The sequence below is a fragment of the Streptomyces aureus genome (assembly GCF_001418135.1).
Classification (GTDB): Bacteria; Actinomycetota; Actinomycetes; order Streptomycetales; family Streptomycetaceae; genus Streptomyces; species Streptomyces aureus_A.
Window position 1 is genome coordinate 1 of the sequence record NZ_LIPQ01000046.1, and the last position, 55959, is coordinate 55959.

Sequence of the window (55959 nt, forward strand, 5' to 3'; positions counted from 1 at the left end):
GGGCGGGCCGCATGACCACTCTCACCGACGCCTGGTCCTGGCTCACCACCTCCGCCCACTGGTCCGGCGACAACGGCGCCTGGCACCGGCTCGCCGAGCACCTCTTCCTCACCGTCGTCTGCCTCGCCATCAGCTGTGCGATCGCGCTGCCCGTCGCCCTCGTCCTCGGGCACCTCGGCAAGGGCGGCGCGCTCGCCGTGAACCTCGCCAACGTCGGGCGGGCCGTTCCCACCTTCGCCGTCCTCGTCCTGCTCCTCCTCAGCCCGATCGGTTCGTCCGGCCAGTGGCCGACGGTCATCGCGCTCGTCCTGTTCGCCGTCCCCCCGCTGCTGACCAACGCGTACGTGGGGATGCGCGGCGTCGACCCCGACGTCGTTCGGGCCGCCCGGGGCATGGGCATGACGGGCCGCCAGACCCTGACCCTGGTCGAGGTGCCGCTCGCGCTGCCGCTGATCCTGACCGGTGTGCGGATCGCCGCCGTCCAGCTCGTCGCCACCGCCACCGTGGCCGCGCTCGCCGGCGGCGGCGGGCTCGGCCGGATCATCACGGCCGGGTTCAACCTCGCCTCGACTCCGCAGGTCGTCGCCGGCGCGTGTCTCGTGGCCGTGCTCGCGCTGCTCGTGGAAGGGGTCTTCGAGGGAGTCCAGCGCCTCGCCCCCGCCGGCGTACGGGGGAGCGGCCCGTGAGCCGGCCTCCCCGCCCGTCCCGGGTCGCCGCCCTCGGTCTCCTCCTGGCGTCCTGTGCCGTCCTCGGCGGCTGCGCGACGGGACCCTCCCTGGAGGCCCGGGGCGAGGTCACGGCCCCACCGGGCGACAGTCGCCGGCTGACCGTCGGCTCGGCCGGGTTCACCGAGAGCGACCTGCTGGCCCAGATGTACGCCCTGCTCCTCCAGGACGCCGGGTACGGTACGAAGATCCTCTCCGTCACCAACCGCGAGCTGTACGAACCGGCCCTGGAACGCGGTCAGATCGATGTCGTGGCGGAGTACGCGGCGACCTTCGCGGACTGGCTGAACGCCAAGGTCAACGGGGCCGACGCACCGACGGTCGGCTCGCCCGACCTGGACGCCACGATGAAGGCCCTCCGGGAGCTGGCCACACCCCGCGGGCTCACCGTGCTCGACGCGGGGCGGGCCGTCGACCAGAACGCCTTCGCCGTCACCGCCGAGTTCGCCGCCGCACACCGGCTGAGGACCCTCAGCGACCTCGGCGCCACCGGTCTCCCGATCCGCCTCGCGGCCGGGGACGAATGCGTCCGGAGGCCGTACTGCGCGCCCGGTCTGAGGGAGGTCTACGGCATCGACGTCACCGCGGTCGACCCCAAGGGCGTCGGTACCACCCCCGCCAAACAGGCCGTCCAGAACGGCCGGGACCAGCTGGTGCTCACGACGACCACCGATGCCACACTCGACGAGTTCGGGCTCGTCCTGCTCGCCGACGACAAACACCTGCAGAACGCCGACCACGTCGTCCCCGTCGTCAACCGCGCCCGCGCCGGCAGCGACCGCGTCACCCGGGCGCTGTCCCGTCTCGGCACGGTCCTGACCACGGCCGATCTGGCGCGGCTCAACGAACAGGTGGACAGCTGGCGGCGCCTCCCGGAGGACGTGGCGCGGAACTATCTCGTGACGAAGGGGCTCGTCCCGCGCTGAGTCCGGGGACCGTCCCCGTCAGCCCGCTGAACCGCGTCTCTTGTCATGACCCTTGCGAGGCGGTTCAGAACCCTGCTATTCATCCGTTAGGAAAGTTTCCTTCCAGTCCAACGGCGCTTTCGTCGGCATCCCCCGGCCTTCCACAAGGCCTCGTTCGTCGTTCCGTGGAGACCCCCATGACTTCGGCACGATCCGCACGACTCCGCACCCGCATCGGCCATCGGCCCGGCGTCCGACGCCTCGGCGTCGCCGGAACCGCCCTCGGCGCGCTGCTCCTCGGCCTCGCCGTCACCCCGCCCACCGCGACCGCCGCCCCCGTCACCCACGAGGCGGAGACGGCCACCGTCTCCCAGGGCGCAGTCGAGTCCAACCACACCGGTTTCACCGGAAACGGATTCGTCAACTACGACAACGTCAACGGCAGTTACGTCCAATGGAACGTCAACGCCGACCAGGCGGGCCCCGCGACCCTCACCCTGCGCTACGCCAACGGCACCACCACCAACCGCCCCATGGACATCGCCGTCAACGGCGCCGTCGCCGCCTCCGGCAAGTCCTTCGCCGGCACCGGTGCCTGGACCAGCTGGGCGACCACCACCGTCACCACCACCCTGAAGGCCGGCGCCAACACGATCCGCGCCACCGCCACCACCGCCAACGGCGGCCCCAACGTCGACCACGTCAAGGTCGACGGCGCCACCACCCAGCCGCCCACCGGCACCACCCCCGCCGCCGTCAACGGCCAGCTCAAGGTCTGCGGCACCAAGCTCTGCAACGCGCACGGCAAGCCGATCCAGCTGCGCGGCATGTCCAGCCACGGCACCCAGTGGTACAGCCGGTGTCTGACCGGCGGCTCGCTCGACGCCCTCGCCAAGGACTGGAACGCCGACGTCCTGCGCGTCTCCACGTACGTCCAGGAGGAGGGCTACGAGACGGACCCGCGCAAGTACACCGACCTCGCCCACTCCCTCATCGAGCAGGCCACCGCGCGCGGCATGTACGTGATCGTCGACTGGCACATGCTCGACCCGGGCGACCCGCACTACAACCTCGCCCGCGCCAAGACCTTCTTCACCGAGATCGCCCAGCGCCACGGATCCAAGACCAACCTGCTGTACGAGATCGCCAACGAGCCCAACGGCGTCGCCTGGTCCCGCATCAAGAGCTACGCCGAGCAGCTCATCCCGGTCATCCGCGCCAAGGACGCCGAGACCCCGATCCTCGTCGGCACGCGCGCGTGGTCCTCGCTCGGAGTCTCCGACGGCGCGAACGAGTCCGAGGTCGTGTCCAACCCCGTGAACGCGGCCAACATCATGTACACCTTCCACTTCTACGCGTTCTCGCACCGCGACGAGTACCTGAACACCCTCTCCCGCGCCGCCGACAAGCTGCCCGTCTTCGTCACCGAGTTCGGCACCCAGAACTACGCCGGTGAGGGCAGCAACGACTTCGCCATGTCGCAGCGGTTCCTCGACCTCATGGCCGGCAAGAAGATCAGCTGGGTCAACTGGAACTTCTCCGACGACGAGCGCAGCGGCGCCGTCTTCAAGACCGGCACCTGCGACTCCGGCGGTCCCTGGGCGGGCACTGCCTCGCTGAAGCCCGCCGGCGTCTGGATCCGGGACCGCATCAGGACGGCGGACGACTTCCCGACCTCCTGACGCCCCTCCTCCGGTACGCCCCCGCCATGTGATCCACTGTCCTGGCGGGGGCGTACCGAACAGGAGCAGGAAACAGCGTGACCACCTACCGGCAGCCGGGACTCGTCCTCACCGACCACCGCTTCCCCGTCCCCCTCGACCACGCCCGCCCCGACGGCGAGCGGATCGAGGTCTTCGGCCGTGAGGTCGTCGCGAGCGGCAACGCCGGCGCGGACCGCGGACAGCTCCCCTGGCTGGTCTACCTGGAGGGCGGTCCCGGCTTCGGCGCCCGCCGGTTCATCGGTCCCCAGGCGTGGCTCGGCCGGGCCGTCCAGGAGTTCCGCGTCCTCCTCCTCGACCAGCGGGGCACCGGCCGCTCGACCCCCGCCAACCGCCAGACCCTGCCGCTCCGCGGCACCCCCGCGGAGCAGGCCGACTACCTCGCCCACTTCCGCGCCGACTCGATCGTCCAGGACTGCGAGCTCATCCGGCGCCGGCTCACCGGCGGCGCCCCCTGGACCGTCCTCGGCCAGAGCTTCGGCGGCTTCTGCGCCACCCACTACCTCTCGACCGCGCCCCAGGGCCTGGAGCGGGTCCTGATCACCGGTGGCCTGCCCTCCCTGTACGCCACGGCCGACGAGGTCTACCGCGCCGCCTACCCCCGTGTCCGGCGCAAGAACGAGGCCCACTACACCCGCTACCCGCAGGACGCCGAACGGGCCCGCGCCGTCGTCGCCCACATCCTCGCCCACGAGGTCACCCTGCCCGGCGGCGGCCGGCTGACCCCCGAGGCCTTCCAGTCCCTCGGCATCCTCCTCGGCTCCGGCGAGGGCGCCCATCAGCTCCATCTGCTCCTGGAGGGCGCGTTCGTCCCCACCCCCGGCGGGCCCGCGCTCGCCGACGCCTTCCTGGAGCAGGTCCAGGCCCACCTGTCGTACGCCGGACACCCGCTGTACGCCGTGCTCCACGAGGCCATCTACGCCCAGGGGACGGGCCCCACCGACTGGGCGGCCGAGCGGGTCCGCGCCGAGTACCCCGAGTTCGACGCCCGAGCCGCGCTCGACGAAGGGCGGCCGCCGCTCTTCACCGGCGAGACCGTCCACCCCTGGCACTTCACCACGGACCCCGCCCTGCGCCCGCTCCGCGAGACGGCGGAACTCCTCGCCGCCCGCACCGACTGGACCCCGCTGTACGACCCCGAGCGCCTCGCCGACAACAGGGTCCCGGTCGCCGCGGCCGTCTACCACGACGACATGTACGTGGACACCGGCCACTCCCTGAACACCGCGCGCGCGATCCGGGGCCTGCGCACCTGGGTGACGGACGAGTTCGAGCACGACGGGGTACGGGCCGGGGGACCGCGCGTCCTGGACCGGCTGCTCGCGCTCGCCCGCGACGAGATCTGACCGCCTGGGGCAGGGGTGACGCGGGCGGCCGGCGGCGCGCAAAAGTCCAAGGGGTGGGCCGCCCCCGCTCATGGAGTGCACCGGACGGATGCCGGTAGAACTCGGTCCGGGCCCCGTGCGGGGGCCCTCCGAGGAGAGGACCCGGACATGAGCACCCATGTCAGCGCGGAGATCGCCGGCCAGCCCGACTGCTGGCGCCGCGCCGCCGAGATCGCCGACCGCGACGCCGACCTGCTGCCGGCCCGCGGCGAGCGGGTGGCGGTGGTCGGCTGCGGCACCTCGTACTTCATCGCCCGCGCCTACGCGGCGCTGCGCGAGTCCCTCGGCGCGGGCGAGACCGACGCGTTCCCCGCCTCCGACTCCACGCCGCTCGGGCGCGGTTACGACCGCGTCGTGGCCCTCACCCGCTCCGGCACCACGACGGAGGTCGTCCATCTCCTCGCCGGCGCGGCGGGACGCGTTCCGGCCCTCGTCCTCACCGGAGTGCCCGACAGCCCCGCCGGGCAGCTCGCCGACCGGGTCCTCGACCTCGGGTTCGCCGACGAACGCTCCGTCGTCCAGACCCGGTTCGCGACCACGGCGCTCCAACTCCTGCGCGCGGGACTCGGGGTGGATCTGGGGCCCGCCATCGCCGACGCCGAACTCGTCCTCTACGAGCGGCTGCCCGCCGCGTGGGAACGGCGCGGCCAGTTCACCTTCCTCGGCACCGGATGGACCGTCGGACTCGCCGACGAGGCCGCCCTCAAACTGCGCGAAGTGGCCCGCGCCTGGACGGAGTCGTACGCCGCGATGGAGTACCGCCACGGGCCGATCAGCATCAGCGACCGGTCCAGCCTCGTGTGGTGCCTCGGGGCCGCCCCCGCGGGGCTGAAGGACGAAGTGGAGTCCACCGGCGCCCTGTTCGCGGCCGACGCGATCGACCCGGTCGCCGCGCTCGTCCGCGCCCAGCGGCTCGCGGTCGCCCTCGCGGTGCGTCGCGGACTCAACCCCGACCGGCCCAGGAACGTCTCGCGCTCGGTGATCCTTTCCGGAGCGTTCCGCCCGACCGCTTCGGAGGCGGCCCGTATCCTGCGGCCATGACCGGAACCGATGTCACCGACCTCGCGGAGATGCCCGGCGACTGGCAGCGCGCCCTCGCCGTCGTCGCCCACCCCGACGACCTGGAGTACGGCTGCGCGGCGGCCGTCGCCACCTGGACGGACGCCGGGAAGGAGGTGGCCTACGTCCTCGCGACCCGCGGTGAGGCCGGCATCGCCACGATCGCCCCGGACGACTGCGGGCCGCTGCGCGAGCGGGAGCAGCGGGACAGCGCCGCGGTCGTCGGCGTGGACACGGTGGAGTTCCTCGACCACCGCGACGGTGTGATCGAGTACGGGCTCGGGCTGCGCCGCGACATCGCGGCGGCGATCCGCAGGCACCGCCCGGAGCTGGTCATCACCCTCAACCACCGTGACACCTGGGGCGGGACCCCCGGCGCCCCCTGGAACACCCCCGACCACGTGGCCGTGGGCCGGGCCACGCTCGACGCGGCGGGGGACGCGGGCAACCGCTGGATCTTCCCCGAGCTCGCCGACCAGGGACTGGAGCCGTGGAACGGGGTGCGCTGGGTGGCGGTCGCGGCGTCCAGCACCCCGACCCACGCGGTGGACGCGACCCCGGGCCTGGACCGCGCGATCCGCTCGCTGCTCTGTCACCGTGCCTACATCGAGGTCCTGACGGACGAGGACCCGGAGCAGTACGTCCGGTCCTTCCTCACCTCGGCGACGAGCCAGGCGTCCGCCCGCTTCGGCGGCCGCCCGGCGGTGGCCTTCGAACTCTTCGGGCGCTGACGGAACGCGCCAGGGACCCGGACGTCAGGGGCGACGGGTCAGCACGCGGGTGATGCTGCCGTCGTCCTCGGTGATGTCCCGGACGTGCTCGAATCCGATCCGGCCGAGCAGCTTCAGCGAGGCGACGTTGGGCTCGGCCACGGTGGCATGCACCTCGGCCAGGCCGAGCGTGCCGAACCCGTGGGCCACGAGGGCCTCGGCCAGCTCCGTACCGAGCCCCGAGCCCCAGGCCGCCGGCGCGAGCGCGTACACGATCTCGTGCCCGCCGACGTCCTCGGACGGCTTGATCTCGGCGTGCCCGACCAGCACCCCGTCCCGGCGCACGGCCCAGACGGCGAACAGCTCCTGGGCGTAGACCTTCGTGAAGATCCGCCCGAACAGGGCCCGGTCGTCCTCCTCGGACGCCGGGCCGTCACCCATCCACGCCGACACCCGGGGATCCTGGAAGAGGGCCGTGAAGGCCTCCTCGTCCGCGGGGACGTAGGGGTCGAGCAGCAGGCGCCCGGTGCGCAGCGTCGGTATCACGAACGGCGACGCTACCCACCGGGCACCGACCGGGCAATCGACTTTCGCCGCTGGGGACCGGTGCCGCCCGGTCAGCCCATCGGGGCCGGCGTCAGGACCGCGAAGGCCGCGCCGAAGGGGTCGGCGAGCCAGGCGATGCGGCCGACGTCGGGGATGTCGGCCGCGGGCATCAGGACCGAACCGCCGTTGCCCTGGGCCGCCGTGACGATCGCGTCCGCGTCCGCGACGTCGAAGTACACGATCCAGCGGGGGCCCTCGTTCGTGTCCTGGAGTTCGGCCGCGCCGCCGAAGGAGGCGTCCTGCTGGTCGCCGTCGGCGGTCGAGACGACCCGGTACTTCATGCCGGGGGCGTCCATCTCCGCCGACCGCCAGCCGAACAGCGTCCGGTAGAAGGCCAGGGTGCCCGCCGGGTCCGCCGTGTGCAGCTCCACCCAGACGAGGGTGTTCGTCGACGAGGTGCGGTCGAGGCCCTTGGTCGTGCCGGGCTGCCAGATCGCGAACCGCGCGCCGCCCGGGTCGGTGAGGGCGGCCATCCGGCCCGCGTCCATGACGTCGAGCGGCGCGAGGCGTACGGTGCCGCCCGCCGCCTCGGCGTCCTTCGCCGTGGCGTCCGCGTCCGGGGTCTGGAAGTACACGGTCCAGGCGCTGGACGCGCCCTCCTCGGTGAGCGGACCGAGCGCGGCGACCGTCCTGCCGTCCTGCTGGAAGAAGCCGTATCCGCCGGCCCCGGGACCCGCCGAGCGGAACTCCCAGCCGAAGACGGCGGTGTAGAAGGCGGCCGCCGCCTCCGTGTCCGGGCTGCCGAGGTCGATCCAGCAGGGAGAGCCCTTGGTGAACTGCGTACCGAGCATGGGAGGTGTCCCGTCCTTCCGTGAGCCGTCGTCCGTGAGTCGTCGTCCGTGTGCCGAATGTGACGCGTGCCGGGTGACGAATGCCGTCGACCTCACCCGTGTGCCGTATCCGGCCACCATGACCGATCCTCGTCCCTCGGCCCACGCGGCGCAGCCCCAACCGCCGGGGTTCATCCGACCGGCCGACCGGCCACCTTCTCCTCCAGGTCGCCGAACACCAACTCGCTGTTGAGCGCGGCCGCGGCGCGGTAGCCCCGGCTCACCGCGTTGACCACCTGCTCCTGCGGACCGGTCACGTTGCCGGCCGCCCACACGCCCGGCACGCTCGTCCGCCCCGCCTCGTCCACCACCACGAACTCCCCGAAGGGGGTCTCGCGCAGCTCCGCGCCCAGCTGCCGCAGCACCCCGTCGCGGGCCGCCAGGCGGGTGGCCGCCGCGAAGACCACCGAGCGGGCCACGGTCCGACCGTCGGCGAGCCGTACCCCGGTCAGCCGTTCGCCCTCCACCGTGAACCCCGCCACCTCGCCCCGCTCGACCCGGACGCCCGCCGCGTCCAGGAGTGCCGCCTCGTGCTCCGACGGTTCGGCCGAGGTGTGCAGGAACAGGGTCACGTCCTTCGACCAGTGCGCCACCATCAGCGCCTGGTGCGCGGGCATCGTCGGATGCGCGATCACCCCGAAGGCCTCGTCGCGGACCTCCCAGCCGTGGCAGTACGGGCAGTGCAGCACGTCCCGTCCCCACCGCTCGGCCAGTCCGTCGATCACGGGGAGCTCGTCCACGAGCCCCGTGGTGACGACGAGCCGTCGCGCGCCGACCGTCTGCCCGTCCGCCAGGGTGAGGACGAACCCGCCGTTCCCGTCCGGTGCCGCGCCCGTCACCTCGCCGGTCCGCAGCTCGACGCCGTACCCGGCGATCTCGGCCCGGCCTGCCGCCAGGTAGTCGGCGGGGTTCATGCCGTCCCGGGACAGGACGCCCTGCATGTGCGCGGTGGGCGCGTTCCGGGGCTCTCCGGCGTCGACGACCAGGGTCCGGCGCCGCGACCGGCCCAGCACCAGGGCGGCGCTGAGCCCGGCCGCGCCCCCGCCGACCACCACTGCCTCGTACGCGTTGTTCTCCAGGTGTGCGTTCATGGGCCGAGCGTCACCCGAGTCCCCGAGATGAGCAAGTGAGCTTGCCGTTTCTGCAAAACTGGACGTATGACCGAAGACGAACGCATCGACGCCGTGCTCAACGAGGTCGGCCCCCGCCTCCGCCGGGTCCGCCGCGACCGCGGGGTGACCCTGGCCGAGCTCTCCGCGGACACCGGAATCTCGGTGAGCACCCTCTCCCGGCTGGAGTCCGGGCAGCGCAAGCCGAGCCTCGAACTGCTCCTCCCGCTCGCCCGCGCCCACCAGGTCGCGCTCGACGAACTGGTCGGCGCCCCGGCGACGGGCGACCCCCGGATCCGGGCCAGGCCCATCGTGCGGTACGGCCGCACGATGTACCCGCTGACCCGGCAGCCCGGCGGTCTCCAGGCGTACAAGGTCGTCCAGGAGAAGCCGCAGCAGGAGGAGCCGGAGCCGCGGGTCCACGAGGGCTACGAATGGCTGTACGTGCTCTCGGGGAGGCTCCGGCTCGTCCTCGGGGAGCACGACGTCGTCCTCGGCCCCGGCGAGGCGGCCGAGTTCGACACCCGCGTCCCGCACTGGTTCGGTCCGACGCCCGACGGCCCGGTGGAGTTCCTCAGCCTGTACGGGCCGCAGGGGGAGCGGATGCACGTCCGCGCCCGCCCGAAGAAGTCCGGCTGAGCGGTTCCCCTCGGATCAAGCGACCGCTTAGTATGCCACCGACCACTCGGTACGGAGGAGGCTTCCGGATGCAGGCATGGCGTGTGTACGAGAACGGGGAACCGCGCGCGGTGATGCGCCGCGAGGAGGTGGCGCCGCCCACGCCCGGCGACGGCCAGGTCCTCCTCAAGGTCCGCGCCGCGAACGTCAACTTCCCCGACGCGCTGCTCTGCCGCGGCCACTACCAGATCCGCCCCCCGCTGCCCTTCACCCCCGGCGTGGAGGTCTGCGCCGAGACCGAGGACGGCCGCAGGGTCATCACCACCGCGGCCCTCCCGCACGGCGGCTTCGCCGACCACGTCCTCGCCGACGCCGCCGGGCTGCTCCCCGCCCCCGAGTCGCTCGACGACGCGGAGGCCGCCGCGCTCCACATCGGCTACCAGACCGGCTGGTTTGGCCTGCACCGCCGCGCCGCCCTCCAGGAGGGCGAGACCCTCCTGGTCCACGCGGCGGCCGGCGGCGTCGGCAGCGCCGCCGTCCAGCTCGGCAAGGCCGCCGGCGCCACCGTCATCGGAGTCGTCGGCGGACCGGAGAAGGCCGCCGTCGCCCGCGCGCTCGGCTGCGACGTGGTGATCGACCGACGCTCGGAGGACGTCGTCGCCGCCGTCAAGGCCGCGACCGGTGGCCGCGGCGCCGACGTGATCTACGACCCCGTCGGCGGCGAGGCCTACCAGCAGTCCGCGAAGTGCGTCGCCTTCGAGGGCCGGATCGTGATCGTCGGCTTCGCGAGCGGCACGGTCCCGGCGCCCGCCCTCAACCACGCCCTGGTGAAGAGCTACTCGATCCTCGGCCTCCACTGGGGCCTCTACGCGGCGAAGGACCCGGCCTCGATCGGCCGCTGCCACGAGGCCCTCACGGCCTACGCGGCCAAGGGCCTCATCAGGCCCCTCATCGGCGAGCGCGTCCCCTTCGCCGGCGCGGCGGACGCCGTCCAGCGGGTCGCCGACGGCACCACCACCGGCCGCCTGGTCGTCCTCCCGGAAGGAGTCCACGCATGACCGACGCCGAGGAACTCCGCGTACGCACCCGGAAGTTGCTGGACGAGCACCCGCCCGCCACCACCGACCGCACCGACTTCCTGCGCGCCCGCTTCGACGCCGGCCTCGCCTGGGTGCACTACCCCGTCGGCCTCGGCGGACTGGACGCGCCCCGCGCGCTCCAGACCGTCGTCGACGCCGAACTCGCCGCAGCCGGCGCCCCCGACAACGACCCGCGCAAGATCGGCATCGGCCTGGGCATGGCGGCCCCCACCGTCCTCGCCCACGGCACCGACGAGGTCAGGCGGCGCTTCCTCCGCCCGCTGTGGGTCGGCGAGGAGGTCTGGTGCCAGCTGTTCAGCGAGCCCGGGGCCGGATCCGACCTCGCCGCGCTCGCCACCCGGGCCGTCCGCGACGGCGAGGACTGGGTGGTGGACGGGCAGAAGGTGTGGACGTCCAGCGCCCACACGGCCCGCTGGGCCATCCTCATCGCCCGCACCGACCCGGACGCACCCAAGCACCGGGGCATCACCTACTTCGTCTGCGACATGACCGACCCCGGCGTCGAGGTCCGGCCGTTGCGCCAGATCACCGGCGAGGCCGAGTTCAACGAGGTCTTCCTCACCGGCGTCCGCATCCCCGACGCCCACCGCCTCGGCGAGGTCGGCGACGGCTGGCGGGTCGCCCAGACCACCCTCATGAACGAGCGGGTCTCCATCGGCGGAGCCCGTATCCCCCGCGAGGGCGGCATGATCGGGAAGGTCGCCACGACCTGGCGCGAGCGCCCCGGGCTGCGCACCCACGAACTGCACCGGCGCCTCCTGGACCACTGGGTCGACGCCGAGGTCGCCCGGCTCGCCGGGGAGCGGCTCCGCCAGCAGCTCGTCGCGGGCCGCCCCGGCCCCGAGGGCAGCGCCATGAAGCTCGCGTTCGCCCGCCTCAACCAGGCCATCAGCGGCCTTGAGGTCGAACTGCTGGGCGACGAGGGGCTGTTGTACGGGGAATGGGAGATGCGCCGCCCCGAACTCGTCGACTTCACCGGCCGCGACGCCGGCTACCGCTATCTGCGGTCCAAGGGCAACTCGATCGAGGGCGGCACCAGCGAGGTGCTGCTCAACATCGTCGCCGAGCGGGTCCTGGGCCTGCCGCCCGAGCCCCGTAACGACAAGGACGTCGCCTGGAAGGACCTCGCCCGATGACGGAATCGTCCGAACTGACGGAACAGCCGCTCGACCTCCTCTACTCCGAGACCGAGGACGACCTGCGGGCCGCCGTCCGCGCCCTGCTCGCCGACCGGGCCGGCCATCAGGCCCTCCTCGGCCGGATCGAGACGGACAGCCCCTACGTCCCCGGCCTGTGGAAGTCACTCGCGGGCGACATCGGCGTCGCCGGACTCCTCGTCCCGGAGAAGCTCGGCGGCCAGGGCGCGAGCCACCGTGAGGCCGCCGTCGTCCTGGAGGAGCTGGGCCGGGCGGTGACCCCGATGCCCTACCTCACGAGCGCGGTGGTGGCCACCGAGACCCTGCTCGCCCTGGAGGGGGAGAACGACGCGGCGGCCGGACTGCTCGCGGATCTCGCGGGCGGCCGCACGGTCGTGGCCCTCGCCGTACCGCTGTCGACGGCGCCCGACGCGGAGCTCCCGCTCGGTGAGCGGGTCGCGGCGGTCGCCGACGCCACCGCCGCCGACGCGTTCCTCGTCCTGCGGGCCGACGGTCTGTACGCCGTACCCGCCGACGAGGCGACCGTCGAGCCGCAGACCCCGCTCGACCTGACGCGTCCGCTGGCCGCGGTCACCACCGGCGCCGGGAGCGGCGCCCGGCTCGCGGGCCCCGGCCCGGCCCGCGCGGCGGTCCGGCGCGGACTGCTCGCCGGGGCCGGGCTCCTCGCCTCGGAGCAGCTCGGCCTCGCCGAGTGGTGCCTGGAGGAGACCGTCCGGCACACCCGCGAGCGTCACCAGTTCAACCGGCCGGTCGGCTCCTTCCAGGCACTCAAGCACCGGATGGCCCAGCTCTGGCTGGACCTGGTCGGGGCCCGGGCGGCGGCCCGCGCCGCCGCCGACGCCCTCGCCACCGGCAGCGCGGACGCCCCGCTGATCGTGGCCGTGGCGCAGGCGTACTGCTCCAGGACCGCCGTCCGGGCCGCCGAGGAGTGCGTACAGCTGCACGGCGGGATCGGGATGACCTGGGAGCACCCGGCGCACCTGGCGCTGAAGCGGGCCAAGTCGGACCAGATCGCGCTCGGCTCCACGGGCCGGCACCAGGACGCGATCGCCGCCCTGGTCGGCCTGGCGCCGCCGGCCTAGCCGACGCGGCGCCGCCCTCCTGGCCGGACGCGGCGCCGCTCTCCTGGCCGGACGCGGTGCCGCCCTCCTGTCCACGCGGCGCCGCCCTCCCGGCCGGCCTGATGCCCCGTGTAAGGGGCCGCCGCGCCCACACCCCTTTACATACTGTTTAATTGCAAGCTGTTCGCAATAACAGTTGATCTCCAAAAGGGGTGTGGACCCGATGACCGCCCGATTCCTCCGCGGCACGGCCGCCGCGACGCTCGCGGGGGCCACCGCCCTCACCGCGGCGGCCTGCACGAACCCCGGCTCCACCGCCGGGGCCTCCGGCGGACCCAAGGATTCCGCGGTCGTCGGCATCGCCTACGAGCCCGAGACCCTCAGCCCCCTCCTCGGCTACGGCAAGGACGGCAACTCCAAGATCTTCGACGGGCTCCTCGCCTTCGACGCCGACATGAAGCTGAAGCCGGCCCTCGCCACCGAGCTGCCGCACGTCTCCGACGGCGGGCTCACCTACACGTACACCCTCCGCGACGGGGTCACCTTCAGCGACGGCGCCCCGTTCACGGCCAAGGACGTCGTCTTCACCTACCGGACGATCCTCGACCCGAAGACGAACAACGCCTCGCGCACCGAGCTCGACGCCCTCAAGAGCGTCGAGGCGGTCGGCGACGACACCGTCGTCTTCCACCTCAAGTACCCCTACGCGCCCTTCGCCGAGCGCACCGTCCACGCCATCGCCCCCGAGCACGTCGCCGCGAAGCAGGACGTCAACACCGGCGCCTTCACCACCAGGCCGACAGGCACCGGCCCGTACGTCCTCACCGGCTGGTCCAAGGGCGAGAAGCTCACCTTCAAGGCCAACCCGACCTACTGGAACGGCGCGCCCGCGGTGAAGAAGTTCACCATGGCGATCATCAAGGACGACGACGTCCGTGCCACCCGGCTCCGCGCCGGCGACCTCGACGGCGCCGTCCTGCCGCCCAACCTCGCCGCCGGATTCAAGGGCGACCAGACGAAGAAGACCTGGCGGGCGAAGACCTACGACTACCGCACGGTCACCCTGCCCACCCACAACAAGGTCGCCGGCGACACCGACGTCCGCCGCGCCCTCGACATCGCCGTCGACCGGCAGGCCATGGTCGACAAGATCCTCGAAGGAGCCGGGAAGCCCGCCTACGGGCCCGTCCCCACCGACAGCCCCTGGTTCGCGAAGGGCACCGAGCGCCGCCACGACCTCGCCGGCGCGCAGAAGATCCTCGACGAGGCAGGCTGGAAGCCCGGCCCCGACGGCATCCGCGTCAAGAACGGCGTCCGCGCCGCCTTCCCGCTCTGGTACCTCTCCGGCGACAAACTCCGCCAGGACCACGCCCTCGCGTACGCCTCCGACGCCAAGAAGGCCGGCATCGACATCACCGCCCAGGCCGGCACCTGGGAGGTCATCGAGCCCCGGATGAAGACCGACGCCGTCCTCGCGGGCGGCGGAGCACCCGGCGACCCCGACTTCGACCAGTACCTGCTCCTGAAGTCGGACCTCGCAGGCGACGGCTTCAACAACATGGCCTGGTACACCGACAAGACCGTCGACCGCGCCCTCGACGAGGGCCGCCGCACGAACGACCTCACCAAGCGCCGCGCCGCGTACGACACCGTCCAGCGCGCACTGGTGAAGAACCCCGGCTACACCTTCCTCACCCACATCGACCACCTCTACGTCGTCAACGACGCCTGGGACGGGCCGAGCACCCAGACCGAGCCGCACGACCACGGCCTGGCCTCCGGTCCCTGGTGGAACGTCGAGAGCTGGAAGCCGAAGACCGCCGGAGCGACGAAGAAGTGAAGCGCCGCCTCCCCTGGGGGCCCATGGCCCGGATGACGGGACGGCGCGCCTTGGCCGCCGTCCCCGTCCTCCTCGCCGTCACCTTCGCGGTGTTCGCCGTCGCCGAAGCCTCCCCGTTCGACCCCGTCAAGGCCTACGCCGGCACCGCCGGGCTCACCGCCTCGCAGGAGAACCTCGACCAGCTCCGCGCCAACCTCGGCGTCGACCGGCCCCTCCTGACCCGCTGGTGGGAGTGGCTCACCTCCGCCCTCACCGGCGACCTCGGCGACTCCGCCGTCATGCGCAGGCCCGTGGCCGAGGTCATCGGCGAGCGCCTCGGCTGGTCCGTCCTCCTCGCCGTCACCGCGTTCCTCGTGGCCATCGCCCTCGGCACCCTCCTCGGCGTCCTCGCCGGGCGCCGCCGCGGCGGCCTGATCGACCGGACCGTCAGCTCCGTCGCGTACACCCTGGAAGCCGCGCCGGCCTTCTGGCTCGGCCTCCTCGCCATCTGGTTCTTCGCGCTCAAGCTCGGCGCGCTGCCCGCCGGCGGACTCACCGACACCGCGAGCGACACCGTCACCGCCGACCAGGTCGCCCGCCACCTCGTGCTGCCCGCGCTCGTCCTCGGCGTCTCCCAGCTGCCGTGGTTCTTCCTGTACGTCCGCCAGGGCGTCGGCGACGCCCTCGACGAGGACCCCGTACGCGGCGCCCGCGCCCGCGGCCTGCGCGAACGCACCGTCCTCACCGGCCACGCCCTCCGCTCCGGAATGCTGCCCATGCTCACCCTCATCGGCTCCCGCGTGCCCGAGCTGATCACCGGCGCCCTGCTCGTGGAGACCGTCTTCAGCTGGCCCGGCATCGCCGCCGCCACCGTCCAGGCCGCCACCTCCGTGGACTTCCCGCTGCTCGCCGCGCTCACGGTCCTGGCCACGGCCGCCGTACTCCTCGGGAACCTCCTCTCCGACCTCCTCTACGGACTCGCCGACCCGAGGGTGGGCTTCGATGGCTGACCCGCGCACCCATCGCCTGCGGCTCTGGAGCTCCGCCCTCGTCGTCGGCGTCGTCCTCCTCGCGGTCCTCGTCGTGCCGCCGCTCGTCCAGCTCGACGAACAGGCCGTCGACCTCTCGCGCAAGCTCCTCCCGCCGTCCTGGGAGCACCCCTTCGGCACCGACGACCTCGGCCGCGACCTGCTGCTGCGCTGCGTCTACGGCCTGAGGATCTCGCTGCTCGTCGGCCTTGTCGCCGCGCTCGTCGCCACCGTCGTCGGCACCGCCGTCGGCGCGGCCGCCGGGGCGCTCGGCGGCTGGACCGACCGCACCCTCATGCGGCTCGTCGACACCTTCTCCTCCGTGCCGCACCTGCTGCTCGGCATCTTCGTGGTCGCCCTCTTCCGGCCCGGCGTCTGGCCGGTGATCGCCTCCGTGGCCGTCACCCACTGGCTCTCCACCGCCCGGATCGTGCGCTCCGAGGTCCTCTCCCTGCGCACCCGGCCCTTCGTCGAAGCCGCGATCTCCGGCGGCGCCACCCGGTGGCGCGTCGCCGTCCGCCACCTGCTTCCCGCCGTCCTGCCGCAGGCGGGCCTCGCGGCCGTCCTGATGGTCCCGCACGCCATGTGGCACGAGTCCGCGCTGTCCTTCCTCGGCCTCGGCCTCCCCAGCCACCAGGCGAGCCTCGGCAACCTCGTCCAGAACGCCCGCTCCTCGCTCCTCGCCGGATACGGCTGGCCCACCCTCTTCCCGGGCCTGCTGCTCATCGTCCCGACCCTCGCCATCGCCGGCCTCGCCGGCGTCTGGCGCGACCGCCTCAACCCGCGCCGCCGATCGGAGCTCATGCTGTGACCGCCGAGAACGTGCTCCGCGCCCTCAAGGCCGTCTCCGCCGGGCGGGCGGAGGACGCGGTCCTCAGCGTCCGTGATCTGAGCGTCCGGTTCCGGCTGCGCGGCGGGCGGACCGTCGAGGCCGTCAGCGACGCCGGCTTCGACCTCGGCGCGGGGGAGTGCCTCGCCCTCGTCGGCGAGAGCGGGTGCGGCAAGTCCGTACTGGCCTCCGCCCTCCTCGGGCTGCTCCCCGGCAACGCCGAGACGTCCGGTACGGCCCTGCTCGCGGGCCCCGAGGGCGCCGCCGCGACCGACCTGCTCGCGGCCGACGAGAAGACCCTCGCCCGCACCGTGCGCGGGCGCCGCGTCGGGCTCGTACCGCAGAGCCCCGCCGCCCACCTCACCCCCGTCCGCACCGTACGGTCCCAGCTGGAGGAGACCGTCCGCGCGCTCACCGGCACCTCCCGCCGGGCCCGCCGCAGGGCCGCCGAGGACGCCGCCGGGCGGGCCGCCTTCCCGGCCGGGCACCTCGACCGGTACCCGCACGAGCTGTCCGGCGGACTCGCCCAGCGCGCCGCCACCGCCCTCGCCCTCATCGGCGACGCGCGGCTGCTGCTCGCCGACGAGCCGACCACCGGCCTCGACCGCGACCTCGTCGACCGCACCGCGGACGAACTGCGCCGCCACGCCGACGACGGCCGCGCCCTGCTCCTCATCACCCACGACCTGGCCGCCGCCGAGCGCATCGCCGACCGCGTCGCCGTCATGTACGCGGGCCGCATCGTCGAAATCGCCCCCGCCCACCGGTTCTTCGGCCCCGCCGGACCCCGCCATCCCTACGCCCGGGGCCTGCTCGACGCGCTGCCCGACCGGGCGTTCACCCCGATCCCCGGCATGCCGCCGGAACTCTCCGCCCTGCCGGAGGGCTGCGCCTTCGCCCCGCGCTGCCCGCTGGCCACCGAACTCTGCTCCACCCGACCGGAGTTCACGGCCGACCTGGCCTGTCACCACCCGGAGCACCCCCGTGCTTGAACTCGACACCGTCACCGCCGGATACGACCGCCGCACCCCCGTCTTCCGCGGCGCCTCGCTCACCGTCGCCCCCGGGGAGTCCGTCGGACTCCTCGGCCCCAGCGGCTGCGGCAAGTCCACCCTCGCCCGCGTCGCGGCCCTCCTCCACCGACCGGACGCGGGCCGTCTCGTCCTCGACGGCACCGAGGTCACGGCCTGGCGCCACCGTGCGCCGCGCGAACTCCGGACCGCCGTCGGCGTCGTGTTCCAGCAGCCCCGCACCGCCGCCGACCCCCGGCTCACCCTCGCCGACCTCCTCGTCGAACCCCTCCGGGCCACCGGCCGGCGAGCCGAGGCGGCGGCTCGCCTCGCCGAACTCGCCCCGGCCGTCGGCCTCACCCCCGACCTGCTCGGCCGCCGCCCGCACGAGGTCAGCGACGGCCAGCTCCAACGCGCCTGCCTGGGCCGGGCCCTGGCCCTGCGCCCCCGCTGGCTGGTCTGCGACGAGATGACCGCGATGCTCGACGCCTCCACCACGGCGGCCCTGGTCGCCGCCGTCGAGACCTACCGGGAGGAGACCGGCGCGAGCCTCCTCGCCGTCGGCCACGACCGGCTCCTGCTGCGGCGCTGGTGCGACCGCACGGTGGAGTGGCAGGACTGCCTGCCCGCCGAGGAGAGGCCGTGACGGGGGAGTCCCCGTGGACCCCGGTCGCCGACGACGACCCCCTGGACGGTCTGCGCGCCGCCCTCGCCGCCGCCCCCTGCGGCTACGAGCCGCGGTCGGGGTACCAGGACCACTGCTGGATCCTCCACCCCGTGCACGACGACGGTGTACGGCTCCGCTGGGACCAGGTCCTGGCCCGGGAGGGCCGGCGGCTCGCCGACTGGCCGGGCACCCTGTCGTACCTGGTCTTCGAGGGCGTGACGGGCGCGGGCGACCTGGAGGGGCCCGATCCGGCGGAGCTGGACCGTCCGACCCTCGCCAGGCTCGTCGGGCATCTGGCCGGGAGTGGGCCCTTCGGGTCCGACACTGCCTGCGGCGCCGCCCAGGCCCCCGTGATGAACCGTCCGGGTGAGGAGTTGGCCGCCCGCCGGGGCCGGCTCGGTGACGCGCTCGCCCACCACGACGCCATGCCGGAGTTCCGCTTCCCCGCCACCTGGTGGGCGGCCGACGGGAGTTGGCTCGTCCTCAGCGACGTGGACCTGAGTGCGACGGAGGTCTTCGGGACCACCGCACTGATCGAGGGGCTGCTCGCCGATCCGGAGCTCGACGCCGTCCGCCGGCCGCGCATCGCCGAGACCCTCGACGGCTGATCCCGGCCGAATCTCACCCGTATGGCCGCCCCGCCATTCGCCCGGACGGACCGCGCATTCCGTCACACTGTCCGCCGAACGCCGCAATTCCGGTGCGGCGACGGAGGGACGTGAACGCGATGGCCGTTTCCATTTCTGTCGTGGTGCTGCTGCTGGTGCTGGCCGTGATCTTCCTGCGCAACGGGGGACTCAAGGTCACCCATGCGCTCGTCTGTGCCCTGCTGGGCTTCTTCCTCGCCGGTACCAGCATGGCGCCGACCATCCACAACGGGGTCGCGGCCACCGCCAACGTGGTCTCCAGTCTCAAGCCGTGATCATTGCCCGATCATGAACTGCCTGTGAAACACGGGGCAGTTGCATGTACATCTCACGCACTCGGGCCTAGCGTCGGCCGCCGGCGCGACAGTTTGTCAGCAACCCGAGGAGCCGCATTGGCCACGCACCCGCCCCGAAGACGAGCCCGCGCGCTCACGCTGATCGCGCTCGCCGCCGCCGTCATGGTGGGGTCCGCCCCCGTCGCCCAGGCCCAGGAGATCCCCCTCGGCCTCGGCCACCGCCTGGTGGAGCACTACGAGGGCGCCCCCGCCACCGCACGGCCCGTGCCGGGCAAGGGCACCGCCCAGCACCCGTACCTCGCCCCCAACGGACGCAGCGGCATGCACGCCGACGGCGCGGGCAGCGGCACCCACCCGTACTCCGGGCCCCTCGGCCGCGACCCGCAGGTCGACAGCGAGAAGATCGCCCCCGTGGGTGGCGAGTGCGCCACCGTGACCTTCGACTCCGGCGGCCGGCTCGTCACCGTGTGCGGCACCTTCAACGGCTTCCTGCTGAAGCTGCTCGACCCCCGCACCCTGGACACCCTCGCCGAGTACAAGCTGCCGCAGCGCTCCTCCACCGTCGAGGCCATCACCCGCCTCGACTTCGAGAAGATCTTCAAGGACACCTCCGGCGGAGCCTACTTCTACCTCGACAACCAGGACCGCGTCGTCCTCGCCGACTCCCGGCAGCACATCCAGCGCATCGCACACCGTCAGAGGACGGACGGAACCTGGGAGTTCGTCGTCGAGAACGACTGGGACCTCACCTCCCTCGTCCCGCACGACTGCGTCAGCTGGACCAACCTCTTCCCCAGCGGCGTCTGCGACCCCGTCACCTCCGTCATGCCGGACTGGGACGGCCGCGTCTGGTGGGTCACCCGCCTCGGCCGCGTCGGCACCGTCGACCCGGCGACGGGCGCGCTGCGCGCGATCCGCCTCGACGGCGAGGAGATCCAGAACTCCTTCTCCGTCGCCGAGGACGGTGTCTCCCTCGTCACCGACCACGCCCTGTACAGCTTCGACGCCGACGCGGACGGCGTCCCGCGGGTGCGCTGGCGCGAGACGTACGACCGCGGGACCGGCACCAAGCCCGGCTCGGTGAACCAGGGTTCGGGCACCACTCCCGACCTCTTCGGTCTCCATGGCGAGTACGTCGCCATCACCGACAACGCCGACGACCGGATGAACGTCCTCGTCTACCGCCGGGGCGTCGGCGTCCCCGCCGCCGAGCGCCTCGTCTGCAAGGTGCCGGTCTTCGGGCCGGGGGCCTCCACCACCGACAACTCCCTGATCAGCTGGGGCAACAGCCTCGTCGTCGAGAACAACTACGGCTACGAGAACCCGAGTTCGCTCCTCCTCGGTCGCAGCGTCGTCGGCGGCGCGACCCGGATCGACGTCCGCGCCGACGGCAGTGGCTGCGACACCGTCTGGGAGAGCGACGTCCGCTCGCCCTCGACCGTGCCCAAGCTCTCCACCGCCAACGGACTGCTCTACTTCTACGAGAAGCGCCCCAACTCGTGGGGCATCGACGCCTGGTACCTCACGGCCGTCGACTTCCGCACCGGCGCCAGGGTCTTCAGCCGCTTCACCGGCACCGGCCTCGCGTACGACAACAACTGGGCCCCGATCACCCTCGGCCCCGACGGCACCGCGTACGTCGGCGTCTTCAACGGCATCGTCGCGGTCCGCGACAGCGACTGACCCGCACAGCGCCGCCCCGGGACCGGGATCCCGGGGCGGCTCGCGGTCTCCCGCACCGGTCAGACCATCTCGGGCATCTCGCCGACGGTGGTCCTGACGTCGATCACGGCGAACGCGGCACCCTCCGGGTCCAGGATCGCCGCGAAGCGGCCGAACGGACTGTCCATCGGCCCGAACACCTTCCGCCCGTTGAGGCGTTCGGCCGCCTCCACGGCCTTGTCGCAGTTGTCGACGGCGAAGTACAGCTGGATGTACGAGGGGATCTCCGGCGGGAAGTCCTCAGCCGTCATCAGCATGCGTCCGAGCACCGGGTCGGCGCCGAGGTCGAAGACCCGGTAGTCCATCTTCTCGTCCATCATCTTCTTCGAGTTGTAGCCGAAGACGGCGGTGTAGAAGGGGTCGGCCTTCGCCGGCTCCCGGGTGAAGACCTCGGCCCAGACGTACGAGCCGCTCTCACCCTCCAGCTCGAAGCCCTCGTGCCGCCCGCCCTGCCAGACGCCGAACGTCGCACCCGCCGGGTCCTGCGCGAGGCACATCGACCCGAATTCGCCGACCTGCATCGGCTCCATCAGGACGGTGCCGCCCGCGGCCTTGATCTTCTCCGCCGTGGCGGCGACATCGGGCGAGGCGAAGTACAGACACCAGGCCGACTGGGTCTCGCCGTCCTGGCCCGGCATCGGCGGGACGACGGCCGCGACCGCCTTCCCGTTCTTGTACGCCTGCGTGTAGTTGCCATATTCCGTGGAGGACTCGCCGAAGGTCCAGCCGAGCACGTCGCCGTAGAACGTCTTGGCGACCTCGACGTCCTTGAACATCGCGTCGGCCCAGACAGGCGTGCCTTCAGGTCGTACGGCCATGACGGTGACTCCCGTTTCCGATTCGATGATGTGTTCCTGTGAGCCACGCTAGTCACGCCCGCCCCGCCCCGCTCGGTGACACGACGCGCCCCCGTTCCGAATGCTGCGACCATCGAGGCCATGAGGACACAGGGGGACCACGCGATGATCGAGGTACCGGCGGGCCGGGTCACGCTCTCGGACCGGCGGACGGAGCGGAGCTGGGCGGTCGACGTCCGCCCGTTCGCCCTGGCCGCCGTCCCCGTCACGCAGGGACTGTACGAGCAGGTCATGGGCGCGAGGCCGAGCACCGCGCACGGCGACCGGCTGCCGGTCGAAGGCGTGTCCTGGGGCGACGCGATCCGCTTCTGCGACGCACTGTCCGTACGCGAGGGGCTCCGCCCCGCCTACCGGGTCCCGGCGGACGACGCCGAGGCCGAGGCGCCGGACTGGGACCGGTCCGCCGACGGCTACCGCCTCCCCACCGAGGCCGAATGGGAACACGCCTGCCGCGCCGGAACCACGGAGCCGCGCTACGGCCCGCTCGACGAGATCGCCTGGCACCGAGGCAACTCCGGCGAACGCCTCCACGAGGCCGGCGGCCGCCGGCCCAACGACTGGGGTCTCCACGACATGCTGGGCAACGTCTGGGAGTGGTGCTGGGACGTGTACGACCCCGAGGTCTACGGCGGCTACCGGGTGCTGCGCGGCGGCGGCTGGTTCGACGAGCACTGGAGCTGCCGCGCCTCGGTCCGCCGCCGCAGCCACCCGACCCTGCGGATCGACGACGTGGGCTTCCGGCTCGCCCGCACCCTTCCCGGCTGAACGAGCCGGAGGCGGGGTCGGCGCCGCAGCCGGCCGAGCGTGTGGCGGTGGAACGGCCCGTCCGACGGCGGAGGCGGATCCGTCAGGCCCGGGGCACGGGCGGAACCACCGCGACCGGGCAGTGCGCGTGGTGCAGCACGGCGTGGGCCACCGAGCCGACGAGCAGCGAGCCGAACCGGTGCCGGTGGTGCCGGCCCACGACCAGCAGACCGGCGTCCCGCGAGCCCTCCACGAGGAGGCCCGCCGCGTCCGCCGGCACCACCGTCGCGACCAGCCCGACTTTCGGCCACCGAGTGGCGAAGGGCCGCAGCCGCTCCTCCTGCTCCCGCTCCGCCTCCCGTACGAACGCCTCCGCGGCGTCCGCGAGGGGCAGCGGCGGTGGCACCTGGAGCGCCGGGGCGGGGGCCACGACGAGGCTGGTCGGCTGAGGGGGCAGCCGGACGGCCGTGACGGCCTCCAGCGGTACGCCCCGGTGGTGCGCCGCCTCGAACGCGAAGGTCACCACCTCGTCAGGAGTCTCCTCCGGGTGCAGCCCGAGCAGTACCCGGCCCGCCTCCGCCCCGCCCTCCAGGGCGGCCGCACGCGCCTCGTGCGGGACGACGACGAGCGGGCAGGGCGCCGTCGCGGCGAGGGTACGGCTGGTCGAGCCGAGCAGCAGACTCGCGAAGCCGCCGTGCCCGCGGGAGCCGGTCACCAGGAGCCGCGCGCCCCGGGCCGCCGCCGGCAGGGCGTCGGTCACGGAGCCGTCGAGCGACTCGTACCGTACGGGCATGTCGTGCCCGTGCTCCTCGACGACCGTCCGTACGGCCGCCATGACCGCGTCGGGCAGTTCGGGGGAGGGCCCGAGGGAGGCGATGCGGGCGGCGCCGAGTTGGAGGGCGTCGGAGCGCACATGGGCCACGACCAGCGGTGACCCCAGGTGATCGGCGGCGCTCAGGGCCCATGCGAGGGCCCGGAGACTGTGCTCGGACCCGTCCACGCCGACGACGACCGGCGGCTCGGACGCGGTGTTCGTGTCACTCATGCGGGAATGACTCCCGCGCCCAGGCGTGCGCCACACCGGTCAGGTCACGTCCGGCCCGGTGGGGGGGAAACGGCACCGGACCGGCCCGAGGGGGAAACCATCGGGACCGGTCCGGCGGTGAAGCGGTCGAGCGGCCTGTCGGCGGTGGAGCGGTCAGGCGCCCTGCTGGCGGCGCTCCGCGCGCTCCGCGTCGCGCTCCTTGATGCGGACGGTCTCCTTGCGGACCTCCGCCTGGGTGGCGCGCTCCTTCTGCAGCCACTCGGGGAGCTCCTGCCGGAGCTCCTCGATCTGCTCGGTGGTGAGCGGGTCGGTGATGCCACCGCGGGCGAGACCGGCGATGGAGATGCCGAGCCGCTGCGCGACCACGGGGCGGGGGTGCGGACCGTTCTTCCGGAGCTCCTGGAGCCAGGCCGGGGGATTGGCCTGGAGCTCGTTCAGCTCGGTGCGCGAGACGACACCCTCCTGGAACTCTGCGGGGGTGGCCTCGAGGTACACACCCAGCTTCTTCGCCGCGGTGGCGGGCTTCATCGTCTGGGTGCTCTGGTGCGACGTCATGGTGCCAAGGGTATCGAGCGTGCGGGCGAGTTCCGACCACGGCAGCTACCGGTAACCTGGCGGAGTGACAGGCTCGGACGCTTCCCCCGCGGATTCCCCCTCTTTCCCCTCCTCCTCCCCTTCCTCCTTCAGGCTCGCCTACGTGCCCGGAGTGACGCCCTCGAAGTGGGTGCGGGTCTGGAACGAGCGCCTGCCCGACGTACCCCTGACGCTGCTCGCCCTGACGCCCGCCGAAGCCTTCGGCGCCCTTCGTGAGGGCACGGCCGACGCCGGTCTGGTCCGGCTCCCCGTCGACCGGGACGACCTGAGCGCCATCCCGCTCTACACGGAGACGACGGTCGTCGTCGTCCCCAAGGACCACCTGCTCGCGGCGGCGGAGGAGGTCACGGTCGAGGACCTCGCCGAGGAGCTCGTCCTGCACCCGCTCGACGACACCCTCGGCTGGGAGCGGCCGCCCGGCCTTCCGGCGAACGAGCGCCCCGCGACGACCGCCGACGCGATCGAGCTGGTCGCGGCGGGCGTCGGCGTGCTGGCCGTGCCGCAGTCGCTCGCCCGGCTGCACCACCGCAAGGACCTCACCTACCGGACGCTGACCGAGGTCCCGCAGTCGCGGGTGGCCCTGTCGTGGCAGGCCGCGGACGAGGCGCCCGACCTGGTGGAGGAGTTCATCGGCATCGTGCGCGGCCGCACGGTGAACAGCACCCGGGGCCGCCGCGCCGAGGCCCAGAAGGGCCAGAAGCAGCCGAAGGACCAGAAGGAGCGGAAGTCCGGCGCCAAACCCGGCCGGTCCGGGAAGCCGGGTGCCGGTTCGCGTACGGCGGGCAAGCCCGCTGCCCGCAAGCCCGGCGGCGCCGGGGGTTCGGGCCGGGGCCGGACCGGCGGGAAGCCCCGCAAGCGGTCCTGAGCCCCTGCTGCCCGTGGTCCCGGGCCCGCTCCGTCCGTACGGCGGACGGGGCCCGCTCCGACGGGCATGCGCTCGGCATACTGACCCCTCCTGATCATCGAGATCACGCAGGAGGAGCTTTGGCCGCCAGTTTCAGGACCGTCGTCGAGGTGGGACCGGATCATCTCGCGCAGGCCCGGTCCATCGACCGGGTGTTCCAGGAGGCGATCGCGCCGGCGACCGTCAATTTCGACTTCGAGGCGATACGGGAGGCCGCCGCGGCCGTCCCGGACAGCACCGTGGTGAAGATGGTACGGGGCTGGGGGCTCCAGGAGTACGCCCCCGTCCTGGTCATGGTCCTCTCCCTCAAGGAGGCCGTCCGGCAGGCGCTTCCGCCGGAGTGCGCGGAGGCCGGGTTCTGGGCCACCGTCGAGCGGGAGCTCGTCCAGGCCTTCACCGGCCTCGCCGCGCAGGAGGGGCAGCCCGGTCTCTCCTTCTACGAGGAGTCGGGGGAGCGGACCCGGTTCTACCGGGACCTGTTCTTCGCCCTGCAGGACGAGGAGACCGGGGAGCACATGTACGCCCTGGCCTTCTGCGTCGACGTGACCGTCGAGCTGCCGAAGGAGCGGGCCGTCGCCCTGGAGCTGACGGACATCGTGCCGTTCGCGGTCCGGCTCAACGCGATCGTGGTCCGCCAGGCCCTGGACCTCGTGGCCTGACGTCCCACGTCGCGAGGGATCGCCGGCCCGCCGTCCCGGGCCGGACCTGCGACCCCTGCGACCCCTGCAGCCCCTTCGGCCTTCGGCCCTTCAGGCCTTCAGGCGCCGGCGAACGCCCCGCGCCGCCGCGACGAGCTCCGGCACCGTGGCGAGCTTGACCCGGGGGCGACCCGCGTCCTGCCCCTTCGCCCGCTCGGTCCGGTCGATGGCCGCGAGACCGCGCGCGTCGACGAGATGGCGGCTGCGCCTCCGTGCCAGCCGGCGGAACTCCCGTGCCGTGCCCGTCGGCTTCGGCAGTGCGCCGGCGACCGCGTCCGCGAGCAGCGTCCCGACGGTCTCCTCCGCGCAGGCCCGGTTGGCCCCGATGCCGCCGGTGGGCCCCCGCTTGATCCAGCCGACGACATAGCCGCCGGGCAGCCCGGCCACCCGCCCGGCCTCGTGCGGCACCGTCCCGGTCGCCTCGTCGAAGGGCAGCCCCGCCAGCGGGACCCCCCGGTAGCCGATCGCCCGGACGAGGAGACCCGCCTCGATCTCCGTACCGGAGGGTGATCCGTCCTCCGTGACCCGGACCGCGCGGACGGCGTCGGTGCCGACGGCCTCGACCGGGGCGGAGTGGAAGCGGAGCACGATGCGGCGCCGGTCCGTTGCCGGGGGCCGCGTCCAGTCCACCGTCTCCCGCGGCACGCCCCGCAGCAGCGCGGCCTTCTCCCCGTCCGCCGCCGCGTCCACGCTCGCGCCGGTGCGCGGGTCCCGGTCGTCGACGACCAGGTCCACCTGCGGGAGGTGTTTGAGGGCGAGCAGTTCGGAGCCCGTGTACGCCGCGTCCTCCGGGCCGCGGCGGCCGAGCAGCACCACCTCGCGCACCCGGGTGCCGCGCAGGGCGGCGAGGGCGTGGTCGGCGATGTCCGTACCGGCGAGGGCGTCGGGATCCGTGACGAGGACCCGGGCGACGTCGAGCGCCACGTTGCCGTTGCCGACCACGACGACCCGCCCGGCGGTGAGCGGGACGGCGTCCGCGCCGGTCTCGGGGTGTGCGTTGTACCAGGAGACGACCGAGGTCGCCGGGACGCTGCCCGGCAGGTCCTCGCCCGGGATGCCGAGCCGCCGGTCGGAGGGAGCGCCCACCGCGTAGACCACCGCGTCGTGGTGCGCGGCGAGTTCCTCGACGGTGACCTCCTTGCCGATCTCCACGCCCAGCCGCATCCGGACCCGGGGGTGGGTGTGGAAGCGGGCGAAGGTCTCTCCGGCGCCCCTGGTCGCCGGGTGGTCGGGCGCCACGCCGTACCGCAGGAGTCCGCCGGCCACCGGCAGCCGGTCGATCAGGGTGACCTCGGCGTTGGTGTGCAGGAGGAGGTCCTCGGCCGCGTACATGCCCGCGGGACCCGTGCCGACGACCGCGATCCTCAGCGGGGCGAAGTCGGAAGGCAGCGAGCGGGGGAACGAGGGCCCGCCCCACGGGTGGAAGTTGGGTGAGGCGAGGACCGGTGCGGGCGTCCGGTCCGCGTAGTACGCGGCGTTGACGTCCTCGTACTCCCGCAGCCGTGCGGTGAGCCGGTCCGCCGGGAAGATCGCGTCGACGGGGCAGGCGTCGGCGCATGCCCCGCAGTCGATGCAGGCCTCGGGGTCGATGTACAGCATCTCCGTGGTGCCGAAGTCCGGCTCCTCGGGCGTCGGATGGATGCAGTTGACCGGGCAGACGGCGACGCAGGTGGCGTCGTTGCAGCAGGTCTGGGTGATCGCGTAGGTCATGTCGTCGGCTCTGCTCTGCTCGGCTCGGAGGGGTCAGACGAGGTGGGCGCGCTGGTAGAAGAAGAGCGCGGGCCGGGTCAGCATCCCGACATCGGCCAGGAACTCCATCAGTCCGGAGCAACTGGCGCGCAGCTGTGCCTTGTAGTGCTCGTTGGCGGCCGCCTCGCGGCGGGCCCGCTCCGGGTCGAGTCCGGCCCGCTCGTACACCTCCGGGTTCACCAGGCTGGTGATGATGTAGTAGGCGGCGATGGCGACGACGAGCGCCTGGAAGTGCCGGCGGGCCCTGCTCGCGCGGGCGAGGGCGCGGCGCGTCTCGTCCCGGGCGAACTTCATGTGCCGGGACTCCTCGACGACATGGATGTTGCTGATGGTGCGGACGAAGGGGACGACCCGCTCGTCGCGCATCCAGTCGCGCTGCATGACGTCGAGGACCTCCTCGGCGACGAGGATTCCGGCGTACGCGGCCTCGCCGAAGCCGACGGTCTTCATGAAGCGTCCGAGTTCGAGGACGGCCCGCCGGGGCCGGTACGCGGGCGCGCCGAGCTTCTGGGAGCCCCGGGCGAACATGATCGAGTGCCGGCACTCGTCGGCGATCTCGGTGAGGGCCCACTGGAACCGGGGGTCGGTGTGGTCCAGGAGGTAGATGTCGCGGAGCACCATCTGCTGGAGGATCATCTCGAACCAGATGCCGGTGCTGGCGACCGACGCGGTCTCCTGCCGGGTCAGCTCCTTGCGCTGCTCCTCGGTCATCTCGTTCCAGTAGTCCGTGCCGTAGAGGGAGTTCCACTCGGGGCTCTGGCCGTGGAAGTCCTTGTCGAGGGGCGTGTCCCAGTCGACCTCGACGGCGGGGTCGTACGACAGCTTCGCGGCCGACCGGAGCAGCCGCTCGGCCGTGGAGCTGTCGTGCCGACCCTCGTTCTCCGGTCGAACGGTGCTGTGTGCCATGGTGCGGCTCCTTGGATCGCGCGATCGGCGGCTCGGGCACTTATTAGACTTCATGTCTAGCAAGCTTGTTAGACGGAACGTATAGCAAGGCTCCCGGGCAGGCCTACCCCTCGGTACGCACTTTTTCCCGCAGGCATGCGAACGGGGCCGGAACCCAGTGGGTTCCGGCCCCGTCGAGGGGTCACACTCAGTCAGAAGGCCGGCCCCGTGAGGTCAGGCTCGGCGGCTCGGACTCAGAAGGTCAGGTTCCAGGCGTCGATCCTGCCCGTGTCCTGGCTCGCGTTGTCGTTGACCCGGAGCTTCCAGACCCCGTTCGCGACCTCCGCGGAGGCGTTGACCGTGAACGTCTGGACGATGTTGTCCGTGCCGCTGCCGGTCCGGTTGTGGACCGTGTAGACGGTGCCGTCCGGAGCCACCAGGTCGACCTTCAGGTCGCCGATGTAGGTGTGCTTGACGTCCACGCCCACCTTGAGCGTGGCCGGGGCGTTGCCCGTCACGCCGCTGACCGTGATCGGGCTCTCGACCGTCGTGTTGTCGGCGATCGTCACATCGGCGAGGTTCTCGAAGTACGCGCCGGGCGGCGGGGTGGTGCCCCCGACGGCCTTCAGGGCGTCGACCGCGCCTTCACCGAAGAAGCCGTTCTTGGTCGTGGTGCCCTTGCAGCGGGTGTCCGAGGGGCACGCGCGGTCATTGGCCTGGACGCCCAGCTGGTCCCGGATCTGCGCCGGGGTGAAGGTCGGGTTGGTGCTCGCGATCAGCGCCGCGACACCCGCCACGTGCGGGGAGGCCATCGAGGTGCCGCTCATGTTGCCGTACTTGCCGCCCGGCAGCGTCGAGTACACCTGGGTGGCACCGTCGCCGCCCGGCGCGGCGATGTCGATCACGCCGTTGCCGAAGTTCGAGTACGAGGCCTTGGCGCCGCCGCTGGCCTGCGAGGCGACCGTCACGACGCCCGGCAGCTCCGTCGGGATGTCGATGCAGGCGTTGGTGATGGTGCGGGTGACCGGGGTCGAGTCGTTGGGGCTCTCGGAGTCGGTCGTCTTGTTCGCCAGGTCGTAGTTGGAGTTGCCGGCGGCGGCCACCTGGAGCGAACCCTTGCCCTCGGCGTACACCTGCGCCCGGCGGACACCCTCGATGATGGCGGCCTGGTCCAGGTTGTCCGGGCAGTTGAACTGCCACGGGTCCGTGTAGTAGCTGTTGTTGGTGACCTTGAAGCCGTGGTCACCGGCCCACATGAAGCCGCAGATCGTGTTCTCCGCGAAGAACAGGCTGCTGGTCGGCTCCGCGATGCGGACGGAGGAGATCTTCACGCCCGGCGCGACGCCGATGACGCCCTTGCCGTTCTTGGCGGCCGCGATCGTGCCCGCGACGTGCGTGCCGTGGGTGCCGACGTCACGCCAGGCACCCGCGCGCGTGTCCGCCTTGCCGTAGGCGCAGGAGGCCGAGTCGGCGGCGTTGAAGTTGGGCGCGATGTCCTGGTGCTGGTCGTCGACGCCGGTGTCGAGGACGCCGACCTTCACCGTCGCCGAACCGGTGGTGACCGCCCAGGCCTGCTCGGCCTTGATCTGCGTCATGTCCCAGCGGTTCGACTCCGTGAGCGTGGTGGTCGACTGCGACGGGTTGGCCGGGAGCGCCGGGTTGTAGGCGTCGGCGGGGACGTCCGAGGTGCGGGTCGCCCCGACCTGCTGGACACCGCTGACGGTGCGCATCGCCGAGGCGAAGGACGCGGACGTCGAGTGGGCCACGATCACGCCGATCGCGTCATAGGCGGCGAAGACCGAACCGCCGTTGCCCGTGACCGCGCCGCTGACCGCCGAGGTGCCGCCGGGGGCCGTGATCACCAGGTACGCGCGGGTGCCCGCGGCCCAGGCGGCCGGAGCCGCTGCCGGTGTCGTCGTGCTCTGCGTCGCCCCCGCCGAACGGGCCGCGACGGGCTCCGTGTCGGTCGGTGCTGCCTGGGCGAATCCCGCGGGAGCGGCGAGCGCCACGGTCGTACCGAGCGCCGCGGCGGCCATGGCCGACGTTCTCAACCGGCTGGATATGAGGGAAAACAATGCGTCCTCCGATGACCCGGTGGCGCGGGTGGCGCCCGCCGGGCCCTGTGATGTGTGGGGTGGACGCAAGATCCCAGACTCGCGGGGCGGAAGGAAGCGTTCAGTCCGAGAAGCCCGTTCGCGTTACGCACTGTTGACCGATCGGGGCGATTTGCTGGACAGATGTCCATGTACAGTGGACACCTGTCCAGGAAATCTGGCTGAACGGTGAGGAGACGACGGTGGAGACGACGGCGAACGTGCTGGTGGGCCTGGTGGCCGCCCTGCACGCCTACATCCTGGTTCTGGAGATGTTCCTGTGGGAGAAGAAGCCGGGGCGCGGCCTCTCCGGCTTCGACGCGGACATGGCCCGCGCCACCGCGCCGCTCGCCGCGAACCAGGGCCTCTACAACGGCTTCCTCGCCGCCGGACTCGTCTGGGGCCTGATCGCCGACGACCCGACCGGCTTCCGGGTCCAGGTCTTCTTCCTCGGCTGCGTCGTCATCGCCGGTCTGTACGGCGGTCTCACCGCCAACCGCCGCATCCTGGTCGCCCAGGCGCTTCCGGGAGCGCTCGCCCTCGGCGCCGTCCTGCTGAGCCGGTGATCCGGCCGTGACCGCGACACCGGGAGACCCCCGGGCGGCCAGGACCCGGGCCAAGCTGCGCCGGGCCCTCCTCGACGAGTGCGCCGAGCGCCCGCTGGCCGACGTCACCATCGCCACGCTCGTACGCCGGGCCGGCGTCGGCCGTGCCACCTTCTACGTCCACTACGGCGACCTGGAGGCGCTCGCCGTCGACGCCTGCGCCGACGTGGTCCGCGACGCGGTGGACGCCCTGCACGCCTGGCGCGGCACCCCCGACCCGGCGTCCCCGCCGCCCGCGCTGCTCGCCTTCCTCGCCGAACTCGCCCCGCACACGGGCCTCTACCGCGCCCTGCTGCGGCCGGGCGGCGGCGGGCCGCTCGGCCTCGTGCTCCACGAGGACCTGAGGGCCCGCAGCCTCCACGAGCGCAGCCTGGCCGGGGCTCCCGAGCCGGAACTGATCGCCTCGGCCGTGGCCGCGACCTTCGCCGGAGTGCTAGCCGACTGGCTGCACGGCCTGGTGGAGGGCGACTCCGACCGGATCGCCCACCACGTCTGGCGCCTGCTCGTCACCCTGCACCGCACGCCGCTGGGGTAGCCCGGGCTCGTTCAGGTGCCGGGCCGCCGGTCCTACTTCAGGTACGGGCCCGCCGTGCCGATCCTGCCGGGGCCGTTCAGGACGTACACCCGCAGGTTGCCCTTGCCCGGTGCGCCGACCGAGAGCGTGCCGCCGGAGACGGTCTTCACGTCGCCGGTGACCGCGTCGGTGTACGTGCCGTTCGGGATGCCCGTGTACGTGGCGCCGCCCGAGATCGTGACCAGGGCGAAGCTGTCCGTACTCCCGCTGGTGTAGCGGCGCTTGAACGCCATGCCGCCCGAGATGCCCTCGGTGGAGTACTGGCCCATCTGGAGCGCCGGGATCGCCCGCCGGATCTGGTTGAGCCGCTGCACGTGCTTCACCAGGGGCTGTTCGAGCGTCGTCGCGACCGCGCCGGACGCCGCGGAGACCTGGGAGAAGTCGGAGGCCGTGACCGAGCCGGCGACGTGGTCGCCGAAGTACGCCCGGCCGGTGGTGGCCAGCGGGCAGGACGGCCCGCAGTCGATCTTCCTGCCCTTCTGGAACTCGATCTCGGAGCCGTAGTAGAGCGTCGGGATGCCGCGGAAGGTCCACATCAGGGACATGTTCTCGGCCCAGGCGTCGGTGCCGCCGGTGTACCGCTCGCTCGACTTGTTGGGGCCGTAGTCGTGGCTGTCGACATAGACGACGTTGTAGGTGGCGTCGTTGTAACTGTCGTCCGAGTCCTTGCCGTTGGAGAAGGCGTTGTACGCGTCACCGAAGTTCATGTGCATGCGCATGTCGATGACGTTCATGCCCGAGAAGCGGCTGTGGTCGGGGGTGTGGTAGCTGTTCCCGTTCAGGAAGGCGTTGGTGGAGGTGGGCTGGCCGCCCGTGCCCAGCTGCTGCTCGTGGTCGTACATCTCCAGCGCGGCCTTCGTGTCGTCCGCGTCGTACTCCTTGCGCTCCTTCCAGGTGAAGAACTGCGCCGAGTGGTTCACCGAGCCGCGGTTCCACTTGTCGTTCACGAAGGCGGCGACCTCGCCGAAGACGAAGAAGTTCTTCGCGGCCTCGGCGCCGTGGCTCCGGGTCACCCGCTCCTGGATGGCGGGCAGGAAAAGACGGTTCCAGGTGGTGCGCGGGATGTGCACGGCCGTGTCGACGCGGAAGCCGTCGACCCCCATGTCGATGTACTTGTCGAAGGCGCCGATCAGATAGTTCTGGACGGTCGGGTTCTCGGTGTTGAAGTCGGCAAGGTCCTCGTGCAGCCAGCACGAACGGGAGTCCTCGCCCTCCCAGTTGCCGATCCAGCACTGGTGGAACAGCGCCTTCGGGAACATCCCGGACGTCGGGCTCGGCCACTGGCAGTTGTAGACCGTGTAGCCCTCGGCGCTCTTGCCGCCGGTGGGCTTGCCCCAGTTGAGGCAGGTGTTGCCGGTCGGCTCGGCCGTCGACCACAGGTCACCGTTGTAGTACGACTTGCCGGACTTCGCGTCGATCGTCAGGCCGTCGTACTCGAAACCGGGCTGCTTCTCGTCGTAGTACCAGCTCCACTGGCTGTCCCGGACGCCGTACACGGTGGGTGTGAACAGGCCCTTGGCGCCCCAGCGCGAGGAGTGGTTGTAGACGACGTCCTGGTAGATCTTCATGCCCTTGGCGTGGGCGGCGTCGATCAGGTCCTGGTAGGAGGCGCCGGCCGACTCCAGGCGCGGGTCGACCTTGTAGAAGTCGTAGCCGTGGTACCCGTGGTAGTCGTAGTCGGAGCGGTTGAGGACCACCGGGGTCACCCATATCGCCGAGAAGCCGAGGCCCTTGACGTAGTCCAGCTTCTGGACGAGGCCCTTGAAGTCGCCCCGGAACATGGGGTCGTCGTTGGCGGCGTTGCCCGACTTGACGTGCTGGCCGCCACCGCGGTTGTTGGACGGGTCACCGTCGTTGAAGCGGGCCGTGAGGACGAAGTAGATCGGGTCCTTGCGCGGGTCGGTGCCGAGCGGCTTCCCGGTCGCGGGGTCGGCCGGCTTGGCCCCGGTGGTGGCCGTCGCGGGGGTCGAGGCGGCGGAGACGTTGCCCGCCGCGTCCACGGCCTTCACCGTGTAGGTGTACGCGGTCCGTTCGGCGAGGCCCGTGTCGGAGAACACGGTCGAGCCGACATCGGTGACGATCGTCCCGCCGCTGCCGCCGACCCGGGTGACCTGGTACTTGGTCACGCCTCTGTTGTCGGTGGCGGGGTCCCAGGTGAGCAGGACCGAGATGCCGTCCGCGGCGGCGGTGACCTTCGTGGGGACGGTCGGGGCCTGGGTGTCGGGCACCTCGGCGGCGCACGGGTCGGCCGCGTTCGCCGTCACCGTGTTGTTCCGTACGGTGCTGACGCCCGTGCCGATCGCGTAGTCGGCGCCGCCGTTGTTGTCCCATATGCCGTTGCCGTTGTTGAAGGCGGCCTTGAGGGAGCCGGCCGTGCCGAGGTCGACCTCCCGCTTCCACCAGCCGGCGCAGGCGGACTGCATGCCGACGCCGGGGACCGTGGTCCAGGCGCCACCGGCCGGCTGGTAGTGGATGTTGGCGGTCGGCCAGCCCAGCGCCTCGGTCGAGTAGTAGACGGTGGCCTTCGCGCCCGGCGTCGGGGTCGGTGCGGGCTCGGTGCCGGCGCAGGGGTCGGAGTGGGCGATCACCCCGTCCTTGACGGTGACGGCGCCGGTGCCGAGGGCGTAGTTCCTGCCACCGTTGTTGTCCCAGGTGCCACTGCCGTTGTTGAAGGTCGCCCGGAGACCGGTGGCCGCTCCGAGGGTGACGGTCTTCTTCACCCAGTCCGTACAGGCTGCCTCCATGGCCACGCCGGGGACGGCGGTCCACGAGCCGCCGTCCGGGGCCCAATGGAGGTTGTACAGCGACCAGTTCCTGGTCTTCGTCCAGTAGAACACCGTCGTCGTGTTCTCGGCGGTGGCGGCGACCGGGGCCGTGCGCGGTCCGGTGCCGGGGGAGGGCTCGCCGGACGGCGCGGCCACCAGGCCGAGTATGCCGGCGGCGACCGCCAGGGCGGCCGTCGGCCCGAGGGGCAGGCGTCGTCTGTGGGTACGTGTCAGGCCATGGGTGCGTGTCATCCGGATCTCCATGCGGGACCGCGCGTCGCCGGGCAGAGCTCTGCCCCGGGACGGGATTCGAAGCCCTCTGGAAACGCTGTCGGAAACTTGCAGAAACATCTTGCGTGGCCGGAACGTATCGCTGCCTCTCTCCGTCGTAAAGGGTTCTGACGAAGACCGGAGGTGTGAAAGTGTGGAAGTGTGATCGCCCCTGTGGCTCACGTCGTTGACGAAGGAAGGCGATCGATGAAGCTGCCCGGCCCGCTGCGCGTGGTCGACGAAATGCTGGCCTTCCTCCTGGAGTTGGCGGCCCTCGCCGTCCTCGCGTGGTGGGGATGGGGGAGCGCGGAGTCGCTCGCTCCGCGCCTCCTGCTCGCTGTCGCGGCGCCCGCGGCGGCGGCCGTCCTGTGGGGGCTCTTCGCCGCCCCGAAGGCCCGGTTCCGGGTGTCGTTGGCGGGTGTCCTTGCCGTGAAGGCGCTGGTGTTCGGTGCCGCGGCGGCGGCCCTCGTCGTCCTGGAGCGGCCCGGCTGGGCGACCGCCTTCGCCGTCGTCGTCGTGGTCAACACGGCCCTCGTGACGCTCGACCGCCGCGGCCGCGAGGGGTTCTGACGGGGAGTCACGGCCGGCCCGTCAGGGGCGTGGCCAGGGGCGCCCCTCCAGCCGCTCGATGTCCCGGTTGAAGCGCTCCAGGAAGGCCGCGAAGCGGGTCACGTCCTCCGGTGACCAGTGCTCCATGACCCGGTCGAGTCCCGCGATGTTCGAGTTCCGGTCGGCCTCCAGGCGCCGCTCGCCCTCCTCCGTGATGCGGAACTTGCGGGCGATCCCGCCGTCCGGGTCGGGGATGCGCTCCACGACCCCGGCGCGCAGCATCGCCGCGGTCTGCCGGTTGAGGGTGGAGGCGTCGAGCCCGAAGGCCTCGCTGAGCTGCCCGATGGACATCGGTCCGTGCATGCGGATGCGGCTCAGCAGGACGTACGCGCTGCGGTCCAGGTGGCCGCCGGCGGCCCGGGAGCGGGGTGCGTACAGATGGGCGTGCCGACCGAGCAGCATGGTCTCGAACTCGACCAGGTGAAGGGGTTTGTCCTCGGGCTTGTCCATGAGGCCATTGTCCCTCGCCGTGATCGAATATGCATCATGCATTCCTTGTGTATGACACCATTAATGTGCACTATGCATATGGAGCCATGGTGGACGACCGCCGTGGACGATCGAGGGAGAACACGTGGACGGCACCAAGCCCGACGCCCGACCCGGAGGCGTCGTCGGCGTCCTCGCGCTCGCGGGCATCGTGGCCGCACTCATGCAGACCCTGGTGGTGCCGCTCATCGGCGACCTCCCCAGGCTGCTCGACACCACGGCGTCCAACGCCTCCTGGGTGATCACCGCCACCCTGCTCGCGGGTGCCGTCGCCACCCCGGTGGCCGGCCGGCTCGGCGACACCCTCGGCAAGCGGCGGGTCCTCCTCGTCTCCGTGATCCCGCTGATCGTCGGCTCGGTGGTCTGCGCGCTCGCCTCCTCCGTCGTCCCGATGATCATCGGACGCGGTCTCCAGGGCCTCGGCATGGGCGTCGTCCCGCTCGGCATCAGCCTGCTGCGCGACATCCTCCCGCCCGAGAAGCTGGGCGGCTCCATCGCCCTGATGAGCGCCTCCATGGGCGTCGGCGGCGCCCTCGGCCTGCCGTTCTCCGCGGCCGTCGCCGAGAACGCCAGCTGGCGCGTCCTCTTCTGGGTCGCCGCCGCCCTCAGCCTCGTGGTCGGCGCCCTGATCTGGCGCGTCGCCCCCGCCGGGCGCCGCGCCGCCGCGGCCGGCCGTTTCGACGTACCGGGAGCGCTCGGCCTCGGCGTCGGGCTCGTCGCCCTGCTGCTCGCCGTCTCCAAGGGCGCGACCTGGGGCTGGGGCAGCGGCACCACCCTCGGCCTCTTCGCCGTCGCCGTGGTCGTCCTGCTCGCCTGGGGCCGGTGGGAACTGCGTACCCGCGACCCCCTCGTGGACCTGCGCGTCACCGCCCGCCCGGTCGTCCTGATGACCAACCTGGCGTCGATCCTGGTCGGGTTCGCCATGTACGCGCAGTCCCTGGTCGTCCCGCAGCTCTTCCAGTTGCCCGAGGCGACCGGTTACGGTCTGGGCCAGTCGATGATGGCCATGGGCCTCTGGATGGCTCCGGCGGGCCTGATGATGATGGTCCTCGCACCTCTCGGCGCCAAGCTCTCGGCCGCCCGCGGCCCCAAGGTCACCCTCTCCGTCGGCGCCCTCGTCATCGCCGCCGGATACGGATCCTCACTCGCCCTGATGGGCACCACCTGGGGCCTGCTCGTCGTGACCCTCATCTGCAACACCGGTGTGGGACTCGCCTACGGCGCCATGCCGGCGCTCATCATGGGCGCCGTCCCGCAGGAGGAGACCGCGTCCGCCAACAGCTTCAACACCCTGATGCGGTCCATCGGCACCTCCGTCTCCGCCGCCGTGATCGGTGTCGTCCTCGCCCAGCTGACCACCACCCTGGGCGGCCACGCGCTGCCGTCCGAGGACGGCTTCCGCGTCGCCATGCTCATCGGCTGCGGCGTCGGCCTTGTGGCCGCGGTCGTCGCCGCGCTCATCCCGGGCAGGCCCGCCGCCACGCCGCTCGGCGACCCGGCGGGTACGGAACCGGGGACCGTGCCGCGCGCCGCCACCGAGGCCGCCGCCTGACCCGCCCGACCGCGCAGCGGGCGGTGCGGATCCCCGGGAAGCGACCCGGGGCCCGTACCGCCCACCGGTCCCGGCGGACCGCCGGTCAGACCTTGTCGTCCCCCGCCGCATCCAACGCGAACAGCGCACCCTCCGGGTCCCGGACCACCACGACCCGGCGCCCGTCGGCCTCCTCGGGACCACGCACCCCGCCCCAGTCGCCGCCGGGCACCACGGTCCCGCCGTAGGCCACCACCGCCACCGCGGCCGCCTCCGGATCCGGCACCCGGAACCGCACCAGCCAGCGCGGCCGCAGCTGCGGCCGGGGCGAGCCGGACTCGACCGGCCCGCTGTTCAGCCGGGCCACGGCCTCGCCGTCCCGGCGCAGCACCACCTTGTCCTGCTCGTACGACACCTCGAAACCGGCGGGGGCCTCGTCCGCCCAGCGCAGCACCTCCCCGTAGAACACCGCCGCCTCGAACGCGTCCCGGGTGTGCAGCTCCAGCCAGGCCGGCGCCGAGCGCATGCCGATGTGCAGACGGTTCCCCGTCCGCCCCTCCCAGACGCCGAACGCCGCACCCTCGCGGTCGGCGGCGAGCGCCGCCCGACCGTGCGGCGGGTAGCCGACCGGCCCCACGCCGACCGTGCCGCCGCGCTCCCGGATCCGCGCCACCGCCTGGTCCACGTCGTCCACCGTGAAGAACGCCGTCCAGGACACCCGCACGGACAGCTCGGCCGCCACCGCGGCGATCACCGCCACGGGCTGCTCGTCCAGCCGCCCCACCGCGTACTCCCGGTCCCCATCGTCGTCCCGCCGGAACGTCCAGCCCAGCACGGCACCGTAGAAGCGCTCCGCCGCGTCGAGATCCCGCGCGGTGAGACTGAGCCAGCACGGCGCTCCCACCACTTCTCCGGTCGTCGGCCCCGACACCGGCACCACCTCCTGTTCCGTCCTGCTCGCTGCGTGCGTCGTGCGCCCCTTCCCCGAACCGCCGCCCCGCATGCGCGCACTCACCCCGATGCCGCCGAACACCACACGCCCGGGTGCGCCGGCCCCCGTGAGGGGGGATAGCGTCCGGGCATGAGCAGCACGCAGCCCCCACTCCGCGAAACCGGGAACCGAACGGCCCCGTCCACCCCGCCGCTCCTGCTGCGGCCCTGGACGTACGAGGACGCCGAGCCGCTCGTACGCCATCACCGGGACCCGCAACTGCGCGCCTGGCTCGCCACCCATCTGGACACCACCCGGCAGGCACGCGCGTGGGTGGACGCCCAGAACGAGGGCTGGGCCGCCGGGACCCGGGCGGCCTTCGCGATCGTCGAGGACACGGCGGCGGGCGGCACGGCGCCGCTCGGCCACATCGCCGTCACCGGCGAGGGAGCGACAGCCGTACGCGTCGGCTACTGGACCGCGCCGCGGGCACGCGGGCGCGGGATCGCCTCCCGGGCGCTGACCCGCGTCGCCCGCTGGGTCGCGGACGAGGACGGCCCCTTCGCCGGACGCACCCCGGAACTCGTGCACGCCGTCGGCAACGAGGGATCGTGCCGGACCGCCCTCGCCTGCGGTTTCCTCCTCACCGGAACGCTTCCCGCCGCCCCGCCCGCCCGGCCGCGCGCCCAGCACCTCCACACGGCGGTCCTCCCCTGACCCCGCGCCGGGCTCAGCGCGCCGCGCGGGCCGCGTAGGCGCGTACGTCCGCGTCGGGGTCGTCCGACGCACCGGCGAGTGCCGTCCGTGCCTCGGGGTCGGCCCGGTGGACCAGGAGCGAGAGGACGGCGGCCTTCCGGACGTCCGCGTTCGCGTCGGCGAGCGCCTTCGTGAGCGCGGGGACGGCCGGGCCGGCCGCGGCGGCCCGCAGCGCGGTCGCGGCGCCCGAGCGGACCTGCCAGGCCGGATCGCCGAGGGCGGCCTCGGCGCGCGTGGCGTAGCCGGCCGGGCACCCGGTTCCGGCCAGGGCGGCGAGCGCGGCCCCCCGGACCAGCGGGTCGGTGTCGTCGAGCAGCGGCCCGAGCGGCTCCGGAGCCGGATTCCGTACGGCCGCCAGCCCCCGGGCCACCGCGACCCGGACCTCACGGGCCGGATCGGCGGCCGCCACCGCGAGCTCCGCGACGGCGTCCACCGAGACCAGGGCCCGGACGGCCTGGACGCGTACCTCGACGGTCGCGTCGGCGAGCGCCCCGCCGTACAGGCCCGCGTCCCCGAGCCGCAGGGCCCGGAGGACCTCCAACGCGGCGGACCGCACGGCCGCGTCGGGCACGGCGAGAGCCTCCCGCAGGCCGGCGCCGAGCTCCGGCTCGGCGGGCAGCACCTCGACCAGCTCGCGCAGGGCGGCCGAGGCGGCGGCGCGGACGAGCGGCGAGTCGTCCCGCAGCCGGGCGGCGAGCACGGGGCCGGTGCCGGTCGGCGCGGTCTCGCCGAGGGCCGTCACGGCGGCGGCCCGTACGGCCGGATCCCGGTCGTCCAGGTAGGGGCCGAGCGCGTCGAGATCGGGGGACTCCTCGACGAGGGACAGGAGCCGGAGCAGCCGGGGGTGGGGTGACGCGACCGCCGGAACCTCGACCGGCGCCGGGGTGTCCGTGTGCGGGCGCGCCGCCGGAGCCGTGTCCCGGGGGCCGGCCGTGGCGACCGGCACCAGCTCCACCTCGCCGAGGTGCCGCTCGGGACCACCCGGCGGCGCGAACTCGGGCACCGGAACCAGGTAGGGCTCCACCGGACGCGCCGTGAACTCCATCGCCCCCGAGGGGGACTTGCGCAGATCGAGGTGGTGCAGCCAGCCGGAATCGTCCCGCTCCGGGTGGTCGAGCCGTTCGTGGTAGAGACCCCAGCGCGACTCGGTCCGGGCGAGCGAGGCCCGCGCGGCCATCTCGGCGCAGTCCCGGATGAACGACACCTCGGCGCACCGCATCAGCTCATGGGCCGTGCGCGCCCCCATCCCGGCGATCTCCTCCGACATCCGGTCGAACGCCTCGACGGCCAGGGAGAGTTTCGCGCCCGTCTTCGGCGGCGCCACGTAGTCGTTGACGAACCGCCGCAGCTTGTACTCGACCTGGGGCTGCGGCGGACCCTCCGGATGACGCAGCGGCCGGTAGACGAGCTCATGGGCGGCCACGAGCTGCTCCTGCTCCAACTCGCCCTCGTACGCCGTGTACCGGGAGGCGTCCTCCCCCGCCAGGTCACCGAAGACGAACGCGCCGATCATGTAGTTGTGCGGTACGGAGGCCAGGTCGCCGGCCGCGTACAGGCGTGGCACGGTCGTCCGGGCGTGGGCGTCCACCCGTACCCCCGACGCCGAATGACCGCCGCACAGGCCGATCTCCGAAATGTGCATCTCGATGTCGTGGGTCCGGTAGTCGTGCCCGCGGCCCTCGTGGAAGGTGCCGCGGGTGGGCCGCTCCGTGGTGTGCAGGATCGACTCGACCGCGCCGATGGTCTCCTCGGGGAGATGACTCAGCTTCAGGTACACCGGGGCCCGGTCCGAGGCGAGTTCGGCCGCGAACTCGGCCATCATCTGCCCCGACCAGTAGTCGGACTCCACGAACCGCTCACCGTGCCGGTTCACCTGGTGGCCGCCGAAGGGATTGGCGACGTATGCGCAGGCAGGGCCGTTGTAGTCCTTGATCAGGGGGTTGATCTGGAAGCACTCGATCCCGGTGAGCGCCGCACCGGCGTGGTACGCCATGGCGTACCCGTCGCCGGCGTTCGTCGGGTTCTCGTACGTGCCGTACAGATAGCCGGAGGCGGGCAGGCCGAGGCGTCCGCAGGGGCCGGTGGCGAGGATCACGGCCCCCGCCCGGACGACCACGAACTCGCCCGTGCGGGTGTTGAACCCGGCCGCGCCGACCGCCCGGCCGTCCTCGGGGTGGGTGAGGACGCGGACCGGCATGACCCGGTTCTCGATCCGGATCCGCTCCCGCATCTCGCGTCGCCGCAACTGCCGGTAGAGGACCTTCTTGACGTCCTTGCCCTCGGGCATCGGCAGCACGTACGAACCGGACCGGTGCACCTGCCGGACCGCGTACTCGCCGTGCTCGTCCTTCTCGAACTTCACCCCGTACGACTCCAGGCGCCGGACCATGCCGAAGCCCCGGGTGGCCGTCTGGCGGACCGTCGACTGGTCCACCAGACCGTCGTTGGCGCGGGTGATCTCGGCGACGTAGTCGTCGGGCTCGGCGCGGCCCGGCACGACCGCGTTGTTGACGCCGTCCATGCCCATGGCGAGGGCGCCGGAGTGCCGGACGTGGGCCTTCTCCAGGAGCAGGACGTTCGCCCCGCGCTCGGCGGCGGTCAGCGCGGCCATCGTGCCGGCGGTGCCGCCGCCGATGACGAGCACGTCGCAGGACAGCTCGGTCGCGTCGGCGAGATCGGGCACGGTCAGGGGGACGACGGGGCTGCCCATGGGACGCCTTTCGAAGCTTCGGGGAACAGGGGAGGACGGGATGCGGGGTGCGCGGGGTCGCGGGCGGCTTCGTGGACGCGCGTCAGAGGGAGTCGAGGACGCGGCGGCGCAGCGCGGCCGTGTCCGGCGCCTGCCGGGCGTCCCGCACACGCGGGTGCGGGACGCCCAGGACGTCACCGGTCGCGAACAGGGCGACCCGGTCGCCGAGATGGATCGCCTCGTCGACGTCATGGGTGACGAAGACGACGGTCGCGCCCGTGCCGCGCAGGATCTCCACCAGGAGGTCCTGCATCCCGGCGCGGGTGTGGGCGTCGAGCGCGCCGAACGGCTCGTCCATCAGGACGGCCCGGGGGCGGGCCGCGAGGGCCCGGGCCAGCTGGACGCGCTGCCGCTGCCCGCCCGACAGCTGGTGCGGGAGCTTGCGCGCGTGCCCGCCGAGACCGACCCGCTCCAGCCACTCCTCGGCCGAGCCGCGCCGCTCGGCGCGGGGCACCCGCCGGATGGCCAGGGGCAGTTCGACATTGGCGCGGACCGAACGCCAGGGCAGCAGCGCGTCGTGCTGGAAGACCAGGGCACGGTCGGCGCCCGGCCGGCGGATCGGTTCCCCGTCCTGGGTGACCCGCCCCTCCAGCGGGGGCAGCAGGCCGGCGAGCGTGCGCAGGAGGGTGGTCTTGCCGCAGCCCGACGGGCCGACCACGGTGAGCAGTTCGCCGGGGGCGATCCGAAGGTCCACGGGGCCGGGCACGGCGACCCCGTCGGGGTGGCCGAGACGGACGCCGTGCAGGGCGAGTTCCGCGCCGGCGGAGGCCGTCGGTGCCGTCGGCGCGGACGGCTTCGCGGACACGGCGGACGGGCTCACGGTGCTCATGGAACCGGCTCCTTCTCGGGGCGACGGACAGCGGACACGGACGCGGAAGCGGACGCGATGGATGCGGGCGTACCGGCCGCTCGGGCGGGGACGCCCGCCGGGACCCGTGCGGTCGGGCGCGGCAGCCACGCCGTGACCCGGCGGCCCAGCGTCTCCACCGCGGTGGAGGTGAGCCAGCCCAGGGCGCCGATCGTGGCCATGCCGACGAAGACACCGGGGTAGTCGACGACCGTGTAGTCCTGCCAGGTGCGATAGCCCACCCCGTACTCGCCGGAGATCATCTCCGCCGAGATCACACAGATCCACGAGACGCCGATGCCCACCGACAGACCGCCGAAGATCCCCGGCAGGGCACCCGGCAGCACCACCGAGAACAGCACCCGCGCCCGGCTCCCGCCGAGGGTGAGCACCGCCTCCTCCCACACCGGGTTCAGGGCGCGGACGGCGTGCCGGGTCGACACGAGGACGGGGAAGAGGGCCGCGGCGCAGGTGATGAAGACGATGCCCTGCTCGTTGCTGGGGAGCAGCAGGATCGCGACCGGCACGAGGGCGATGGCCGGGATCGGCCGCACCACCTCGACCAGCGGGCCCAGGATGTCGGCGGCCCATCGGGAGCGGGCGACGGCCGTCCCGGCCGCCACCCCGAGGACGGCGGCGAGGAGGAAGCCGACCGCGATCCGGCGCAGACTGTGGCCGAGATCCTGCCAGTACGCCTCGGTGCCGATCCGGTCCCCGAGGGCGGAGGCGACCTCGACGACCGTGGGGAACTGTTCGAACCGCAGCCACAGATTGACGTCGTAGGAGGTCAGCAGCTGCCAGATCCCGAGCGCCGCGAGCGGGGAGGCCACCCGCACCAGCCGGCGACCGGCGCTCGTGGCGCCGGTGCGGCGGCTTGCCGCGCTCATGACGCGAGCCTCACGGCGTCCGCGTACGGCACGATGCGCGCGCCGGCGTGCCCGGAGACGTACCGCTCGGCGCCGGAGCGGGTGACGAAGGCCCGCCACGCGGCGCCGTCGCTGACCCACACCGCCCGGTCCGCGAACCACAGCGTCCCCGTCACCGCGTCCGGCACGTAGGCGGCCCGCACGGAGGCACCCTTGACGGCTTTGAGGAGCGCGGCGGGAGTGTCGAAGGTACGGATCGAGCTCCGGCCCTTCAGCCACAGCTCGGACTTCGGACCGGCCGCCTTCGGATACGCGAGGTCCGGCACCGCCCTGCGCAGCGGCGCCGGGTCGACGAACGCGTCCACGTCGACGTCCGTGACCAGACCGGCCTCCTTGAGGACCGGCACGTCCTCCTTGAGCGCGGCGATCAGCTCCGGGCGGAGCGCCGGGTCGAAGGTCGCGATGCCCTGGGCGCCGTTGTAGAGGTAGACCACCTCGGCGGGCAGCCCGGTCTCCTTCGCGACCGTCTCGGCGGCGGCGACCGGCTGCTTCCGCAGATGGTCCGTGGCGCGGTTCTGCGCCCGCAGGAAGGCGTCGAGGACGGCGGGGCGCCGCTGGGCGAACTCCTCGCGGACGGTGACCCCGTGGAAGGTCGGCAGGTTGAGGTCGGCGCCGTCGTACAGCGCCGTCGCCTTGCCCTGGAAGGCGAGCAGGCCCGGCCAGGCGACGAACTGGGACAGGGCGTCGACGCTTCCGGCCGACAGGGCCGAAGCGCCCACGCTCGGCTGCTGGTTGAGCTTGCGGATGTCCTTCGCGGGGTCGACCCCGGCACGCCGCAGCGCCCGTACGAGCGTGCCGTCGGCGGCCGAACCGACACTGGTGGACACCTTGCGGCCCTTCAGGTCCGCGAGCGACCCGAGCGACGAACCAGGGGCGGTGACAACGGTGTTGAGGCCACCGCGCAGGTTGTAGCCGGTGATCGCGACCAGCCGTGTCGGCTCCTTGAGCTGCTTCCCGCGCGCCGCGTTGATCAGCAGCGGGAAGTCGCCCATCGAACCTATGTCGATCTTCCCCGCCGTCATCTGCGCCGTGATGGGCGCCCCGGTCGCGTAATCCTGCCAGACCACCCGGTAGGTGACGCCGTCCTCACGGCCCTGGTCGGCGAGCTCCTCCTCGAAGTGGCCGAGGGAACGCAGCAGCGTGCCGGCGGTGACGGTGTTGATGGTCTTCGACTGGTAGCCGACGGTCACCGTGACCGTCTTCCCGTCGGACGAGCCTGCGGTGTCGGTCCCGCCGCAGGCGGTGGCGAGCGGCAGGAGAAGTGCGAGGGGGAGGGCGAGCCGGCCGGCTCCCCGGCGGTGGAGCAGCGGAAGTCTTCCTCGGGACATGGGTGTTCGGCCTTTCACCGGAGCAGATAGGGCATGTTGACGGTGACCGCGCCGGTGGGGCAGCGGGCGGCGCAGGGGCCGCAGTACCAGCACTCGTCCACGTGCATGTACGCCTTGCCGTCCTCCTCGCGGATCGCGAGCGAGTCCAGCGGACACATGTCGACGCAGAGCGTGCACCCGTCGATGCACTTCGACTCGTCGATGGTCACGGGCACGTCGGCACGCTGGGGGACCAGAGGCATGGCTGTCTCCAGGAAAGTGGTCGGCGGGAAGAGGGGAGCGGGAGAGGCCGAAGCGGCCGGGGGAAGGCGAGTCGGTCAGAGGGAGCGGCGCAGGACGCCGCCCATGGTGATGCGGTCGCCGCGGAACCGGATGAACTCCAGGTCCACCGGCCGCCCGTCGGGCAGACAGGTCAGCCGCTCCAGCATCAGGACGGCGGCCCCGCGTGGGGCCTGGAGCACGGCGGCGGAGTGCGCGTCGGCGTTGACGGCCTCCAGGGTGATCTCCGCGTGCCCGAGCGGGCCGCCGGTCAGCTGCTCCAGGAGCCGGAACACATCCGTGTTCTCCAGGTCGCAGCCGAGGAGTTCGCCGCCGATGTCCATCGGGAGGTACGACAGGTCGAGGGAGAGCGGCAGCCCGTTGAGCCGGCGCAGCCGCTCGATGCAGAGCACGTCGGAGTGCTCCGGCAGCCCGAGCCGGTGGGCCACCGGCCCCGGCGCGCCGACCGGCCCCATGGTCCGGACCTCGTTGGTGACCTGCCCGTGCTCGCGCAGCGTCTCGGCGAGCCCCTGGAGCCGGTCGAGGCCGTGCGGGTACTTCTCGCACACCACCACCGTGCCGACCCCCGGCTGACGTTCGACGATCTGCTCGCCGCGCAGCAGGTCGAGGGCCTGCCGGACGGTGTTCCGGCTGGCCCGGTAGTCGGCCGCGATCACGTCCTCCAGCGGAAGGATCCCGCCGGGGAAGCCGCCCGCCAGGATCTGATGGCGCAGCAGGTCGGCGAGCTGCCGCGCCCGGTCCGCACGCAGCCGCAGACGGCGGGCGGCGGCGACGGGGCGGGCGGCGGAAGCGGGTTCGACGGGCATGGCAAAGAACGTAGCGGCGGGCTGTGCCGGATGGTGTTGCGGCAGTATTGCGCCACCTGACATCCCGTGTGCACCGCTCTGACCTGCGACGATTCCGGAAGGGTGCAGACATCCGCCACCCCGCCGCCCACCACGTGGACGCCCGCCTGCCCACCATGCGGGAAGCGTCAGCAGGCCCGGGCCCCGACCTGGGCGTGCAGGGCGACGGAGAGATGGTGGTGGAGCGCGCCGATCACCGGCTCGCCCGGGGTGAACAAGCCGGTCGCGAGCTTCCAGTACCGGGTGATCACGGGCCCGTCGCTCCGGGCGAGCAGCCCGCGCCGGAAGCCGGGGGAGTCCACCGTTCCCCGCGCGTGGGCGCAGGCGGCGACGAAGCAGTCCAGCGCGCCACCCTCCCGCAGGGCAAGCCCGGCCCCCAGCTCCGCCGAGGCAAGGGCGTACGCCTCCGCCAGACCCTCGCACAGCACGGTCGGCCGGTACTCCCCGTCCGGCAGTGGCGGCGCGGGCCGCGCCTCGGCCGCCGCCGGGAGGAACGGGGGCGGACGTCGAGACCGTCGACGTGCCGCACGGCCACCACAGCTTCGAACCGGTCGGCCCCACCGAGGAGTCCCGCGCGTGCGGGGAGCGGGCGATGCGGTCGGTGCTCGGGCGTCCACGGGACCGACAGACCGGCGACCGGCCCCGGTCCGCCCCGCTCAGCGCGCGTACACGAGACGGCCGCCCACGTAGGTGCGCTCCACCCGGGCCTGGGCGATCTCCTCCGGCGGGCCGGTCAGGACGTCGCGGTCCAGGACCACCAGGTCGGCGAGGTTCCCGGGGCGCAGGCTGCCCGCGTCGTCGTGGCCGTTCGCGTGGGCGGAGCCGGCGGTGTACGCGGCGAGGGCCGTGGGCGGATCGAGGCGCTGTTCCGGCAGGAAGACGCGGTCGTCGGTGGTGCCGGGCTCCCGGCGGTTGACGGCGACGTGGATCCCCGCGAGCGGGTCGGGGCTGCTCACCGGCCAGTCGCTGCCCGCGGCGAGGGTGGCACCGGCCCGCACCAGGTCGCCGAACGGGTACTGCCAGGCGGTGCGTTCGGGACCGAGGAACGGGATGGTGAGTTCGTCCATCTGCGGCTCGTGGGCCGCCCAGAGCGGCTGGATGTTGGCCAGGGCGCCGAGCGCGGCGAACCGGCGGAGGTCGTCCGGGTGGACGACCTGGAGATGGGCGAGGTGATGGCGGTTGCCGCGGCGTCCGTTGGCGGCGACCGCGGCTTCCAGCGCGTCCAGGGCCTCGCGGACGGCCCGGTCGCCGAGGGCGTGGAAGTGCACCTGGAAGTCGAGGGCGTCGAGCTCCGTCACGTACCCGCGCAGTGCCCCGGGGTCCACGAAACTGAGTCCGCTGTTGGCGGTGGCGCAGCCGCACGCGTCGAGATAGGGGGAGGTCATGGCGGCGGTGAAGTTCTCCGCGATGCCGTCCTGCATGATCTTCACCGAGGTCGCCCGGAAGCGGCCGTGGCTCAACTTCTCCCGCCGTGCCACCAGTTCGGGTATCTGCTCGGATCCACGCTGCCGGTCCCACCAGAGCGCCCCGGTCACCCGGGCGGTGAGCGAGCCGTCGCGGGCGGCGGTCGCGTAGGCGTCCGAGGGGTCGGCGCGGCCGCTGAACGCGCCCAGGAGCGCGTCCTGCCAGCCGGTGATGCCGAGGGAGTGCAGCAGTTCCTGGGCACGCAGGAGCCCCGCGAGGCGATCCGCCGGCGTACTCGCCGGCACGAGACGCGTCACCAGCGTCGTGGCACCCTCCTGGAGCATGCCGCTCGGTGTGCCGTCCGGCTCGCGCTCGATGCGCCCGTCGGCGGGGTCAGGGGTGCCGGCGGTGATCCCGGCGAGTTCGAGGGCCTTCGTGTTGGCCCAGGCGCCGTGGTGGTCCCGGTTGGACAGCAGGACCGGCCGGTCCGGGACAACGGAGTCGAGCAGCTGCCGGGTGGGCAGTCCGCCCGCGAAGCTCTCCATCGACCAGCCGCCGCCGGTGATCCACGCGTGCTCGGGGTGCGCGTCGGCGTACGCCCGGACCCGGCCGAGGTACTCCGGGACGCCGACCGTGCCCGTCAGGTCGCACTCGGCCAGTTCCGAACCGCCGAACACCGCGTGGACATGGGCGTCCTGGAAACCGGGGAGCAGCATCCTCCCGGTCAGGTCGACGACCTCGGTCCGGGGGCCGACGAGTTCCCGCACCTCGTCGTGGCCGACGGCGACGACGCGGTCGCCGACGACCGCGAGCGAGCTCGCCCGGGTGCGGGCCGGGTCGACCGTGTAGACGGGTCCGCCGGTGAAGACCAGATCGGCCGAGGTCATGGGGGTGCTCCTGGGGACGTGCGACGAGGGGTGGCGACGTCATGCAATCCGTACCGCCGTATGCACGTCAATGGTGTTGACGTAAGGTCGGGGCATGGTCGAACGTGTGGTTCCCGAAGGCAGCCGACAGCGTCGCCGCCCCACCAAACAGGGCGCCGTGCTCTCGGAACGCCTCATCGTCGAGACCGCGCTGCGGCTGGTCGAGCAGCACGGCGCGGCGGCACTCTCCGTGCGCAGACTCGGCGCCGCGCTCGGCGCCGACCCCACCGCCCTCTACCGCTACTTCCGCAACACGGACGCCCTGCTCCTCGCCCTCGCCGACGAGCTCATCGGCAGGGCCCAGGAGGGCTGGACGGCCACCGGCGACTGGCGCGCGGACCTCCGCGCGATAGGGCTCCGCCTCCACGCCCGGTACCAGGCCCATCCGCAGGCCGCGCTCCTCGCGGCGCACCGGACCACGGGACGCACCCACGAGACCCGGGTGGTGGAGAGGATCCTCGCGGTGCTGCGTACGGCCGGCTTCCCGGACGACCTCGCGGTCCGGATCTACCACGCCTTCGTCGACCAGGCCCTCGCCTTCGCCGCCCAGGACGCGGCGGCACTCGCCCTGCCGCCCGCCGCGCGGGAGAAGGAGGCGGAGGTCTGGCACGAGGTGTACGGCAGGCTGCCGCCCGGTACCCACCCGCACATCGCGGCCACGTTCCCGCTGCTCGCCGCCGACATGCGCGACAGCGGATACCCCTTCGCGCTTGAACTCCTCCTCGCCGCGGCGGCGACGCTCCACCCCCGCGCCCAGGCCGCGCCCGTCGGCGAGTAGGCCCGCGGGCCACTGCCGTCCGCCCTGGGGCACGCTCCGGAAAATAGTAGCCATGTACATAGTAGCCATGTACTGTATTCAGGGTGAGTTCAGCAACCAACGGCGCATCGGCGGGATTTCTCGTCTGGCGCCTGTCGATGAAGTGGCGCGTGGCCGTCGACCGGGCGGTCGCCCCGCTGGGCCTGACCCATGCCCAGTACGTGGTGATGGCGTCGTTGTACGGCATGTCGCGCTCCGGACTGCGGCCCAGTCAGCGCGCGCTGGCCGACCGGACGGGGATGGAGCCGTTGTACGTCTCCAAGCTCGCCCGGGCCCTGGAGGCGTCCGGACTCCTGGATCGCACCCGCGACCCGGACGACCCGCGCGCCATGCAGCTGTCGCTCACCGAGCAGGGGCTCGACGTCACCCGCCGGGCGGTCACGGTCGTCCAGGGCCTCCTGGACCAGTTGCTCGCACCGCTCGGGGGCCGGACCGGCCCGCGTACCCGGGAGTTCACCCGCGAGCTGGCGATCCTGCTCGACGCACCTCTTGATCCGCACACCGAGAACGACGAGGAGCACTCATGACCACCACCACCGCCCCCCGCGCCAACGGCCGGGTCCTCGCCCTGGCGCACCACGCGGCACGAGCCCTCCTGGAGGGCGTCCTGACCCGTCACGGCATGACGTTCCACCAGAGCGTCACCCTCCGAGCCGTCGTGGCCGCGGGCGAGTCCGTCGGCCGTGACGCGCTCGTCGGCGACGTCACCGGTTCCCTGAAGATCGACGCGTCGGTCGTGTCCGGCGTGATCGAGGAGCTGACGGCCACGAAGGTGCTGGAGACGGACCCGGCGGAGCCGGACCGGGTACGACTCACGGACACCGGACGGGAGTTGTACGAGGTCACCTCGGCCGAATCCGCCGAGATCTCCGCCCGACTGTACGCCGGCATCCCGGACGAGGACCTGATGGTCGTGGGCCGGGTGCTGACCCTGATCACCGATCGCGCCAACGCCGAGTCGGCCGCCGGTGCCTGAGGCTCCGTACGGCGGCTGCCCGTCCGCCCCCTGGAGCGGGCAGCCGGTCACGGTGCCGTCGGCGGAGGCCATGGCCTGGATCACGTAGCCGGAGCCGACGGTGAGGGCCGGATCGGGGGCACGGCCCTCGAAGGTGAGGCGTTCGGGTGCGAGGAAGTGAAGACCCAGTACCGTCACGTCCTCGTCGCGGACGAAGCAGAGATCGTCGGACTGACCCGGCGCCGGATCCGGGTTCCGCTTCCACTGCCGGCCTTCGCGCTCCGCCACCGACCTGTAGTGCCGTGTCACTTGTTCCCTGGAGCCGCGGAACGCGTACGTCCGCTCGGCGTGCACCCAGGCCTCGCCGCTGTCCTCCCAGCAATCGGCGTCGACGGTCTCGTGACCCCGTTGGATTCATACGTGGGAAGTGGGGGACACCTGTGCGGCAGCGCCATCGACCGAGAGGCTATCCCAGGGTCCCGCCGGGTGGCCGGTCCGCGTCCAGGGCCTCGACGAGACTCAGGGTGGGGCATCCGAGCAGTACCGTCAGCGCGCGTCGCTGCGGTTCCGTCAGCGGTGCCACGAACACCGCCGCGTCGGCACGGGCCTCCTCGCACGCCGCGGCCACCTCGCGGACCTTGCCGGAACGCAGCAGCGTCCGCGACGAGAACGGCAGGCCCATTTTCGCGACCCCGCCGTCAGAGACGCCGCGCCGCTGGACGAACCGGCCCACGATCCGCGCGCCGCGTGCGGCAAGGTCCACCGCGGCCGAGTCCATGAGCGCGCCGAAGTTCCTCTCCTTCGCGGAGAAGTAGCCGACGAGCACGACACGAGCACCGTCGACCGACGGCGGGCCCGACAGCGGCTGCTGGGCCGTGGCCGATCCTGTGGTGCTGCGGGCCGGACGCCGGTCGCGTCCTGGGTGCCGGTGCCGGTGCCGGATCTCGTGCTGGCGCATGGGTCGGAGGCTAGGCGAGCGACCACCGGCGGCGACACGCCTTTTCGCGCGCCTGACGCGGGCAGGTGCCGGCAGGCGCGGGCAGGGTGACGTCCGCCATGGCGGGACGGCGCCGGTTCTGATCAACTCACCCCATGCGTCGCACTCGCCTCAACGGCTCGACCTTCCCCGCCGTCATGGGGCTCCTCCTGCTCACCGCCTGCGGTACCGAGCAGCGCGGGCCGGAGGCCTCCGGCACCGCCACACCACCCGCGTGCGGGCCCGGATCGAATCCCTCCGCGAGCGCCGGAGTACCCACGGCATCCGGCGCACCGGACCAGGACGGCGTCACCATCATCGGGACCGGCGGCGGAGCCGACTCCGGCAGCTCCGCCCGCCCCTGCGTGGCCTACACCCTCACCAACCGCGAGACCCAGCCCTTCACCTACGTCGTCACCGTGGGCTTCCGGTCGGAATCGGGACAGGCGCTCGGCAACGTCGAGGACACCGTCGAGACCGTCGCCCCCGGCCGCACGGTCAGGCGTACCGTCACCGCCTCCGACCTTCCCCCGGACGCCGTCGGCAAGACGACCGCGAAGATCGTGAAGGTGCGCGGCTTTCCGACCGCGGAGGCGCCGAGCGCGGGCGGGACCTGCCCGCCCACCGGCGTGCGCGTGTACGCCGACGACGGCGACGCCGCCATGGGGCTGCGCGTCGTCGGCCTCCACCTGGAGAACTGCGGCACCCGCCCGTACCGGCTCGACGGCTACCCCCGTATCGAGATCCGCGACGAGGACCACGACCGCGTCGCAGGCGTCTCGATCGTCCAGGGCGGCGAAGCCATCGCCGCAGGCACCGGCGCGGACGGGCCCCCGCGGCCGATCGAACTGCGGCCCGGCGAGCGGGCCCACGCCGGTCTCGTCTGGCGCAACACCGTCGAAGGGTCGGTCGACGGTCCCGTGAACGCCCCCTACGCGCGCGTGTGGGCGAAGCCCGGCGCCGACCCGGTGACCGTGATCCCCGAGCTCGACCTCGGCACGACGGGCAGGCTCGGCGTCGGCCCCTGGAAGAAGGACGAGGAGTAGGGCCGGGAACCGGAGGGTGAGGCGAGCCGGTCACGCCGACCCGCCGGACCCCCTCCGCGCGTCACGGGTGGGAGAACACGCCCACCATCCGGGTGTCCGGGTTGCTGCTCATCCCGACGATCGCGCCCCCGTCGGCGCGGTTGGCACGCGCGTGCGTGCCCGCGTACCCCTCGTCGGTGAGGAAGACGCCGAGCGCCGCGATCCAGTCGTCGACTTCGCCGGTCGCGGGGTCGTACACCGGCTCCGGGCGCGGTACGACCCGCTCCTGTGCCACGTAACCGCCCCGCTCGACGGCGACGCGCACCGCCTTGTCCCACTCCGCGTCCGTGCACTCCCAGCCGACGAAGGTGTCCAGCCCGCCGTACCCGGCCCCCGGCTTGAGGATGAGCCGTTCCCGCCGCTCCCGGCAGAGGTCGACAAGCTCGGCGGGAACGGAGGCGTGCAGCGTGCGGCTCCACGGCAGGACCCGGTCGACGAGGGCCCGCTCGTCGGCGTCGAACGACCCGCGTCGGCACGGGTCGGTGAGCAGCGCGAGGGCGCTCTTGTTCGAGTAGAAGCCGCTCTCCAGCGACGTGAACAGGATGGTCCGGCCGGCCCGGTGGGCGCGGAAGAACGGTTCCGCCACGTCGGGACCCGCCGGGTCTTCGAGGAGTTGAGTCGCCGCGAAGTTCCGCAGGACCAGGTCCAGCGGGGTGCCGGCCAGGGTGAGTTTGCCGTCGGACCGGGTGCGCACGTCGCCGATCTCCCCGATCCGCACGTCGATGCCCTGCTCGGCCATCGCCTCGACGGTGGCCCGCATCAGCCTGCCGTACGGGGCGACGCCGCCGCGCCCCTCGATCAGCCCGACCACCGGGTCCCCGCCCCCGGAAAGCGCCGGCTTGGCGCGGTCGCGCAGGACGGCGGCCGTCCGCGCGGCGATGTCCACGTGGTCGAGCCGGTGCACACGCGCGAAGTCCGCGAATTCGGGCACGCGCAGCAGCCCTTGGTTGAACACGGCCATGTCCACACCGCCGACCTCGCTGCCGAGGTTGAACTCCAGCAGCTTGTACCCGGTGCCGTCGTGATAGGCGTCGGCCCGGCCGAACTTGGCCGGGGCGCCGGAGCCGCCCCGGCGGAGCAGGGCGGCGAGCGGGGGATCGATCCCGACCTCCGCCGCGTACCGGTCGACGTCCCCGTCGAAGAGCCGGAGCGGCAGGGACACGAGAAGCTCGAAGAGTCCCTCCAGGTCCCGCGCGAAGGCAGCCGTCTCCGGGGCCCTTACGAACCAGGGGCGGGGCAGCAGATGGGCACGCCACGCCTCCTCGAAGGCCGGCGGCAGTCCGGCCCGCGCCACGGCCTCGGCGAGCCCGCGGTTCCCGCCCAGGCACTCGTCCACGTATGTCCGGCTCAGATCGGTCATCTGCGTCGCTCGCTTCCCTGAAGGAATCGGGTACGTGATCGGAAAGGCGAGCAGACTACCGCGCGGCACGGCGCGGACCACCTGGGGCACCGCGCTCTGCCTGCGGCGCACGGCGGACGGCACCCGCCCCGCCCGCGTTAGCGGAACGTGAGTGAGACGTGAGCGGCGGGAGGGAGAGTGGTGGCGGACCGGGGCGGGCCGTGGGGGCCTGCTCCGGTCCGCTCCGCGTTCCGCGTCGAACAACGCCCTGCGCGCCCGTTCAGCTGGTGACCGTCACCATCGTGGCCGCCGTGATCGCGAGCATCGCGGCCTGCATGTCCCGGATCGCCCGGCGTACGCCCTCCGCCGCCCACTGGCCGGCCGTGAGCTCCTCCAGGCGGGCCGCGACCTCCTTGCGGGGTATGTCGGGGAACGCGAGGCGGTGGAGCCTGGCCCCGTGGATGAGGGCGAGGAGGCCCGTGGTGCGGGCGCTGTGGGTCGGCCCGGTGGCGAGGACCTTCTGCAGCCTGGCCCTCAGCTCGCGTTCGACGGATCCGTCCGCCTCCGGGTAGCGGGAGACGGGGAAGAGGCCCATCACCCGCTGCCGCTCCTCACGGACCAGGCCGCGCTCGCGGAGGCTCTCGACCGTGGCCTTCACGGCCTTGGTGTGGTCCTTCGTCAGCCACTCGGTGACCTTCGGGGCCCTGCCCTTCTTCGCGCACCACGCGTCGACCTGCCGCAGCCGCTCGTCGAGCAGCGGCACCTCGGTGGGCGTCGCGTCCGTCACCCGCAGCCGTCCGTCGTCGACCGACACACGCCCCGCCAGCACGAGATCGAGCAGGATGCCGCCCGCGACCGCCCATGCGGCGGACTGCCGCTCCTTCGCGACCCCGGACACATCGTCCAGGGACAGCAGCATGATCTCCTCCGCGAGCGTGACCGCCACCGCGTACCCCCTACCTTCCGCATGCGACCTTCCGCATGCGCGCGTGTGCGGCGCCACGAGACGGTGGACCGTCCCCCGGCACCCTTCGCCCCTGAGGACGAGTGGAACACCGGTGCGGTTCCCGCCGACGGGCCGCCGGCCGCTGTGACCTGCGCCGTTCCGCGGGCACGGCGGAATTCGGGTCGCGCTTTGGTCTGGACCGCAGCGGGTCTGCGCGTCAAGCTCTCGCTATGGACTTGGAGCTGAGACACCTCAAGACGATCCGGGCCATCGCCGACGCGGGGAGCCTCACACGCGCGGCGACCGCGCTCGGGCTCGCCCAGCCGGCGCTGAGTGCTCAGCTCAAGCGGATCGAACGGGCCCTGGGCGGCGCCCTGTTCGAGCGCGGGCGGGAGGGCGTACGGGCCACGGCGCTCGGTGACCTGGTGCTCGAACGGGCACGGGTGGTGCTGCCCGCCGTCTGCGAGCTGCAGGAGGAGGCGGTGCGGTTCGCCCGGGCCGGGGCGGAGGGTTACCGGCTCGGCGGCACCCACGGGCCGCTGCTCGGCGGCCTGGTCGACCGGATCGCGCGCGACGACCCCGGCGCCCCTGTCAGCACGTACATCTCGTGGTCGGAGCGCGAGATCGCAGGCGGGGTCGCCGACGGCCGCCTCGACTTCGCCCTCGTCGGGGTCTGCGGCGAGAGCGGTCCGCCCGGGGCGGGACGACTGGCCTGGACGGAGGTCGCCCGCGACCCGGTGTACGTGATGCTGGCCGCCGACCATCCGCTGGCACCCCGCGCCGAGATCGACCTGGCCGAACTCGCGGCGGAGGCCTGGACCGACGTGCCGGGCGACGGCTGCTTCGGCGACTGTTTCGCGGCCGCCTGCGTACGGGCCGGGTTCACCCCGGCCTGTGTGTACGAGACGGACACCGCCTCATGCGTCCATCTGGTGCAGGTCGGCCGGGCCGTCGGACTGTGCCGGGCAACCTTCCCCGTGACCCCGGGCCTCGTCACCCGTCCCCTCACGGGCGCCCCGCTCATGTGGCGGCACCTGCTCGGCTGGCATCCCGAGGGGCGCGCGGCCTCCCGGTCCGCCACCGTCCTGCGCCACACCCGGGCCGCCCACGCCGAGGCGCTGGCGACCAGCGCGGGGCGGGTGCACACGGGGGTGGCACCCCGGGCATAACGCCATGGCAGGGGCCAACCGGCAGCTGCCGCCTCCTCGTTGCGGATCCCTACGGTTCCAGCAGATCCCCCACCGAGATCCGGGGCCGGGATCCGAGATCCCCGAACCGCGATCCGAGAACCGAGGAGACTCCCCATGCTCCGACGACACGCCCGCGCGGCGTGTACCGCCCTCGCCGCCGCCGGAATGGCGCTGGCCGGACTCCAGGCCGGTTCCGCCGCCGCGGCCCCCGACGCCCGGGAGCCGCACCGCGCCCCGACCCTCA

At 72.9% G+C, this 55959-nt stretch carries 55 protein-coding genes (1 of these 55 only partly in view); 32 read left to right on the plus strand and 23 right to left on the minus strand.

Features of this window, described 5'->3' with window-relative positions:
- The first annotated feature begins 11 nt into the window (after positions 1-11).
- The 6 genes from AOK00_RS05345 (at position 12) to AOK00_RS05370 (ending at position 6526) form a co-directional block, all read left to right on the plus strand.
- Entirely contained in the window at positions 12-686 is a 675-nt protein-coding gene (locus AOK00_RS05345; protein WP_055599204.1) for an ABC transporter permease, read from the plus strand.
- A 44-nt stretch (positions 687-730) separates the two neighbouring features.
- Positions 731-1651: an ABC transporter substrate-binding protein gene (locus AOK00_RS05350; protein WP_254047251.1), complete on the plus strand. Its 921-nt coding sequence runs from the start codon at positions 731-733 to the stop codon at positions 1649-1651.
- Positions 1652-1827: 176 nt separating this feature from the next.
- Positions 1828-3312 carry a cellulase family glycosylhydrolase gene (locus AOK00_RS05355; protein ID WP_055599158.1) on the plus strand — a complete coding sequence of 495 codons (1485 nt, stop codon included), beginning with the start codon at positions 1828-1830 and terminating at the stop codon, positions 3310-3312.
- A 77-nt stretch (positions 3313-3389) separates the two neighbouring features.
- Entirely contained in the window at positions 3390-4697 is a 1308-nt protein-coding gene (locus AOK00_RS05360; protein ID WP_055599159.1) for an alpha/beta fold hydrolase, read from the plus strand.
- A 147-nt stretch (positions 4698-4844) separates the two neighbouring features.
- Entirely contained in the window at positions 4845-5777 is a 933-nt protein-coding gene (locus AOK00_RS05365) for an SIS domain-containing protein (protein WP_055599160.1), read from the plus strand.
- Complete coding sequence (locus AOK00_RS05370; protein ID WP_055599161.1) at positions 5774-6526, plus strand: PIG-L deacetylase family protein; 753 nt, start codon at positions 5774-5776, stop codon at positions 6524-6526. The genes AOK00_RS05365 and AOK00_RS05370 overlap by 4 nt, the downstream gene beginning before the upstream one ends.
- Positions 6527-6550: 24 nt before the next feature.
- Here AOK00_RS05370 and AOK00_RS05375 read toward each other — a convergent pair whose 3' ends face one another.
- From AOK00_RS05375 to AOK00_RS05385, 3 genes are all read right to left on the minus strand, one after another.
- Positions 6551-7051 carry a GNAT family N-acetyltransferase gene (locus AOK00_RS05375; RefSeq protein ID WP_055599162.1) on the minus strand — a complete coding sequence of 167 codons (501 nt, stop codon included), beginning with the start codon at positions 7049-7051 and terminating at the stop codon, positions 6551-6553.
- Between the two features lie 71 nt (positions 7052-7122).
- Complete coding sequence (locus tag AOK00_RS05380) at positions 7123-7902, minus strand: VOC family protein (protein WP_055599163.1); 780 nt, start codon at positions 7900-7902, stop codon at positions 7123-7125.
- A gap of 170 nt (positions 7903-8072) precedes the next feature.
- Complete coding sequence (locus AOK00_RS05385; protein WP_055599164.1) at positions 8073-9032, minus strand: NAD(P)/FAD-dependent oxidoreductase; 960 nt, start codon at positions 9030-9032, stop codon at positions 8073-8075.
- A gap of 66 nt (positions 9033-9098) precedes the next feature.
- Between AOK00_RS05385 and AOK00_RS05390 the strand changes: the two genes are divergently transcribed.
- The 12 genes from AOK00_RS05390 to AOK00_RS05445 all read left to right on the plus strand — a co-directional run bounded on the left by AOK00_RS05390 (position 9099) and on the right by AOK00_RS05445 (position 20965).
- The gene (locus AOK00_RS05390; protein ID WP_055599165.1) at positions 9099-9689 is read left to right on the plus strand and encodes a helix-turn-helix domain-containing protein; all 591 of its coding nucleotides are present in this window, start codon (positions 9099-9101) and stop codon (positions 9687-9689) included.
- 68 nt (positions 9690-9757) lie between these two features.
- Positions 9758-10726: an NADPH:quinone oxidoreductase family protein gene (locus tag AOK00_RS05395; RefSeq protein ID WP_055599166.1), complete on the plus strand. Its 969-nt coding sequence runs from the start codon at positions 9758-9760 to the stop codon at positions 10724-10726.
- On the plus strand, positions 10723-11904 hold the full coding sequence (locus AOK00_RS05400) for an acyl-CoA dehydrogenase family protein (protein ID WP_055599167.1): 1182 nt from the start codon (positions 10723-10725) through the stop codon (positions 11902-11904). The genes AOK00_RS05395 and AOK00_RS05400 overlap by 4 nt, the downstream gene beginning before the upstream one ends.
- On the plus strand, positions 11901-13007 hold the full coding sequence (locus tag AOK00_RS05405; RefSeq protein ID WP_055599168.1) for an acyl-CoA dehydrogenase family protein: 1107 nt from the start codon (positions 11901-11903) through the stop codon (positions 13005-13007). The genes AOK00_RS05400 and AOK00_RS05405 overlap by 4 nt, the downstream gene beginning before the upstream one ends.
- 202 nt (positions 13008-13209) lie before the next feature.
- Positions 13210-14826 carry an ABC transporter substrate-binding protein gene (locus tag AOK00_RS05410; protein ID WP_055599169.1) on the plus strand — a complete coding sequence of 539 codons (1617 nt, stop codon included), beginning with the start codon at positions 13210-13212 and terminating at the stop codon, positions 14824-14826.
- Positions 14823-15815, plus strand: a complete 993-nt coding sequence (locus AOK00_RS05415) for an ABC transporter permease (protein ID WP_055599170.1) — start codon at positions 14823-14825, stop codon at positions 15813-15815. Before AOK00_RS05410 ends, AOK00_RS05415 begins: the two co-directional genes overlap by 4 nt.
- Entirely contained in the window at positions 15808-16644 is an 837-nt protein-coding gene (locus AOK00_RS05420) for an ABC transporter permease (protein WP_055599171.1), read from the plus strand. The genes AOK00_RS05415 and AOK00_RS05420 overlap by 8 nt, the downstream gene beginning before the upstream one ends.
- The gene (locus AOK00_RS05425; protein ID WP_437441390.1) at positions 16641-17654 is read left to right on the plus strand and encodes an ABC transporter ATP-binding protein; all 1014 of its coding nucleotides are present in this window, start codon (positions 16641-16643) and stop codon (positions 17652-17654) included. The genes AOK00_RS05420 and AOK00_RS05425 overlap by 4 nt, the downstream gene beginning before the upstream one ends.
- Positions 17647-18318: an ABC transporter ATP-binding protein gene (locus AOK00_RS05430; RefSeq protein WP_055599172.1), complete on the plus strand. Its 672-nt coding sequence runs from the start codon at positions 17647-17649 to the stop codon at positions 18316-18318. The genes AOK00_RS05425 and AOK00_RS05430 overlap by 8 nt, the downstream gene beginning before the upstream one ends.
- Positions 18315-18947 (plus strand): hypothetical protein, encoded by a 633-nt coding sequence (locus tag AOK00_RS05435; RefSeq protein WP_055599173.1) that lies wholly within the window; start codon positions 18315-18317, stop codon positions 18945-18947. The genes AOK00_RS05430 and AOK00_RS05435 overlap by 4 nt, the downstream gene beginning before the upstream one ends.
- Before the next feature lie 119 nt (positions 18948-19066).
- A complete protein-coding gene (locus AOK00_RS05440; protein ID WP_015038168.1) occupies positions 19067-19261 on the plus strand; it encodes a hypothetical protein in 195 nt (64 codons plus the stop codon).
- Between the two features lie 183 nt (positions 19262-19444).
- The gene (locus tag AOK00_RS05445; protein ID WP_055599206.1) at positions 19445-20965 is read left to right on the plus strand and encodes a hypothetical protein; all 1521 of its coding nucleotides are present in this window, start codon (positions 19445-19447) and stop codon (positions 20963-20965) included.
- A 59-nt stretch (positions 20966-21024) separates the two neighbouring features.
- On the opposite strand, the gene AOK00_RS05450 is transcribed toward AOK00_RS05445, so the two are convergent.
- On the minus strand, positions 21025-21822 hold the full coding sequence (locus tag AOK00_RS05450; RefSeq protein ID WP_055599174.1) for a VOC family protein: 798 nt from the start codon (positions 21820-21822) through the stop codon (positions 21025-21027).
- 120 nt (positions 21823-21942) lie between these two features.
- Between AOK00_RS05450 and AOK00_RS05455 the strand changes: the two genes are divergently transcribed.
- A complete protein-coding gene (locus AOK00_RS05455) occupies positions 21943-22626 on the plus strand; it encodes a formylglycine-generating enzyme family protein (RefSeq protein ID WP_055599175.1) in 684 nt (227 codons plus the stop codon).
- Between the two features lie 82 nt (positions 22627-22708).
- Here AOK00_RS05455 and AOK00_RS05460 read toward each other — a convergent pair whose 3' ends face one another.
- Positions 22709-23650: a universal stress protein gene (locus AOK00_RS05460; RefSeq protein WP_055599176.1), complete on the minus strand. Its 942-nt coding sequence runs from the start codon at positions 23648-23650 to the stop codon at positions 22709-22711.
- A 153-nt stretch (positions 23651-23803) separates the two neighbouring features.
- Positions 23804-24205, minus strand: a complete 402-nt coding sequence (locus tag AOK00_RS05465; RefSeq protein WP_055599177.1) for a DUF5997 family protein — start codon at positions 24203-24205, stop codon at positions 23804-23806.
- Positions 24206-24269: 64 nt separating this feature from the next.
- Between AOK00_RS05465 and AOK00_RS05470 the strand changes: the two genes are divergently transcribed.
- Entirely contained in the window at positions 24270-25109 is an 840-nt protein-coding gene (locus AOK00_RS05470) for a LysR family substrate-binding domain-containing protein (protein WP_079041850.1), read from the plus strand.
- Between the two features lie 119 nt (positions 25110-25228).
- Complete coding sequence (locus AOK00_RS05475; protein WP_055599179.1) at positions 25229-25807, plus strand: Type-2Aa cytolytic delta-endotoxin; 579 nt, start codon at positions 25229-25231, stop codon at positions 25805-25807.
- 90 nt (positions 25808-25897) lie between these two features.
- Here the strand turns inward: AOK00_RS05475 and AOK00_RS05480 are convergent, their stop codons facing one another.
- The 3 genes from AOK00_RS05480 to AOK00_RS05490 all read right to left on the minus strand — a co-directional run bounded on the left by AOK00_RS05480 (position 25898) and on the right by AOK00_RS05490 (position 30516).
- Positions 25898-27556: an FAD-dependent oxidoreductase gene (locus AOK00_RS05480; protein ID WP_055599180.1), complete on the minus strand. Its 1659-nt coding sequence runs from the start codon at positions 27554-27556 to the stop codon at positions 25898-25900.
- Positions 27557-27589: 33 nt separating this feature from the next.
- Positions 27590-28501: an AurF N-oxygenase family protein gene (locus AOK00_RS05485; RefSeq protein ID WP_055599181.1), complete on the minus strand. Its 912-nt coding sequence runs from the start codon at positions 28499-28501 to the stop codon at positions 27590-27592.
- A gap of 233 nt (positions 28502-28734) precedes the next feature.
- Entirely contained in the window at positions 28735-30516 is a 1782-nt protein-coding gene (locus AOK00_RS05490; RefSeq protein ID WP_055599182.1) for a S8 family peptidase, read from the minus strand.
- Between the two features lie 260 nt (positions 30517-30776).
- On the opposite strand from AOK00_RS05490, the gene AOK00_RS05495 reads away from it, so the two are divergent.
- On the plus strand, positions 30777-31139 hold the full coding sequence (locus AOK00_RS05495) for a DUF1304 domain-containing protein (protein ID WP_030313028.1): 363 nt from the start codon (positions 30777-30779) through the stop codon (positions 31137-31139).
- Between the two features lie 7 nt (positions 31140-31146).
- On the plus strand, positions 31147-31713 hold the full coding sequence (locus AOK00_RS05500) for a TetR/AcrR family transcriptional regulator (RefSeq protein WP_055599183.1): 567 nt from the start codon (positions 31147-31149) through the stop codon (positions 31711-31713).
- 32 nt (positions 31714-31745) lie between these two features.
- On the opposite strand, the gene AOK00_RS05505 is transcribed toward AOK00_RS05500, so the two are convergent.
- The gene (locus AOK00_RS05505) at positions 31746-34769 is read right to left on the minus strand and encodes a carbohydrate binding domain-containing protein (RefSeq protein ID WP_055599184.1); all 3024 of its coding nucleotides are present in this window, start codon (positions 34767-34769) and stop codon (positions 31746-31748) included.
- 225 nt (positions 34770-34994) lie between these two features.
- Here AOK00_RS05505 and AOK00_RS05510 point away from each other — a divergent pair, with 225 nt between their 5' ends.
- Positions 34995-35357, plus strand: coding sequence for a DUF2568 domain-containing protein (locus tag AOK00_RS05510; RefSeq protein WP_055599185.1), 363 nt, complete (start codon positions 34995-34997; stop codon positions 35355-35357).
- A 21-nt stretch (positions 35358-35378) separates the two neighbouring features.
- On the opposite strand, the gene AOK00_RS05515 is transcribed toward AOK00_RS05510, so the two are convergent.
- A complete protein-coding gene (locus AOK00_RS05515) occupies positions 35379-35846 on the minus strand; it encodes a MarR family winged helix-turn-helix transcriptional regulator (protein ID WP_055599186.1) in 468 nt (155 codons plus the stop codon).
- 124 nt (positions 35847-35970) lie between these two features.
- Between AOK00_RS05515 and AOK00_RS05520 the strand changes: the two genes are divergently transcribed.
- A complete protein-coding gene (locus AOK00_RS05520) occupies positions 35971-37437 on the plus strand; it encodes an MFS transporter (protein WP_055599187.1) in 1467 nt (488 codons plus the stop codon).
- A gap of 85 nt (positions 37438-37522) precedes the next feature.
- Here the strand turns inward: AOK00_RS05520 and AOK00_RS05525 are convergent, their stop codons facing one another.
- On the minus strand, positions 37523-38356 hold the full coding sequence (locus AOK00_RS05525; RefSeq protein WP_055599188.1) for a VOC family protein: 834 nt from the start codon (positions 38354-38356) through the stop codon (positions 37523-37525).
- Between the two features lie 141 nt (positions 38357-38497).
- Between AOK00_RS05525 and AOK00_RS05530 the strand changes: the two genes are divergently transcribed.
- A complete protein-coding gene (locus AOK00_RS05530; protein ID WP_055599189.1) occupies positions 38498-39064 on the plus strand; it encodes a GNAT family N-acetyltransferase in 567 nt (188 codons plus the stop codon).
- Positions 39065-39077: 13 nt separating this feature from the next.
- Here the strand turns inward: AOK00_RS05530 and AOK00_RS05535 are convergent, their stop codons facing one another.
- The 8 genes from AOK00_RS05535 to AOK00_RS05570 form a co-directional block, all read right to left on the minus strand.
- The gene (locus AOK00_RS05535) at positions 39078-41813 is read right to left on the minus strand and encodes a fumarate reductase/succinate dehydrogenase flavoprotein subunit (protein WP_173861507.1); all 2736 of its coding nucleotides are present in this window, start codon (positions 41811-41813) and stop codon (positions 39078-39080) included.
- Between the two features lie 82 nt (positions 41814-41895).
- A complete protein-coding gene (locus AOK00_RS05540) occupies positions 41896-42681 on the minus strand; it encodes an ABC transporter ATP-binding protein (RefSeq protein WP_173861508.1) in 786 nt (261 codons plus the stop codon).
- Entirely contained in the window at positions 42678-43586 is a 909-nt protein-coding gene (locus AOK00_RS05545; protein WP_055599190.1) for an ABC transporter permease, read from the minus strand. The genes AOK00_RS05540 and AOK00_RS05545 overlap by 4 nt, the downstream gene beginning before the upstream one ends.
- The gene (locus AOK00_RS05550; RefSeq protein WP_055599191.1) at positions 43583-44953 is read right to left on the minus strand and encodes an ABC transporter substrate-binding protein; all 1371 of its coding nucleotides are present in this window, start codon (positions 44951-44953) and stop codon (positions 43583-43585) included. The genes AOK00_RS05545 and AOK00_RS05550 overlap by 4 nt, the downstream gene beginning before the upstream one ends.
- Positions 44954-44967: 14 nt before the next feature.
- Positions 44968-45195 carry a 4Fe-4S dicluster domain-containing protein gene (locus AOK00_RS05555; RefSeq protein WP_030313017.1) on the minus strand — a complete coding sequence of 76 codons (228 nt, stop codon included), beginning with the start codon at positions 45193-45195 and terminating at the stop codon, positions 44968-44970.
- Positions 45196-45270: 75 nt separating this feature from the next.
- On the minus strand, positions 45271-46038 hold the full coding sequence (locus tag AOK00_RS05560; protein WP_055599192.1) for a GntR family transcriptional regulator: 768 nt from the start codon (positions 46036-46038) through the stop codon (positions 45271-45273).
- Between the two features lie 167 nt (positions 46039-46205).
- Positions 46206-46505: a hypothetical protein gene (locus AOK00_RS05565; protein WP_216822234.1), complete on the minus strand. Its 300-nt coding sequence runs from the start codon at positions 46503-46505 to the stop codon at positions 46206-46208.
- Between the two features lie 228 nt (positions 46506-46733).
- Positions 46734-48368, minus strand: a complete 1635-nt coding sequence (locus AOK00_RS05570) for an amidohydrolase (RefSeq protein WP_055599193.1) — start codon at positions 48366-48368, stop codon at positions 46734-46736.
- A 94-nt stretch (positions 48369-48462) separates the two neighbouring features.
- Here AOK00_RS05570 and AOK00_RS05575 point away from each other — a divergent pair, with 94 nt between their 5' ends.
- The 3 genes from AOK00_RS05575 to AOK00_RS05585 all read left to right on the plus strand — a co-directional run bounded on the left by AOK00_RS05575 (position 48463) and on the right by AOK00_RS05585 (position 50200).
- On the plus strand, positions 48463-49185 hold the full coding sequence (locus AOK00_RS05575) for a TetR/AcrR family transcriptional regulator (RefSeq protein ID WP_055599194.1): 723 nt from the start codon (positions 48463-48465) through the stop codon (positions 49183-49185).
- Between the two features lie 83 nt (positions 49186-49268).
- Positions 49269-49751 carry a MarR family winged helix-turn-helix transcriptional regulator gene (locus AOK00_RS05580; protein WP_055599195.1) on the plus strand — a complete coding sequence of 161 codons (483 nt, stop codon included), beginning with the start codon at positions 49269-49271 and terminating at the stop codon, positions 49749-49751.
- Complete coding sequence (locus AOK00_RS05585) at positions 49748-50200, plus strand: MarR family winged helix-turn-helix transcriptional regulator (RefSeq protein WP_055599196.1); 453 nt, start codon at positions 49748-49750, stop codon at positions 50198-50200. Before AOK00_RS05580 ends, AOK00_RS05585 begins: the two co-directional genes overlap by 4 nt.
- A gap of 445 nt (positions 50201-50645) precedes the next feature.
- Here the strand turns inward: AOK00_RS05585 and AOK00_RS40005 are convergent, their stop codons facing one another.
- Positions 50646-51137, minus strand: coding sequence for a hypothetical protein (locus tag AOK00_RS40005; RefSeq protein WP_254047250.1), 492 nt, complete (start codon positions 51135-51137; stop codon positions 50646-50648).
- Positions 51138-51271: 134 nt separating this feature from the next.
- Between AOK00_RS40005 and AOK00_RS05595 the strand changes: the two genes are divergently transcribed.
- Complete coding sequence (locus AOK00_RS05595) at positions 51272-52201, plus strand: DUF4232 domain-containing protein (RefSeq protein ID WP_055599197.1); 930 nt, start codon at positions 51272-51274, stop codon at positions 52199-52201.
- A 61-nt stretch (positions 52202-52262) separates the two neighbouring features.
- On the opposite strand, the gene AOK00_RS05600 is transcribed toward AOK00_RS05595, so the two are convergent.
- The gene (locus AOK00_RS05600; RefSeq protein WP_055599198.1) at positions 52263-53600 is read right to left on the minus strand and encodes a hypothetical protein; all 1338 of its coding nucleotides are present in this window, start codon (positions 53598-53600) and stop codon (positions 52263-52265) included.
- 259 nt (positions 53601-53859) lie between these two features.
- Entirely contained in the window at positions 53860-54525 is a 666-nt protein-coding gene (locus AOK00_RS05605) for a GOLPH3/VPS74 family protein (protein WP_055599199.1), read from the minus strand.
- Between the two features lie 230 nt (positions 54526-54755).
- On the opposite strand from AOK00_RS05605, the gene AOK00_RS05610 reads away from it, so the two are divergent.
- Positions 54756-55694, plus strand: coding sequence for a LysR family transcriptional regulator (locus AOK00_RS05610; RefSeq protein WP_055599200.1), 939 nt, complete (start codon positions 54756-54758; stop codon positions 55692-55694).
- Between the two features lie 135 nt (positions 55695-55829).
- Positions 55830-55959: the 5' end (the start) of a carbohydrate-binding protein gene (locus AOK00_RS05615; RefSeq protein ID WP_055599201.1), read on the plus strand. Its footprint extends 1241 nt past the window's final position; the window shows 130 of its 1371 coding nt (coding positions 1-130); the start codon lies at positions 55830-55832; its stop codon lies off the right edge, out of view.

Excerpts from the sequence above, each read along its gene's own strand:
- AOK00_RS40005 (WP_254047250.1), bottom strand. The coding sequence starts at position 51,137 with ATGCGCCAGCACGAGATCCGGCACCGGCACCGGCACCCAGGACGCGAC.
- AOK00_RS05410 (WP_055599169.1), top strand. The coding sequence starts at position 13,210 with ATGACCGCCCGATTCCTCCGCGGCACGGCCGCCGCGACGCTCGCGGGG.
- AOK00_RS05570 (WP_055599193.1), bottom strand. The coding sequence starts at position 48,368 with ATGACCTCGGCCGATCTGGTCTTCACCGGCGGACCCGTCTACACGGTC.
- AOK00_RS05400 (WP_055599167.1), top strand. The coding sequence starts at position 10,723 with ATGACCGACGCCGAGGAACTCCGCGTACGCACCCGGAAGTTGCTGGAC.
- AOK00_RS05355 (WP_055599158.1), top strand. The coding sequence starts at position 1,828 with ATGACTTCGGCACGATCCGCACGACTCCGCACCCGCATCGGCCATCGG.
- AOK00_RS05600 (WP_055599198.1), bottom strand. The coding sequence starts at position 53,600 with ATGACCGATCTGAGCCGGACATACGTGGACGAGTGCCTGGGCGGGAAC.
- AOK00_RS05465 (WP_055599177.1), bottom strand. The coding sequence starts at position 24,205 with ATGACGTCGCACCAGAGCACCCAGACGATGAAGCCCGCCACCGCGGCG.
- AOK00_RS05510 (WP_055599185.1), top strand. The coding sequence starts at position 34,995 with ATGAAGCTGCCCGGCCCGCTGCGCGTGGTCGACGAAATGCTGGCCTTC.
- AOK00_RS05530 (WP_055599189.1), top strand. The coding sequence starts at position 38,498 with ATGAGCAGCACGCAGCCCCCACTCCGCGAAACCGGGAACCGAACGGCC.
- AOK00_RS05480 (WP_055599180.1), bottom strand. The coding sequence starts at position 27,556 with ATGACCTACGCGATCACCCAGACCTGCTGCAACGACGCCACCTGCGTC.
- AOK00_RS05450 (WP_055599174.1), bottom strand. The coding sequence starts at position 21,822 with ATGGCCGTACGACCTGAAGGCACGCCTGTCTGGGCCGACGCGATGTTC.
- AOK00_RS05535 (WP_173861507.1), bottom strand. The coding sequence starts at position 41,813 with ATGGGCAGCCCCGTCGTCCCCCTGACCGTGCCCGATCTCGCCGACGCG.
- AOK00_RS05555 (WP_030313017.1), bottom strand. The coding sequence starts at position 45,195 with ATGCCTCTGGTCCCCCAGCGTGCCGACGTGCCCGTGACCATCGACGAG.
- AOK00_RS05515 (WP_055599186.1), bottom strand. The coding sequence starts at position 35,846 with ATGGACAAGCCCGAGGACAAACCCCTTCACCTGGTCGAGTTCGAGACC.
- AOK00_RS05545 (WP_055599190.1), bottom strand. The coding sequence starts at position 43,586 with ATGAGCGCGGCAAGCCGCCGCACCGGCGCCACGAGCGCCGGTCGCCGG.
- AOK00_RS05385 (WP_055599164.1), bottom strand. The coding sequence starts at position 9,032 with ATGAACGCACACCTGGAGAACAACGCGTACGAGGCAGTGGTGGTCGGC.
- AOK00_RS05610 (WP_055599200.1), top strand. The coding sequence starts at position 54,756 with ATGGACTTGGAGCTGAGACACCTCAAGACGATCCGGGCCATCGCCGAC.
- AOK00_RS05460 (WP_055599176.1), bottom strand. The coding sequence starts at position 23,650 with ATGAGTGACACGAACACCGCGTCCGAGCCGCCGGTCGTCGTCGGCGTG.
- AOK00_RS05490 (WP_055599182.1), bottom strand. The coding sequence starts at position 30,516 with ATGGCCGCCGCGGCGCTCGGTACGACCGTGGCGCTCGCCGCTCCCGCG.
- AOK00_RS05370 (WP_055599161.1), top strand. The coding sequence starts at position 5,774 with ATGACCGGAACCGATGTCACCGACCTCGCGGAGATGCCCGGCGACTGG.
- AOK00_RS05485 (WP_055599181.1), bottom strand. The coding sequence starts at position 28,501 with ATGGCACACAGCACCGTTCGACCGGAGAACGAGGGTCGGCACGACAGC.
- AOK00_RS05560 (WP_055599192.1), bottom strand. The coding sequence starts at position 46,038 with ATGCCCGTCGAACCCGCTTCCGCCGCCCGCCCCGTCGCCGCCGCCCGC.
- AOK00_RS05455 (WP_055599175.1), top strand. The coding sequence starts at position 21,943 with ATGAGGACACAGGGGGACCACGCGATGATCGAGGTACCGGCGGGCCGG.
- AOK00_RS05345 (WP_055599204.1), top strand. The coding sequence starts at position 12 with ATGACCACTCTCACCGACGCCTGGTCCTGGCTCACCACCTCCGCCCAC.
- AOK00_RS05365 (WP_055599160.1), top strand. The coding sequence starts at position 4,845 with ATGAGCACCCATGTCAGCGCGGAGATCGCCGGCCAGCCCGACTGCTGG.
- AOK00_RS05405 (WP_055599168.1), top strand. The coding sequence starts at position 11,901 with ATGACGGAATCGTCCGAACTGACGGAACAGCCGCTCGACCTCCTCTAC.
- AOK00_RS05550 (WP_055599191.1), bottom strand. The coding sequence starts at position 44,953 with ATGTCCCGAGGAAGACTTCCGCTGCTCCACCGCCGGGGAGCCGGCCGG.
- AOK00_RS05585 (WP_055599196.1), top strand. The coding sequence starts at position 49,748 with ATGACCACCACCACCGCCCCCCGCGCCAACGGCCGGGTCCTCGCCCTG.
- AOK00_RS05595 (WP_055599197.1), top strand. The coding sequence starts at position 51,272 with ATGCGTCGCACTCGCCTCAACGGCTCGACCTTCCCCGCCGTCATGGGG.
- AOK00_RS05380 (WP_055599163.1), bottom strand. The coding sequence starts at position 7,902 with ATGCTCGGTACGCAGTTCACCAAGGGCTCTCCCTGCTGGATCGACCTC.
- AOK00_RS05445 (WP_055599206.1), top strand. The coding sequence starts at position 19,445 with ATGGTGGGGTCCGCCCCCGTCGCCCAGGCCCAGGAGATCCCCCTCGGC.
- AOK00_RS05440 (WP_015038168.1), top strand. The coding sequence starts at position 19,067 with ATGGCCGTTTCCATTTCTGTCGTGGTGCTGCTGCTGGTGCTGGCCGTG.
- AOK00_RS05575 (WP_055599194.1), top strand. The coding sequence starts at position 48,463 with ATGGTCGAACGTGTGGTTCCCGAAGGCAGCCGACAGCGTCGCCGCCCC.
- AOK00_RS05395 (WP_055599166.1), top strand. The coding sequence starts at position 9,758 with ATGCAGGCATGGCGTGTGTACGAGAACGGGGAACCGCGCGCGGTGATG.
- AOK00_RS05420 (WP_055599171.1), top strand. The coding sequence starts at position 15,808 with ATGGCTGACCCGCGCACCCATCGCCTGCGGCTCTGGAGCTCCGCCCTC.
- AOK00_RS05390 (WP_055599165.1), top strand. The coding sequence starts at position 9,099 with ATGACCGAAGACGAACGCATCGACGCCGTGCTCAACGAGGTCGGCCCC.
- AOK00_RS05540 (WP_173861508.1), bottom strand. The coding sequence starts at position 42,681 with ATGAGCACCGTGAGCCCGTCCGCCGTGTCCGCGAAGCCGTCCGCGCCG.
- AOK00_RS05505 (WP_055599184.1), bottom strand. The coding sequence starts at position 34,769 with ATGACACGCACCCATGGCCTGACACGTACCCACAGACGACGCCTGCCC.